This window comes from Streptomyces sp. NBRC 110035 (assembly GCF_000829695.1).
Classification (GTDB): Bacteria; Actinomycetota; Actinomycetes; order Streptomycetales; family Streptomycetaceae; genus Streptomyces.
Map to the genome: position 1 here is coordinate 75,904 of NZ_BBNN01000030.1, position 57,671 is coordinate 133,574.

Consider the following 57,671-nt stretch of genomic DNA (forward strand, 5'->3'; position numbering starts at 1 on the left):
GCGCCTGCGGAGAGCGCCGTGGACGCGGACGCTCCGCCGGCCGCCGGCACCTCGGACGCCGAGGAGGCCCCCCTCACGGACACCGCCGCCCCGGACGCCGACGTCGAGGACGACGCGGCTCCCCGTCGTACCCGGCGTCGTGCCTCGCGTCGTGCCTCCGCCCCCGCGACCGCCGAGACGGCGCAGGACGGCCCGTCCGCTCCGTCCGCCGAGACCGCCGCCTCCCCCGCCGAGGAGGCGAAGACCCCCGTGACCGACACCACCGGAGAGACCCCCACGACGTCCGGGACCCCCGAGGCGCCCGCCGCGGACGACACCGCTCCGCGCCGTCGGCGCCGTGCGGTCCGCAAGGCCGCCGCCGGATTCGCCGAGCCCGCCCGGCCCGCCGCAGGGTCCGCCGGGAGCGCCGAGACCGAGCCGTCGAAGCGTCCCGCGCGCCCCGAGGTCGCCGTCTTCCGGGCTCCGGTGTTCACCGAGCCCCAGTTCCAGACCCCGGAGCGGGCCGCCGCAGAAGCGGCCGCCGAGGCCGTCGGCCCGGTGGAGCCCGAGGCGACCGAGGCGACCGAGGCGCTTTCGGAGGAGCAGCCCGCTCCCCGGCGCCGCCGCCGTCGCCGGGGAGCCGCGGACGAGACCGACGCGGCACCGGCCGCACAGGCCGCTTCCGCCGGAGCCGGCAGCACCCGTACCGAGCCCGCCCCCGACGCCCGCACCGACGAGGAGGCGGCCGAGGACGCGGACGCGGACGAGCAGGCCGAGGACCACGCGGACGACGACCAGGACGAGAACGAGGGCGCCGGTTCCCGTCGTCGCCGCCGCCGGGGCGGCCGTCGCCGCAGGCGCGGCGAGTCCGCGGATGCCGACGCCGATGCCGACGAGCCCGGGGCCGACGCCGAGCAGGACGCCGAGGACACCGCCGACGAGTCCGCCGACGACGCGGAGGACACCGATGGGCAGGCCGAGGACCGTGACGACTCGGGCGCCGCGGGCGGCTCCAGCAGCAGCCGGCGCCGTCGTCGCAGGCGCCGCCGGGCCGGGGACGGCGGCAGCGAGGCCGAGGCCTCCACCGACGACCCCGAGCGCACCGTCGTCAAGGTCCGCGAGGTCCGCGAGCCGCGCAAGGCCTCCGGGCCGTCGGACGAGGTGCAGTCCATCAAGGGCTCCACCCGCCTGGAGGCGAAGAAGCAGCGCCGCCGGGAAGGCCGTGAGCAGGGCCGCCGGCGCGTCCCGATCATCACCGAGGCCGAGTTCCTGGCCCGCCGCGAGGCCGTCGAGCGCGTCATGGTGGTCCGGCAGTACGGCGACCGCACGCAGATCGGCGTCCTGGAGGACGGCGTGCTCGTCGAGCACTACGTCAACAAGGAGCAGGCCACCTCGTACGTCGGCAACGTGTACCTCGGCAAGGTGCAGAACGTGCTGCCGTCGATGGAGGCCGCCTTCATCGACATCGGCAAGGGCCGCAACGCCGTGCTCTACGCCGGCGAGGTCAACTTCGAGGCGCTGGGCATGGCCAACGGCCCCCGCCGGATCGAGGCCGCGCTGAAGTCGGGCCAGTCGGTCCTCGCGCAGGTGACGAAGGACCCGATCGGACACAAGGGCGCCCGTCTGACCAGCCAGGTCTCCCTCCCGGGCCGTTACCTCGTGTACGTCCCCGAGGGCTCGATGACCGGCATCAGCCGCAAGCTGCCCGACACCGAGCGGGCCCGGCTGAAGACCATCCTCAAGAAGGTCGTTCCCGAGGACGCGGGCGTCATCGTGCGCACCGCCGCCGAGGGCGCGAGCGAGGACGAGCTGCGCCGTGACGTCGAGCGGCTGCAGGCGCAGTGGGAGGAGATCAAGAAGAAGTCCAGGGGCGGCGGCAGCTCGAACGCGCCGACGCTGCTGTACGGCGAGCCGGACATGACCGTCCGGGTCGTGCGGGACATCTTCAACGAGGACTTCACCAAGGTCGTCGTCAGTGGCGACGAGGCCTGGGAGACCGTCCACGGGTACGTCGCGCACGTCGCGCCCGACCTGGCCGACCGGCTGCAGAAGTGGACCAGCGAGGTCGACGTCTTCGCCACGTACCGGATCGACGAGCAGCTCGCCAAGGCGCTCGACCGCAAGGTCTGGCTGCCCAGTGGCGGTTCGCTGGTGATCGACCGGACCGAGGCGATGGTCGTCGTCGACGTCAACACCGGCAAGTTCACCGGTCAGGGCGGCAACCTCGAGGAGACGGTCACCAGGAACAACCTGGAGGCGGCCGAGGAGATCGTGCGCCAGCTGCGGCTGCGCGACCTCGGCGGCATCATCGTCATCGACTTCATCGACATGGTCCTGGAGTCCAACCGGGACCTGGTGCTGCGGCGCCTGCTCGAGTGCCTGGGCCGGGACCGTACGAAGCACCAGGTCGCCGAGGTGACCTCGCTGGGCCTGGTGCAGATGACCCGCAAGCGGGTCGGCCAGGGTCTGCTGGAGTCGTTCTCGGAGACCTGCGTCCACTGCAACGGACGCGGTGTCCTCGTCCACCTGGACCAGCCCACCTCCACCGGAGGCGGCGGCAAGCGCAGGAAGCGGGCGCGGGCCGGGGCCGGGGAGCACACCCACGAGGCCGACGTCGTCACGACGGCGGAGCAGGAGGCGGAGGAGGAGTCGGAGGCCGAGGTCGCCGCCGAGGCGGCCGAGCCGGTCGCGCTCCCGGCGCCCGAGTACGTCCCCGACGAGGAGCTGTACAGCAGCGCCGCCGAGGCGGAGGCCGCGGCCACCCGCGGACGCGGCCGCCGCCGGGCGAGCCGGAGGGCCTCGGCCCCGGCGGGCGCGCCGAGGCGTGAGGAGCGCCGTCGCGAGCCGGCCGCCGTCGGGACCACGGGCGCGGCCACCGCCGAGGAGCTTGTGGACCAGGCGCCGACGGCTCAGGACACGACGGCCGCGCAGGAGGCCGCGCGTCCGGTGCAGCCGGAGCCGGCCGCCGAGGCGTACGCCGCACCGGCCGCCGCCGAGGACCCGGTCGTCGAGGCGCCGGCCGAGGCGCCGGTCGCCGAGGAGGCCGCGCCCAAGGGCCGTACGCGTCGTCGGGCCACCCGCAAGGTGTCCGCGCCGGCCGGTTCCCCGGCGGGTGCCGAGGCCGCGGTGGTGACGGTCGCGGAGACCGCGCCCACGGCGGCCCCGTCGGAGTCCGGGCCGGCGCCGGAGCAGGCCTCCGGGCCGGCGGCCGAGCAGCCGTCGGCCCAGGTGCCCGAGGCGGCGGCCGAAACCGCCGCGCCGCCGCGCCCGCGCCGCCGCGCGGTGCGCAAGCCGACCGTGTCCACCGCGTCCGAGGAGGCGGCCGTCGTGGTCGTCCCGTCGGCCACGGCGGACGAGGCGGCCCCGGTGGACGAGGCGGCAGCGGTCACCACCGACGCGGAAGCCGCCGGGGAAGCCGCCGACGAGACCGTTCCGGCCGGGAGGACCGCCCGCGCGGCGGCGAAGAAGGCCACGGCGAAGAAGGCCGCCACGAAGAAGACGACGGCCAAGAAGACGACGGCGAAGAAGGCCACGGCGAAGAAGGCCGCCACGAAGAAGACGACGGCCAAGAAGGCGGCGACGAAGAAGACGACGGCCAAGAAGACGACGGCCAAGAAGACGACGGCCAAGAAGACCGCGGCAGCGGCCCAGCAGCCGTCGCCCTCGGTCACGGCGTCGACGGAGGACTGACCGGGACCCGCCCGGCAGGGCGGCACGCGTGGAGGCGCGGACACCGGCGGGCGCCGGTGTCCGCGCCTCCACGCGTGTGCCCCGCGTCCCTCGCGCCGGACCTCGGACGCCGGCCCGGCCCCGGCGTCACGCCGCGCAGTTCGGACAGGTGCCGCGGTATGTCAGCTCGACGTCGGAGACCGTGTACCCGAAGCGTTCCGACTCGGGGAGGGCCGAGAGGGCGTCGCCCGCCGGGTGCACGTCGCGGATCGTTCCGCAGCGGTCGCAGAGCAGGTGGTGGTGGGGACGGTGCGCGTTCGGGTCGTAGCGCGTGGCGCGGTGGTCGGTCGAGACCTCGGTGAGCTCGCCCAGGGCCACCAGTTCGCCCAGGGTGTTGTAGACCGTGGCCCGGGAGATCTCGGGCAGCCGCTCCGTGGCGCGCGCGTGCACCTCGTCGGCGGTCAGGTGGACGTGGTCTCCGCCGAGTACCTCGGCGACCACGCGTCGCTGCGCGGTCAGGCGCCAGCCGCGTTCCCGAAGTCTCCTCAAGAGATCACTCATACACCTCACCCTAACCAGCGGTGGAACCCATCTCAAGAACAGGTATGGTTCTGAAAGCCGCCTTGACTTAGATCTTGTCCAACGTAGGGTATGTGCCGGTGCGGGCCGCGGAGCGGCTTGCGCGGACACTCGGACGGCCAGGACCGCAGGCCTTGATCCCCAGCGAAGAACCACTCACCGAGGAGCGAGCTTTGACCGAGAACAACCAGAAGCCGTTGACCACGGCTGCCGGCGCGCCGGTTGCCGACAACCAGAACTCCCTGACGGCCGGTCCGCGCGGTCCGATGCTCCTGCAGGACGTCTGGTTCCTGGAGAAGCTCGCGCACTTCGACCGTGAGGTCATCCCGGAGCGCCGGATGCACGCCAAGGGTTCGGGCGCGTTCGGCACCTTCACGGTGACCCACGACATCACGCGGTACACGAGCGCCAAGATCTTCTCCGAGATCGGCAAGAAGACCGACCTGTTCGTCCGGTTCTCCACCGTCGCGGGTGAGCGCGGCGCGGCCGACGCCGAGCGCGACATTCGTGGCTTCGCCCTGAAGTTCTACACGGACGAGGGCAACTGGGACCTGGTCGGGAACAACACCCCGGTCTTCTTCTTCCGCGACCCGCTGAAGTTCCCGGACCTCAACCGCGCGGTGAAGCGCGACCCGCGCACCAACCTCCGCGACGCCGAGAACAACTGGGACTTCTGGACCAACCTCCCCGAGGCCCTGCACCAGATCACGATCGTGATGTCCGACCGCGGCATCCCCGCCTCGTACCGGCACATGCACGGCTTCGGCTCGCACACCTACAGCCTGGTCAACGCCGAGGGCGAGCGGTTCTGGGTCAAGTTCCACCACCGCACCCAGCAGGGCATCAAGAACCTCACCGACGCCGAGGCCGAGGCCCTCGTCGGCAAGGACCGCGAGTCCCACCAGCGCGACCTCTTCGACGCGATCGAGAACGGCGACTTCCCGAAGTGGAAGCTGTTCATTCAGGTCATGCCGGAGGCCGACGCGGAGAACTACCGCTTCCACCCCTTCGACCTCACCAAGGTCTGGTCGAAGAAGGACTACCCGCTGATCGAGGTCGGCGAGTGGGAGCTCAACCGCAACCCCGAGAACTACTTCGCGGACGTCGAGCAGGCCGCCTTCACCCCGGCGAACGTGGTTCCGGGCATCAGCTACTCGCCCGACAAGATGCTGCAGGGCCGGCTCTTCTCCTACGGTGACGCCCAGCGCTACCGCCTCGGCGTGAACCACCACCAGATCCCCGTCAACGCCGCGAAGAACCCGGTGAACACCTACCACCGCGACGGCGCCATGCGGGTCGACGGCAACCAGGGAGCCACCCCGGGCATCGAGCCCAACTCGTACGGACGCTGGCCGGAGCAGCCGGCCTACCGCGAGCCGAGCCAGGCCGTGGGCGCCGTCGCCGACCGGTTCAACTTCCGGGAGGACGACGACAACTACTTCGAGCAGCCCGGCAACCTGTTCCGCCTGATGAGCCCCGAGCAGCAGCAGGTTCTCTTCGCCAACACGGCGCGCGCCATCAACGGCGCGTCGCAGCAGACCGTCGAGCGGCACATCGCCAACTGCACCCAGGCCGACCCGGCCTACGGTGAAGGCGTCCGCAAGGCGATCGAGGCCCTGGCCGCCGGCAGCCTCTGAGCCCCGTCCGCGGGGCGCGCTCCGCGCCCCGCACCGTGCCCGGCGTGGGCCGCCGCTCCGCGGCCCACGCCGGGGCGGGCACAGCCACCGCCCGACGGCCGGCCCCACGGGCACGGCCGGCGGAACCGCTCGATCAGGAGAGGTGCGCATGAGCAGTGACGGTCTGACTCCTGAGCAGACGGAACGCGTCATGGCCATCGCCATGGAACTGGCCCGGGAGGGCGACACCGAGGAACTGGTGGGGTTCGTGGAGCACGGGCTGCCGGTGGACACGGCCGACGCGGACGGCAACACCCTGCTCATGCTCGCCGCCTATCACGGTCATGCCGACACCGTGCGGGCCCTGATCCGGCTCGGCGCCGACCCGGACCTGCGCAACGCCCGGGACCAGGCCCCCCTCGCCGGCGCCCTGTTCAAGGGCGCGGACGAGGTGGTCGAGGTGCTGCGGGAGGCCGGTGCGGACCTGGACTCCGGCACGCCGACCGCGCGGGCCGCGGCGTCCATGTTCGGCCGCGCCCACCTGCTCGCGCGCTGATCCACCGGGGCCCGCGCGCACGCGGCCGGCCACCGTCACCGTGACCGCTCGGTCCGGGCCCGGTTTGACCGGTCAGGTCGCGTCCCCGTAACCTTGACCGTCGGCGTGTCCATCGGGACCGCCACATTCCCGTAAACCTCTTCCTCCCGGGTGCATGGACTGGCTCGGGAGAGGTTGCCCGCGTGTCTGTACGGTCGGGCGGCTGGCCTGCGGGGGTGCCGTTCTTCGAGTGAGAGAGAGATCCGCGTGTACGCCATCGTGCGCAGCGGTGGTCGCCAGCACAAGGTTGCTGTCGGCGACATCGTTGAGGTTGACAAGATTTCCACCGCCAAGGTCGGCGACACGGTCGAGCTCTCGACCCTGCTCCTCGTCGACGGCGACTCCGTGACCAGCGACCCGTGGGTGCTGGGCGGCGTCAAGGTCCAGGCCGAGGTCGTGGACCACCACAAGGGCCAGAAGATCGACATTCTGCGCTACAAGAACAAGACCGGCTACCGCCGTCGTCAGGGCCACCGCCAGCAGTACACGGCGATCAAGGTCACTGAGATCCCCACGGCTGCGAAGTAAGGGACTGAGGAGAGATGGCACACAAGAAGGGCGCATCGTCCACCCGGAACGGTCGCGACTCCAATGCCCAGCGGCTCGGCGTGAAGCGCTTCGGCGGTCAGGTCGTCAACGCGGGTGAGATCCTCGTCCGCCAGCGTGGCACCCACTTCCACCCGGGCGCCGGCGTCGGCCGTGGTGGCGACGACACGCTGTTCGCGCTGGCTGCCGGTTCGGTGCAGTTCGGCACCCACCGTGGCCGCAAGGTCGTGAACATCGTTCCGGTCGCCTGACCGGAGGCTTTCGCGAGGCGGACCTCACTTCCCTGGTGGGAAGGCGGGTCCGCCTTTCGCGTGTTAACCAGGAAACACGTACGTACGTACACCGCACTGTCTCTGGAGGCACCCACATGACCACCTTCGTGGACCGCGTCGAGCTGCATGTCGCCGCGGGTAGCGGAGGTCACGGCTGTGCCTCCGTCCACCGTGAGAAGTTCAAGCCGCTGGGCGGACCCGACGGCGGGAACGGCGGGCGGGGCGGTGACGTGATCCTCACCGTCGACCAGTCCGTGACCACGCTGCTCGACTACCACCACTCCCCGCACCGCAAGGCCACCAACGGCAAGCCCGGCGAGGGCGGCAACCGCAGCGGCAAGGACGGCCAGGACCTGGTCCTGCCGGTGCCGGACGGGACCGTCGTCCTGGACAAGGCGGGCAACGTGCTCGCCGACCTGGTGGGGCACGGGACCTCGTACATCGCCGCCCAGGGCGGCCGGGGCGGGCTCGGGAACGCCGCCCTCGCCTCCGCGCGGCGCAAGGCGCCCGGGTTCGCGCTCCTCGGTGAGCCGGGGGACCTGCGGGACATCGGCCTGGAGCTGAAGACCGTCGCCGACGTGGCGCTGGTCGGTTATCCGAGCGCGGGCAAGTCCTCGCTGATCTCCGTGCTCTCCGCCGCCAAGCCCAAGATCGCCGACTATCCGTTCACCACCCTCGTGCCCAACCTGGGTGTCGTCACCGCCGGTTCGACCGTCTACACCATCGCCGACGTGCCGGGGCTCATCCCGGGCGCCAGCCAGGGCAAGGGCCTCGGGCTCGAGTTCCTGCGGCACGTGGAGCGGTGCAGCGTGCTCGTGCACGTGCTGGACACGGCGACGCTGGAGTCCGACCGCGACCCCGTCTCCGACCTCGACATCATCGAGGAGGAGCTGCGGCAGTACGGCGGTCTCGACAACCGTCCCCGGGTCGTCGTCCTCAACAAGACCGACGTGCCGGACGGCAGGGACCTCGCCGAGATGGTGCGCCCCGATCTGGAGGCACGCGGCTACCGCGTCTTCGCGGTGTCCGCCGTCGCCCACCTCGGGCTGCGGGAGCTGTCGTTCGCGCTGGCCCAGCTGGTGGCCGAGGCGCGGGCCGCCCGCCCGAAGGAGGAGTCCACACGCATCGTCATCCGGCCGAAGGCCGTGGACGACGCCGGGTTCACCGTCACCCGCGAGGACGAGGGCCTGTTCCGGGTGCGCGGCGAGAAGCCCGAACGCTGGGTCCGCCAGACCGACTTCAACAACGACGAGGCCGTCGGCTACCTCGCCGACCGGCTCAACCGGGTCGGTGTGGAGGCGGCGCTGATGAAGGCCGGCGCCCGGTCCGGCGACGGTGTCGCCATCGGTCCCGAGGACAACGCGGTCGTCTTCGACTGGGAGCCGACGGTGACCGCCGGTGCGGAGATGCTCGGCCGGCGCGGCGAGGACCACCGTTTCGAGGAGCCCCGCCCGGCCGCCCAGCGCCGCCGCGACCGGCAGGCCGAACGGGACGAGGCCGAGCAGGCGTACGACGACTTCGACCCGTTCCGCGACAAGTCGTAGGGTCCGCAGGGCCGGCAGGGGACAAGGGGCCGCTCCGGCGGCGGGATTCCCGGCCGTCGCCCGATGCTCACCTCGAGGACCCGCCCGGGCAACGGGACGTTCCCGTGCCGGGGCGGGTTTCCTCTTGTCCGTCTGCTTGTCATGCACGTGCCCTTCCGGGTTCAGTGCGCGGACCATCCGGAGCGAGGGCTTCCCAGCGTCCAAGACGCATGCGAGGCAGGGGAGTCCGCTCATGTCCGGAGCAGTACCGCCCGACCGCCGCCGTGTTCTGACCGCCGGCGCCGCCGTGCTCGGCGCCACAGCCTTCACCCAGCTGCGGCTGCCGGCCACCGCTCGCGCGGCGGAGCGGAAACCGTTGCCAGACGGGGTGTTCAGCCTGGGAGTCGCCTCCGGTGACCCTCCCCCACTGCCTTGAAGGCGTGGGGCCCCCATCCCGACGGCATCGTGCTGTGGACCCGGCTGGCCCCCGCCCCCCTGAACGGTGGCGGCATGCCGGACCGCGCGGTCCCCGTCGAGCGGCGGATCGCCCAGGACCCCCGGTTCAGGTGGATCGTCCGCCGGGGCACGGCAGAGGCCCGGCCCGCCCATGGGCACAGCGTCCACGTCGACGTACGCGGGCTGCGCCCGGACACCCGGTACTGGTACCGCTTCCGTGCCGACGGACAGCTCTCCCGCACCGGCAGCCCAGCGGGTTCCGGGCTCCTCTCATGGCATCCTCAGCAAGTCTCACGGCATCCTCAGCGAACTGCCCTACCATGCCTCGACATGGACACGGAACGTACGCGAGAAGAACACCCGGTCGTCGGCGCCGCCGTCCCCCCGCTGCCCGCCGGCACCCGCCTGCTGCACATAGGCCCGCACAAGACCGGCACCACCGCCGTCCAGGGCGCGCTGTTCGCCGCGAAGGAGGAGATGGCGCGGCACGGCGTCGACTTCCCGGCGCACAGCCGGCACCCGATCGAGGCCGTCCTCGCCGCCTGTGCCCGGCCCGCGATGATGGGGGACACGGCCCCCACCGAGCGCCACTGGCAGCGGCTGCTGGACCAGGTGCGGGCCACCGGGGAGCGCACCTCCGTGATCAGCAGCGAGTTCTTCGCGGACGCCGAGGAGGAGACGGCCGTCGCCCGGATCGTCGAGCAGCTCGGCGGCGACCGGGTGCACGTCCTGGTCACCCTGCGTCCCCTGGTGCGGATCATGCCCTCGCAGTGGCAGCAGTACGTGCAGAACGGGCTGCGCATGGACTACGAGCAGTGGCTGGAGCACATGCTCCGCCGGCCCCCGTACGGCAACCCCACTCCCAGCTTCTGGCGCCGGCACCGGCACGACCGGCTGGTCGAGCGGTGGGCCGGGGCGACCGGGCCGGACCGGGTGACCGTCGTGGTGGTCGACGACCGCGACCGGGACGCGCTGATGCGCACCTTCGAGACGCTGCTCGGACTCCCCGAGGGACTGCTCAGGCCGGTTCCGGAGACCGCGAACCGCTCCCTCACCCTCGCCGAGACCGAAATGCTGCGGAATCTTAATAAAGAATTCCGCGGCAACGAGCTTCCGGAAGAGCTGTATTCGAGGCTCGTGCGGCACGGCGCCATCGCACATATGAAGAACTCGTGCAGTCCCACTCCGCAGGACGTGAAGATCCGTACCCCGCAATGGGCCCTGGAGGCCGCCGCCGGGATCGGCGCCGAGGCGGCCGCGCGGATCGGAGGCATGGGCGTGCGGGTCCTCGGCGACCTGGAACCGCTGTCCCGCGTACCGGAGTCCGCGGGGCCGGCGGGTGAGCCGCGGCTCGCTCCCGAAGTGGCCGCGCAGGCCCTGTTCGGGGTGCTGGCCACGGTCGCCGCGACGAACGGCGCCGACGGGGCGAACGGCGCCGGCAAGGGGCGTAGTGTCCACCGGACACCGTCGAAGGAACTCGTGAAGGTCCTCGGTCACCGCTGCCTGAAGCGACTGCGCCTGCGCTGAACGCGCCGGAGGTGTCCCGTCCGTCACGAACGGTGAGGGCGTGACTCCTGTGGGGTCACTCACAGCAATTCGGGGGGCGTCCCGGAAACCGCAGTCCGGTACCGGGAGCCCCAGGTGAATGACAGGTTGCGTGCACATATGCGGCAGAGGTCGCTCACCTTGCACTGCGGTAACCACAAGTGGGACCATTTCGAAGTTCCCTGTCGCCCCAAGGTAGGTCACTTGTGTCCCAGCATGTAGCCAAGCCCCGTACCACCGCAGTGATCCTGGCCGGTGGCACCGGCCAGCGGGTGGGTCTTTCGATCCCCAAGCAGCTGCTGAAGATCGCCGGCAAGGCAGTCATCGAGCACACCCTGACCACCTTCGAGAACACCGACTCGATCGACGACATCATCGTGCTGATGGCGCCGGGCTATGTGCCCGACGTCGAGAAGATCGTCGCCAGGGCCGGCTTCACGAAGGTCACCCGCGTCATCGAGGGCGGCTCGACGCGGAACGAGACCACCGAGCGGGCCATCTCGGCCCTCGGCGAGGGCCTGGCCGAGGGCGAGGACCGCAACGTCCTCTTCCACGACGCCGTCCGCCCCCTGCTGTCGCAGCGTGTCATCGACGACTGCGTGAGCGCCCTGGAGCGCTACCAGGCCGTCGACGTGGCCATCCCGTCCGCCGACACCATCATCGTCACGCGGACGCACGGCGAGGACGGCGAGTTCATCACCGAGATCCCGGACCGCTCCCGGCTGCGCCGCGGGCAGACCCCGCAGGCGTTCAAGCTGTCCACGATCCGCCGTGCCTACGAGGTCGCCGCCGACGACCCCAACTTCCAGGCCACGGACGACTGCTCGGTCGTGCTCAAGTACCTGCCCGACGTGCCGATCCACGTCGTCGCGGGCGACGAGTACAACATGAAGGTCACCCAGCCGGTCGACGTCTTCATCGCCGACAAGCTGTTCCAGCTCGCCTCCACCGCCACCCCCGAGCAGATGGGGGAGGACGCCTACCGCGAGCTGCTCACCGGCAAGACGGTCGTCGTCTTCGGCGGTTCGTACGGCATCGGCAAGGACATCTGCGGGCTCGCCGAGTCCTACGGCGCCACCGTGTACGCGCTCGGCCGCTCCACCACCGGCACCCACGTGGAGAACCCGGAGGAGGTCGACGACGCGCTGTCCAAGGCGTACGCCGAGACCGGCCGCATCGACTACGTCGTCAACACGGCCGGTGTGCTGCGCATCGGGAAGCTGGCCGAGACCGACAACGCCACCATCGAGGAGGCGCTGAAGGTCAACTACCTGGCACCCGTGCAGATCGCACGGTCGGCGTACAAGTACCTCGCCGAGAGCAGGGGCCAGCTGCTGCTCTACACCTCCAGCAGCTACACCCGGGGGCGCGCCGAGTACAGCCTCTACTCCTCGACCAAGGCCGCGATGGTCAACCTCACCCAGGCCCTGGCCGACGAGTGGGCCGGCGAGGGCGTCCGCGTCAACTGCGTCAACCCGGAGCGCACCGCCACGCCGATGCGGACCAAGGCCTTCGGCCAGGAGCCGGCGGGCAGCCTGCTGTCCTCCGAGGCGGTGGCCCGTACCTCCCTGGACGTGCTGCTCTCCGAGCTCACCGGCCATGTCATCGACGTGCGCCAGCAGGACCCGACGGCAGGCGCCGCCCGTGCCAGCGGTTTCGAGCAGGCGCTGGCGTCGGTGCTGGACCGTCAGGACGGCGTGTAATAATCGACGGCAAATAGACTCCGGTAATTCAGGCCTCTGCGGCCTCCCGTTCACGCAGTTCCTGCGCGGGTGCTCGCGGGGGCCTGAATCCGTCGCTCACGAATTACCAACAGGCACAAACCGGCACTCACCCTCCAAGAGCAGGTTTCTCCGTTGATATCCACCGCTATTCGCGTCGCCCGGGTGGGCAGCGCGGCCGAGCTGGCCGCGGCGGCCCTCATGGTGCTGGGCTTCCCCTGCCTCATGCTGGCCGCGCTCGTCCCGAGCGTCCCCGCCTTCGCGGCAGCGGCCGCCGTGACGTACCTGGCGGACCACTATCTGCACCGCAGGGGCAGCTACCTGGTCAACCGCCTCAGCAAGGTGCGGGCGGGCCTGTCGATCCGCTTCCTGATCCGGCAGCTGCTGCTGATCCTGCTGCTGGCCCGGTTGTCCCTGGCGGACAACCTGATCTACTACGGGGCGATCGCCTGCTTCATCGCGTTCTACGGCCTCCAGGCCCCGCACGGCGCGCTGACCACGCTGATCCGCAACCGCCGGCGCATGCCGGTGGCCACCCGCAACGTGGACCTGGCGTCCCGCGTCCGCATTCCCGACGCGCCGCCGCGCGCGCTGATGAACCGCGCCGCGGAGAAGATGCTCCACCTCGACCTGGCGGCGGTCGTCGGCATACTCCTCGCCGCGGCCCTCGACTCGGCCGCCGTCGGGTTCGCCGGCATCGGCATCACGGTCGCCCTGGGCCTCGGGTACGTGCTGGTCCTGGTGCCCTACGTACGCGGCCGGCGGATACCGCCGAAGGCCGACCAGGTCCTGGCGGCGGTCGACGACTGGCTGCGCGAGTACCGGCCGCAGACCGTGCTGTACTTCTCCGGCTCCAAGGACTCCGCGTACCAGGTCAACATGTGGCTGGAGACCATGGAGCAGCTGGACACGCGGCCGCTGGTCGTCCTGCGCGAGCGGGTCATACTGAACAACCTGGCCCCCACCACGGCCCCGGTCGTCTGCGTGCCCGGAGGGGTGCACCTGATGAACCTGGACCTGTCCACGGTGCGGGTCGCGCTGTACGCGGCGAACGTCGGCAAGAACATCCACCTGCTGCGCGTACCCACCATGAAGCACGTCTTCATCGGCCACGGCGACAGCGACAAGCTCGCCAGCGTCAACCCGTTCAGCAAGGTCTACGACGAGGTGTGGACGGCCGGCCGCGCGGGCCGCGACCGCTACGCCATCGCCGACGTCGGCGTCCGTGACGACGACATCGTCGAGGTCGGCCGCCCGCAGCTGGCCCCCATCGGGACCCGGCAGGCCACGGGCTCCGCGGAGGGACACCGCCCGACGGTTCTGTACGCCCCCACCTGGGAGGGCTGGGACGACAACCCGGGCAACACCTCGCTGCTGCTGGCCGGCGAGAACATCGTGAAGCGGCTGATCACGGCCGACCCCGCGGTCCGTGTCCTCTACAAGCCGCACCCCTTCACCGGCACCCGCAGCGCGCAGGCCAAGGCCGCCCACGAGCGGATCACCGCGCTGATCGAGGAGGCCGCCGCCGAGCGCGCCGCCGACCCCCGTTTCACCGTCGACACGGCGGCACAGGACCGGGCGCGGGGCGAACTGGCCCGTATCGAGGCCCGGCTGGCCGAATTGACCGGCTCCGCCCACAAGGGCGACGAGGCCGAGGCCAGCCGCGACGGCGTCATCGACGTGGCCCTGCACGAGGAGACCGCCCGGCTGCGCGCCGAGTGGAACACCGCCTACTGGAGCTCCTTCCCCGACTGGGAGCACCGTGTCATCACGGGCGCCGAGCCGCGCCTGTACGACTGCTTCAACGTGTCCGACGCGATGGTCTCCGACATCTCCAGCGTCGTCTCCGACTTCATCGCCAGCGGCAAGCCGTACGCGGTCACCGACTCGGCCGGGCTGGGCGTGGAGGAGTTCAAGCGGCAGAACACGGCGGTGCGCGCCGCGGTGATCCTGTCCAACGACGCGGCCGGGCTGGCCGAACTGCTCGAGGCGGTCCGCAGCCCGGAGGCCGACCCCCTGGCCGGGGAGCGGGGCGAACTCAAGCGCTACCTGCTGGGACCGGACGAGCCGACGTCCATCGACCAGTTCAACGCGGCGGTCGCACAGCTCGCCCGGAAGGCCGAGACGCGCAACCTCGGCCAGGAGTCCCGTGTCACGGTCGGCGGCCCGGACGTGGAGCCGGCGGACGCGCTGCCCGCACAGCCGGCGTCCGTCACCGGCGAGCCGGACGGCACCGGGGTGAACTGACCGGATCCGGACACCCGGACCCCTCTCCGGACACCTGACAGGGCTCGGCCCCCGAGGAGCAACTCCTCGGGGGCCGAGCCCTGTCGTGTCCGCGACCACCGACAGGTTCTTCCAGCACCGGTGTGGCGTAGGCCACGTGTGGGGTGGGGCGAGGCAACCCACCATCCCGAACACACGTCTAACAGGCAGAGAATGAGGCGATACAAAGGGAAATATCCCGTAACGAGGGGGAAACGTGACCGTGGCGCAGCCTGATGTCACCGTGGTCATCGGGGCGTACGAGGCGATGCCGTACCTGGTCGAGTGCCTCGCCTCGGTGGAGGCGCAGACCACCGACCCAAAGCGCGTCGAGGCCGTCGCCGTCGACGACGGCTCGACGGACGGCACGGGGGAGTACCTGGAGGAGTTCGCGGACCGTGCGCCCATGCGGTCACACCGGAGGCCCCGACCGCGACGGCGGCGTGACGGGCCCCTCGGCGTCGGCCGCGGTGCCGGTTCCCGCGCCGGCACCGGAATCCCGGCGCTGACCGGGCAGACCGGGCTGACCCGGCACACCGGGCAGCAGGTCCTCCGTGAGCCGCCGAGGGCGCGGATGCCGCTGCGCCCCGGCCTGTTCCCCGTGCGCCCCGCGGTGCAGGGCCGCCGCGTACAGGCCGCGCAGCGCCGCGTTGCAGCGCTCCTGGGACGTCGGTTCGTCGGGGCCCATCAGCCGCAGTTTCAACTCCGCTCGGGCGTCCGCCAGTTCGTCCTTCTCCGGGTGCCGGACCGTCTCCAGCAGCGCCGGTACCCCGCCCGCGTCGGGGGTCAGCACGGTCGCCGCCGCCACCGTCGGGAACCCGGCGCGGAAGGCCTCCTCGGACAGCCCGCTGGTGTTCGCCACCGCGTACGGCTTGCCACTGGCGAGGAAGTCGCTGATGACGCTGGACACATCGCTGATCAGCAGGTCCGCGGCGTTGAAGCAGGAGTACAGGGCGGGCCGCACGCCCGTGACGATCTGGTGCTCGTCCACCGGCAGCGACGCCCAGTACGCCTCCTCCCAGGCCGCCGTGGCCCTTGCCACCGCCTCGGCCCGTCCGGGCGGCGGAGCGGACTGGGCCAGCATCCTCTCCACCTGGTCGGCGCCCTCCCGGACCCCGGCCGCCGTGAGCCGGTCCAGCTCCGCCGTGAGCCGCTCCAGCTCCGGAGCGGATCGCGCGGGTTGCGCGGACGCCGCGGGCCGTTCCCGGCTCGCCGCCCGGATCAGCTCCCGGATGCGCCGGTCCGCGGCGCCCGCCGCCGGCTGCACCGAGCCGGTCAGCGGGTGCGGCTTGTACAGCAGCCGCACGGCCGGATCCGCGAGCAGCGCCCGTACCAGGTTCTCCCCGGCCGCGACCACCGAGGTGTTGCCCGGGTGGCCGTCCCAGCCCTCCCAGGTCGGCGCGTACAGCACAGTGGTGCGGGCACCGGCGGCCGGCGGGCCCGACCGGGGGCGCACGGAGTCCAGCTGGGGACGGCCGATCTCCACCACGTCCTTGTCCTCCACCCCCACCGCCGCCCGCGCGTACCGCTCACGCGCCTGCGGACCGGCCACCCACACCTCGTCGTACGCCTTCGCGTACGGGTTGCAGGAGGACAGCTTGTCGCTCTCGCCGTGGTTGACGAAGGCGTGCTTGATCGTGGGGATGCGCAGCACCTGCGAGGTCTTGCCGGAGTTCGACGGATGGATGAGGACCCGCAGCGTGGAGTGCTCGAGCCGCATGAGGGTGGACACCTTCGGCAGGCACACGACGGGGAGGTCGGTCGCCGCGATCCTCGCCACCATGAACCGCTCGCGCAGGATGACGACAGGCCGCCCCTCGAGCCTGCTCATCGTCTCCAGCCACATGTTGGCCTGGTAGGCGGAGGACACCCCGCCGGAGAAGTACAGGCCCACCGTGGGCCGGTAGTCGGCCAGCCAGGCGTCGAACCAGTCGAGCACCTCCTGCTCGCCCGCCGGACGCCGGGAGGGCAGCAGCCGCACCAGCAGCGCGCCCAGCCCCGCCGCCGCGAGTGCCACCGACACCGCGGTCCCGGCCGCCGCGGGCAGGGGCTCCCCGGTCACCGCCGCCGTGGCCAGGCCGGCGGTCGTGGGCAGGCCGAGGAGCAGCAGCCGGTGGCCGGGACGGCGCAGCGGCGCGGCCGGGGCGGGGGACAGGCGCAGCGCCGAGGCGTCGATGTTCCGGGTCAGCACCGGCAGCGTACGGGTGCGGCGGACCAGTACGGACACCGCCTGGATCGCGCAGTGCAGCGCGTAGCAGGCGAGCAGACCGGCGACCGGCCACCCGAACTGCTGCTCCCGGCCGTGCTCCCCGAGCCGCAGCAGGCCCACCACCAGGAGCAGATCACGCAGTACATGACGGACGGTGACGTCCGCGTGCGACGTGGCCAGCAGCGACAGCATGCCGGGCTGCCACCGGTACAGCACGCCCTCGACCGCCAGGGACACGGCGGTCGCGGCGAGCAGCAGCGGGACGTCGGGGAGCAGGGCCCCGGCCGCCTGCGCCACGAAGGCACCGGCCAGGACGGCCGCCATCAGGACCTTGGCGACGAGCGGACGGCCGGACGGGCGGGGCGAGGCACGGCGCCGGCGGACGCTCGCCGTGAGCCGGCGACGGGACCGGGACAGCCGGCCGGACCGGGACGGCCGGCCGGATCGGCACAGGGACAGGGGCACGCGGTCACTCCAGGGGACGTCGCGGAGACGGACGTCCGGGTTAACGCGTACCGACGTCCGGACGACACGCGCGTGTCCGCAACGTGTGGAGTGACCGCTTGCTGTAGGGCCCCGGGAGAACCCGGGGACCCGAGGTCCCCCAGGTCCCCGAGGGGCCTGCCCTACCTGCGCCCGCCCTGGAGGGCGCGTCGCAGCGGGCGGCCCACCACCCGGCGGGCCCTGCGGTACACCGAGCCGGAGGCGGGGGCGACCACGGTGGTCTTCGCGGCGCCGGTCTTGGCCCCCGTCTTGGCCGCGGACTTGCTCTTCGCCTTGACGGCGGCCAGTTCCTTCTTCAGCCTGGCGTTGTCCGCGTCCAGTTCACTGACCCGGGTGTGCAGCCAGCCGAAGCGCGCGACGAGCGAGGCCGGGTCGGTCTCGGTCCACGGGCGGACACCGTCGGGGAAGTCCAGCGAGCGCAGCTTCTTCTCGTAGGCCGCGCCACCGTCGCCGTGCGTGAACGTGTTGTCCAGCCCGTTGCGGTCGAGGAACGACGTGAACCGCTCGAACCGCTCCTGGTGGTTGCCGGTGAGCGCGCCGAGGTCGGTCTCCTCGTACAGCCGCGCCGGATCGATGTCCTCGGGCAGCTTGTCGAGGGTGTGGTGCGGGATCTCGAAGTAGCGGCACAGCTCCAGCGTGCGCGAGTCCGAGCACAGCACGGTGGCGGGCGTACCGGCCAGCAGCGCCGCGATGTTGCCGTGGATGCGGGAACCGAAGGAGAAGTCGAAGTCCCGCAGGTCGTCGATCCAGGTCACCGGGTCGATGTAGACGCGGGCCTTGCCCTCCCGGTACATCGGGTGGTCGGGGTGCGTCGGCATCCCGGTGACCTTCCCGTTCGGGTCGGACAGGTCCCGCCAGTGCAGCTGCATCGCGTCGCTGAGGTTCTGGCCTATGAACCGCAGGTTCGGATAGCGGGCGTGGGTGCGGGTGATGACCCGGTCCAGACCCTGGTTGCGGACCGCGTTGTGCGAACCGTTGATCGCTATGCGGGAGTCGGCGGTCAGCTCCTGCGCCCGCTTCCGTACGCCGAGTTCCTTGCCGTACATGAACAGCGAGGGGCAGCCGATGACGTCGACGTCCTTGAAACCCAGGTCGTTCAGGTACTTCTCGGTGAACTCGCCGCGCACACCGATCGAGGCACTGCGGTCCAGGACGGCGGAGACGAACTCGCGCACCGCCGGTTCCATCGGCTTCAGCCGTGCCGGGTTGTAGTCGAGACCCGCCTGCGCGCCGATGCCGACGACGACCACCGGGATCTTCAACTGGCTGATCAGCCGCGTCAGCCGCCGCAGGCTCGGTTCGAAGGACGGCCTGAAGGCGTTGGCGAGCGGTACGACGAAGGCGTCGTACTCCTCGTTGATGCGTCCTGCGGGAGTCCCGTCGGCCCGGATGCCGTTGGAGACCACCGTGGTGTGCGGTGTCTCGAGGATCTTGTGCGTGGCGTCGCTGAAGATCAGATTGCCCGCGTTGCTGGCGATGACGTCGCGGTGGAGGGCTTCCTCGACCGGGAAGACGTCGTAGGGGCTCTTCCCCGATCTGAGGAGGATGTGCTGTATGCGAGAAGCGTTGGGTGACACGGAGTTCACAATATGTTTCCGGAAGCTTTTATTTCTATAGGCAACCAATGCAATCTTTTTCACATGTGCGGTCCGTGAGGGAGCGGTCACGACGGGGTGTCCGGAGGCTGGACCGACGGGCGTGCCCCGCCCCGCTTCGCGTAGATTGCCGGGCGAGGCGACCGAACGGCGTGAGGGGACGGGCGGCACAGTGGCAGGGGCAAGGCAGGCCGTGGGCGAGGCCCGCAGGATCGTCGTCAAGGTCGGGTCCTCGTCGCTGACGACCGCGGCGGGCGGACTGGACGCCGACCGGGTCGACGCGCTCGTCGACGTCCTCGCGAAAGTCCGCAGCGGGGGAGAACGCGAACTCGTCCTCGTCTCCTCCGGTGCCATCGCCGCCGGGCTCGCCCCGCTGGGTCTCACCCGGAGACCGCGCGACCTCGCCCGCCAGCAGGCCGCCGCCAGCGTCGGCCAGGGCCTGCTGATGGCCCGCTACACCGCCTCCTTCGCCCGCTACGGCATCCGCGCCGGCCAGGTGCTGCTCACCTCCGACGACATGAGCCGCCGCGCCCACCACCGCAACGCCTCCCGCACCCTCGACAAGCTGCTCGCGATGGGCGCCTTCCCGGTCGTCAACGAGAACGACACCGTCGCCACCGACGAGATCCGCTTCGGCGACAACGACCGCCTCGCCGCCCTCGTCGCCCACCTGGTCCAGGCCGACCTGCTGGTCCTGCTCTCCGACGTGGACGGCGTGTACGACGGCGACCCCGCCCGGCCCGGCACCGTGCGGATCGCGCAGGTGCGGGGCCCCGAGGACCTCGCCCACGTCGAGATCGGCAGCGCCGGGAAGGCGGGCGTCGGCACCGGCGGCATGGCCACCAAGGTCGAGGCCGCCCGGATCGCCGCCGCCGCGGGCGTCCCGGTCGTGCTGACCAGCACCGTCCACGCGGGTGACGCCCTCGCCGGCGCGGACACCGGCACCTACTTCCACCCCACCGGCCGGCGCTCCGCCGGCCGGCTGCTCTGGCTCCAGCACGCGTCCACCCCGCAGGGCTCGCTCACCCTCGACGACGGCGCGGTGCGCGCGGTCGTGGAGCGCCGCAAGTCGCTGCTGCCGGCCGGGATCGCGGGCGTCGAGGGCGAGTTCAGCGCGGGCGACCCGGTCGAGCTGCGGGACCGCGCGGGGCGGCCGGTGGCCCGCGGCCTGGTCAACTTCGACGCCAAGGAGATCCCCCGGCTGATCGGCCGCTCCACCCGCGACCTCGCCCGCGATCTCGGACCCGCGTACGAACGCGAGGTCGTACACAGGGACGATCTGGTGGTCCTGCACCCGTAAACGTGCCGGATCATCCGTCTCCCCGTGGTGGACGTTCCGTGAAACCGCCCCACGACGCCCGGCGGCCTGCTCAACTTTGTCCCGGGGACACATCCGCCCGGCCACCGGGGCCGGCCTGTGCGTGAAGGAGGCCGTCGTGAGACGAGTGCGCCCTGGGACGACGACGTCCCGCGGTGGTGTCGGCTCCCGCGCGGCCGGTGAGGAACGCGCCCTGACCAGCGTCGCGGCGGGCGACCGGTGCCCGGGCGGCGAGCCCCACGACCTCCCGCGCCTGTGGCACGTCACCCTCAGCGTCTCCGGCGGCCGGGCCCCGATCGTCGAGGTCCGCCGCGCCCTGGAACAGCTCGCCCACGACCACCCCTTCCTGCTGACCAGCCGCTACGCCGACGACCACGCGGAGATCCGCTACTGGGAGGAGGCCCGCGACCTGCACGACGCCGCCGCCGTGGCGCTGCGGCTGTGGGGCGAGCACCGGCAGACCGCGGGACTGCCGCCCTGGGAGATCGTCGGCCTGGAGGTCATCGACCGGGCCACCTACCACCAGCGCATCGCCGCGGGCTACGGCCCGGCGCCGGCGACGCCGGTGGGGGTGCACCCGTTCTGACACGAGGGGCCGGTCCGGCTCTCCGCGAGGCGACGGGCCCCCGCGCCGGCGGCGACGGGCCCCGTGTCTCGGGGTTCGGGACGACGGTGGTCCGGCCCTCCGGCCGCACTACCCTTCCCTCATGACCACGCTTTCGCCGTACGACTCGATGTCCCCGGTCAACCAGGCCGCCTACCGGGCCAAGGGGGCCGCCGCCACCCTCGCGCCGCTGCCGCGCGCGGCGAAGGACGACGCGCTGCTCGCCGTCGCGGACGCGCTGGAGGTCCGGGCGAGCGAGATCGTCGAGGCCAACGCCCAGGACGTCGCCAAGGCGCGCGAGGCCGGCATCGGCGAGGGCATGATCGACCGGCTCACCCTCACCCCGGAGCGGGTGCGCGCGATCGCCTCCGACGTGCGGGACGTGGCCGCGCTGCCCGACCCGGTCGGCGAGGTCGTCCGCGGCTCCACCCTGCCCAACGGCATCGACCTCCGGCAGGTCCGGGTGCCGCTCGGCGTCGTCGGGATCATCTACGAGGGACGCCCCAACGTCACGGTCGACGCCGCCGCCCTGTGCCTGAAGTCCGGCAACGCGGTCCTGCTGCGCGGCTCGTCCTCCGCGTACCGGTCGAACACCGCGCTGGTCAGGGTGGTGCGCGACGCCGTGGGCGGTGCCGGGCTGCCCGCCGACGCCGTACAGATGGTGCCCGGCGAGGGCAGGGACAGCGTGCGCGACCTGATGCGCGCCCGCGGCCTGGTCGACGTCCTCATCCCGCGCGGTGGCGCCTCCCTGATCAACACGGTCGTCCAGGAGTCGGTCGTCCCGGTCATCGAGACCGGCACCGGCAACTGCCACGTCTACGTCGACGCCCACGCCGACCTCGACACCGCCGTGGAGATCCTGATCAACTCCAAGGCCCAGCGGGTCGGCGTCTGCAACGCCGCCGAGACCCTCCTGGTCCACCAGGACATCGCTCCCGCGTTCCTGCCGCGCGCCCTGGACGCCCTGGCCGGGGCCGGGGTCACCGTGCACGCCGACGAACGGGTGATGGCGTACGCCAAGGACTCCGCGGCGACGGTCGTGGAGGCCACCACGGAGGACTGGGAGACCGAGTACCTCTCCCTCGACATCGCCGCGGCCGTCGTCGACTCGCTCGACCGGGCCGTGGAGCACATCCGGCTGTGGAGCTCCGGCCACACCGAGGCCATCGTCACCACCTCGCAGCCGGCGGCCCGCCGGTTCACCCAGTTGGTGGACTCCACCACCGTCGCCGTCAACGCCTCGACCCGGTTCACCGACGGCGGCCAGTTCGGCTTCGGCGCGGAGATCGGCATCTCCACCCAGAAGCTCCACGCCCGGGGGCCGATGGGGCTGCCGGAGCTGACCAGCACCAAGTACATCGTCACCGGCGACGGACACGTCCGCCGCTGACCCCGTCGGCCCACCGTCCCGGGCTCCGGGGCGGAGGGGCGAATGTCCGTACCGCCTGCCCGGAGCGACCCCTCGGGTCTACTCTGGAGAGGTGCCGGAGGACGTGGGGGGCACGCCGTTCCCTGACGGCGGGGAGCCCGACGACGACCACGACCGCGGAGTGTCGGACGAAGAGTTCGACTCCGTGGTGTTCGACGAGGCCTTCATCGGCGCGGCCATGGTCCACGAGCCGACCGCCGTCGAACGCCTCCTTGCCGCCGCCCGGGCCAGAGCAGAGGCCTCGGAGGCCGAGGCCCACCGCGCCCGCCCGAAGACCGAGCGGTACGACGACGGGCACGGGGGCCGAGGGCGGTACGACCGCCGCCGGAGCGACGACGTCGGCGACCCGTACGACGGGACCGGCACCCCCGGGGACGACCACGGCTTCACCGGGCGGCCCCACGGCAGACCGGTCCGCTGGCACCGCCCGGTCGCCTGGGTGCTCGCCCTCGTCATGGGCATCGGCATGGTCGCGCTCGCCTTCTCGGCCGTCTACCGGGGGTCCTCCGCCGACAACCGGCGGGACCCGGTGTCACCGCCCGCCTCGACCGGTCTGGAACAGGGCGCCGGAGGCGCGGCTCCGTCCGCCTCCGCCGACTACTCCCCGCCGGACGTCCCGGTGATCCCGAGCATCCCCTGACCGGTCACCGGCAGGTGTGACGGCAGGCCCGACGGCAGGTCCGCCCAGGGCACCGGCCGGGGCGGGACCCCGTCGCAACCCGGCGCACGCCAGGGCGTTTACGCGGGCCCACCGCGACCTACTCTGAAGATATGGCAGGACCTGCGGACCCGCCCGGAGGGCCACCCGAGGGGGCCCCCGGAGGCGGCGAGGACGAGTACCGGTCCGTCGTCTTCGACGAGACCTTCGTCCGTGCTGCCCGCCTCCAGGAGTTCTCCGCCCGGGAACGCATCACCGACCACACCCCCGCCGTACGCCGCCGGCCGCCCCGGCACCGGGTCCTGTCCCGGCAGGCGCTGGTCCTCGTGGTGCTGATCGCCGTGGCCTTCGGCACCGCCGTCTACATGGGCGTACGGCATCCCTACCGGACGCCCGCGGTCCGGGCGGCCGCCGAGCCGCTGCGCATGACCGTGATCCCGCTCGCCCCCGAGGGCAAGGTGCCCGGCACCACTGATTTCGAACACCTGTACGACAGCAGTCCGGCGGCGCAGTTCCGCATCGGCGCCGAGGGAGTGACGCTCCCGGCGTCCCGGAACACCGCGCACTTCTCGGACGGACAGGTCGTGACGGCGCTGCTCACCGCGAAGGACTACATCGTCCGGTCCGCGCTCGACCCCGAGGTGCTGACCGGAGGGGAGACCCGCGCCGTACGCATCCTGCTCGACGCCGACCAGCAGGGCCAGTTCGACCGGAGCTTCAGGCGGCCGGCCCCCGACGGACGGCACTCGCCCACCGGATGGCTCGTCCGCTTCGACCCCTCCCGCGCGGAGCTGGCCGACCGCAGGATCCGGGTCCAGGGCACCCTGCGGGCGTCCGAGGCCGACTCCGGCATCCTCGAGGTCACCGCGGACCACACCTCGGTGTACGCGCTGCGGCCGGCCGGCGCGGACCCGGGGGCCCGGGTGTCGCTCTTCACCGTCCGGCGCGAGCTGCACTTCCGCTTCGACCGCGAGGACCTGCGCCTGCACCAGGCACAGCTCGTCGCCTCCCACGTCCAGGCCGGCCCGCTCTCCTGCGCCGAGGACTCCGCGGGCCATCTGCGTCCCCTGCTGGCGGGCGGCACGGCCGAGGAGGGCGGCCCCGCCGGCACCGACCCGTACGCCACGGGCGGCACCCGGGCCCTGTGCGGCTCGCTGGCGGCGGGGGCCCAGCCCACGGTGTGACGCGCCCGGACGCGGACGCCCGTGGTGCCCGTGCCTCAGGAACCGTCGCGCGGCGGCCGGTCGTCCCCGGTGCCCGGGTCCGAGGAGGTACCCGGCTCCCGCGGGCCCCCCTCGGCCCCCCGGGAACCACCCGGGCCCTGGGCGGACCCGGGTCCCGAGGACGTGAAGCCGCCGAAGCCGCGACGGACCCGGCCGCCCAGGTCCCCGGCACCGCCCGCGATGTCGCTGACCAGCTTCATCAGCGGGTCCCTGGAGTTCTTCACATCACCGGCGTAACTGGTCGCGGAGTCGCGCCAGGAGTCCCGTACCGAGGCGTCCTTGTCCTCGTCGCGGCGCGGGTAGTGGCCGTCCATGACCCGCTGGTGGTCGCGGCTCTCCGCCCACTTCTTCAGCTCTGCGGCCCGGACGGTGGTGAACGGGTGGGAGCGGGGCAGCACGTTGAGGATCTTCAGCACGGAGTCGCGCAGGTCGCCCCCGGCGTCGTACTCCTCGGCCTGCTCCAGGAATGCGTCGACGTTCATCTCGTGCAGGTGGTTGCCACCGGCGATCTTCATCAGACCGCGCATCGAGGCCTGGAGGTCCTGGCCGACCAGCAGCCCCGCCCGGTCCGCGGACAGCTCCGACTTGCGGAACCACTCGCGCAGCGCCGTCACGATCGCCATGACCGCGACGCTGCCCAGCGGGATCCACGCCACCCGCACCGCGAGGGACGTCAGGAACAGCAGGATGGTCCGGTACACCGAGTGACCGGACAGCGCGTGCCCGACCTCGTGCCCGACGACGGCCCGCATCTCCTCCTCGTCGAGCAGCTCGACCAGACCCGTGGTGACCACGATGATCGGCTCGTCCAGGCCGATGCACATCGCGTTCGGCGTCGGGTCCTGGTTCACGTACATCGGCGGGACCTTCTCCAGGTCCAGGATGTAGCAGGCTTCCCGCAGCATGACGTTGAGGTGCGCGAACTGGCGTTCCGAGACGCGCACCGAGTCGGACAGGAAGAGCAGCCGCAGGCTGCGCTCGGGCAGCAGACCGCTCAGGGCCTTGAAGACCGTGTCGAAACCGGTCAGCTTGCGCAGCGCCACCAGGGCGGAGCGGTCGGCGGGGTGTTCGTACGCACGCGAGGAGATTCCGGGGAAACGCCTGCGCTGCCTGCTCGGCACCTTCTCGTGCCCGTTGTGCTGATGGCCGTCGGACATGTGTCCCCCATGTGCGTCTGTGTGACCTTCGCGGTCCGTTGCGACCTGCGCGGTTGCCAGTACGGTCCCTCGGCGGTCCTCTGTTCCTTCCTTCACCCGCCCCGGGCGAAGCCCAGCCTAGGCGGAGAAGGCGTGGACCGGCAGACCGGTGGAGCGCAGGAGCGGCACGGCCGGGAGACCGCGCGTGGAGCACGGTCACCGAGCCGCCCGGCTCCCCGGGAAGGACGACCAGGACCGCCGGATGGTTGCCTGAGCCGGCCGGTCCCGGCCGCCCGGGAAGACCGGGCGGACGGGGCCGGGGCCCGCAACGGCGGAGTCGGAGTGATCGGCGGGAAGGCGCCCGCATACGATGAGCCGACGTCCTTGTCCCGCCCACACGCGATAGGTACTGCCGAAGATGAGCTTCCCCAGCACCGCTGCCCAGTTGGTCACCCTCGCCGCCGAGGGCGGAGAGCACAGTGGCAACCACGAGAGTCTCAACCCCTACTTCGTGGGCGCCTGCGTCCTGGCCGCCCTGATGCTCCTGCTGTGGATCACGACCCGCTTCAACCGCGACCGGTAGATTCCCGGGGCCTGTTGGGGGTGTGGCCGGAGGTGTACCTGGCGGCCGGACCGTTCAGGAAGGGCCGGTAGGGTCTGCTCGCATGGGAGAGCAGGACATGCCTACCGGTCCGGCGAGGGGCGCGGCCGGGGAACCGGCCGGGGCCGCGGTCACGACCGGGGCCGGAGCCGAGGACACGGGCGGACGGCCGGCGGGCGCCCCCGGGCGCCGTCCGGCGCCGAGCCGCGCCGACGGACCGGGCGGCGTCCCGCCGCGGCCGGGCAAGCGCCGCCTCGGCGTCATGGGCGGCACCTTCGACCCGATCCACCACGGGCACCTGGTGGCGGCCAGCGAGGTCGCCGCGCGGTTCCACCTCGACGAGGTGGTCTTCGTCCCCACCGGGCAGCCGTGGCAGAAGAGCCACCGGGTGGTCTCCGCGGCCGAGGACCGCTACCTGATGACGGTCGTCGCGACCGTCGAGAACCCGCAGTTCTCGGTGAGCCGGATCGACATCGACCGCGGCGGGCCCACCTACACCGTGGACACCCTGCGCGACCTGCGCGCGCTCAACCCCGACACGGACCTGTTCTTCATCACCGGCGCCGACGCCCTCGCGCAGATCCTCACCTGGCGGGACAGCGAGGAACTGTTCTCCCTGGCGCACTTCGTGGGCGTCACCAGGCCCGGCCATCATCTGACCGACGCGGGTCTGCCCGAGGGGGGCGTCTCGCTCGTCGAGGTTCCCGCCCTGGCCATTTCCTCGACGGACTGCCGTGCGAGAGTCGCCAAGGGAGATCCCGTCTGGTACCTGGTGCCGGACGGGGTCGTGCGCTACATCGCCAAGCGCGAGCTGTACCGCGGCGAGTGAGCGGAGAGGGGCACCGGTGAACGACCGATACGACGCGGGACACGGCGACGCAGGGGACGACCCGTACGGGCTCGTGGGCTACGACGAGTACGGCCGGCCCGTCTACCGCCAGGCCGGCCCCCAGGCACCGGGCCGGCCCGCCCAGGAGGCCCCGCAGCAGCCGTACGACCCGTACCGTCAGCAGGACCAGTACGGACAGGACCAGTACGGGCAGGACCACGGGCAGCAGCAGGGCCACGGCGGCGGTTACGGCTACGACCCGTACGCCACCGGCGGCCCGCAGCAGGCCCCGCAGCCGTACGACCCCTACGGGGCCGGGACGGGTACCGGGCAGCAGCCGCAGACGTCCTCCTACGACCCCTACGGGACCCAGGGCGGCTACGACACCTCCCAGGGCGCCGGGACGACCACCCCGTACGACTCCTACGGCGATTCGTACGGCGCCCCCCACGGCGACTCCCACGGGCAGACCGCGCAGGGCGGCACCGGGCAGCAGCCCCGGGCCGGGCAGACCGCGCACATCCCGCAGCAGCCCGGCCCGGCCGACGACACGACCGGCCCCCACGGCCCCCACGGCCCCCACGGCCACGACGACCGTGAGGACCACCCGGCCACCGACTCCGAGGTGCCCGAACGGGAGTACCGCACGGAGCAGTTCGCCTTCGTCGAGGAACCGGACGACGACTCCGAGGACGTCATCGACTGGCTGCAGTTCACCGAGAACCGCACCGAGCGCCGCGAGGAGGCCAAGCGCCGCGCCCGCAGCCGGATCGTCGCCCTGGTCGTGGTCCTCGCCCTGGTCGCCGGCGGCGGCGTCGGCTACCTCTGGTACGCCGGGAAGCTCCCCGGCCTCTCCGGCTCCGGCGCCGGCACGGGCAGCACGACGGCCGCGGGCGCCCAGAAGCGGGACGTCATCGTCGTCCACCTGCACGACACCAAGGAGGGCGGCACCGCCACCGCCCTGCTCGTCGACAACACCACCACCAAGCAGGGCAGCACCGTCCTGCTGCCCAACTCCCTCGCCCTCTCCGCCGACGACGGCACCACCACCACGCTCGCCAAGTCGGTCGAGGACGACGGCTCCGGCGGTACCCGGAGCGCCCTCGACACGGTCCTCGGCACCGACATCGAGGGCACCTGGCGGCTGGACACGCCCTACCTGCAGAACCTCGTCGACCTGGTCGGCAACATCGACATCGACACCGACGCCGACGTGCCCGACCCGGACGCCGAGAAGAAGGGCGAGGCCCCCCTCGTCAAGAAGGGGAAGAGCCAGACCCTCACCGGGAAGATGGCCGTCGCCTACGCCACCCACCGCGCCTCCGGCGAGGCACAGAACGCCCAGCTGGAGCGGTTCGGGCAGGTCATGCAGGGCGTACTGCGGAAGATGACGTCCGACGCGGGCGCCGCGACGACCACCATCCAGACCCTGGGGCAGATCATCGAGCCGCCCCTGACCGACAAGGACCTCGGCTCCTTCCTCGCCCGGCTCGCCGACCTGGCCAAGGGCGGTGACCACAGCACCGCGCTGCTGCCGGTCGAGGAGGACGGCACACTCACGGCGGAGACGGGCGACAGCGTGGTCGAGGAGGTGCTCGGCGGCACCGCGAAGAGCCCCGACAAGGACGCCGCCGTCAGTGTCTCGGTGCGCAACGCCACCGGCGTCGAGGACAACACCGAGAAGGCCCGGGTCGTCCTCCTCAACGGCGGCTTCACCTTCCTGAAGGGCGGTACGGCCGCCGCGGCGGCGTCCTCCGAGGTCGTCTACGCGGACGACGCCGACAAGGAGAACGCCTCCGAGGTCGCCAAGACCCTCGGACTGCCCACCGGGTCCGTCACCCAGGGCGAGGTCTCCGGGAACGCCAGGGTCTCGGTGGTCCTGGGCCAGGACTACGAGCCGGGCACCTGACCGGACCGCGGCACGGCACCGGCCGGGACACCCCGCACGGAGCACCCCCGGCCGGGGGTGCTCCGGAACGCGTGGGGCGCGCCCGGCGGTCCGTGAGACCCTTGAAGGCAAACGACCGCCGAGCGAAAGCCTTGTAGTGACCGCAACCGACCGTTCCATCGAGCTCGTCCAGGCCGCCGCCCAGGCCGCGGCCGACAAGCTCGCGCACGACATCGTCGCCTACGACGTCAGTGACGTGCTGTCCATCACCGACGCCTTCCTGCTGGCCTCCGCGCCCAACGACCGTCAGGTCAAGTCGATCGTCGACGAGATCGAGGAGCGGCTCAGCAAGGAGCTCGACGCCAAGCCGGTCCGCCGCGAGGGCGACCGCGAGGCCCGCTGGGTGCTCCTTGACTACGTCGACATCGTCGTCCACGTCCAGCACAGCGAGGAGCGCGTCTTCTACGCCCTCGAGCGGCTGTGGAAGGACTGCCCCGAGCTGGAGCTGCCCGAGGACGCCGTGGCCACCCGCGGCAAGGCCGCCGAGCACGCCCGGCAGAAGGAGGCCGAGGAGGCCGCGGAGCCGGGTGGTGGGTGGCGGTGAGCCCCACCGGTGAGGTGTCCGGCCCCGGCGGAGGCCGGGGCCGCCGCGTCATCCTGTGGCGGCACGGCCAGACCTCCTGGAACGTGGAGCGCCGCTTCCAGGGCAGCACCGACGTGGAACTGACCGACACCGGCGTCGCCCAGGCCCGCCGGGCCGCCCGCCTCCTGGCCGGCCTCAAGCCCGACGCGATCATCGCCTCCGACCTGAAGCGGGCCGCGCACACCGCCGCGGAACTCGCCGCGCTCACCGGTCTGGAGCCGGTCCACGACGAGGCCCTGCGGGAGACCTACGCGGGCGTCTGGCAGGGCCTGACGCACGACGAGATCATCGCCAGGCACGGCGACGAGTACACCGCCTGGAAGCGCGGCGAGCCGGTGCGCAGGGGCGGTGGCGAACTGGAGACCGAGGTCGCCGACCGCGCCGCTCCGGTGGTGCTCCGGCACCTCGACAAACTCCCGGACGACGGCACGCTCGTGGTGGTCAGCCACGGCGGCACGATCCGCACCACCATCGGCCGGCTGATCGGGCTCGACCCGCGCAGCTGGGAGAGCCTCGGAGGGCTCACCAACTGCTGCTGGTCCGTCCTCGGCGAGGGCGCCCGTGGCTGGCGGCTGCTCGAGCACAACGCCGGCACCCTGCCGGAACCGGTGCTCGGCGACGACGACTGACCTCCCCCCGGCCGCGGTCCGGGGCCCGGTCCGGGGCCGGATTTCACTTTCCGGCAGGCCGCAGGCTAAAGTTCTTCTTGTTCGCCCGCCGAGCGGGAAGAACACTCGGGGCTATAGCTCAGTTGGTAGAGCGCCTGCATGGCATGCAGGAGGTCAGGAGTTCAATTCTCCTTAGCTCCACACGTCACATGACGAAGAGCCCGTCCTCACCGCGAGGGCGGGTTTTTCGTTGTTCCCGGTTGAGCAGGAAGCGGTCGGCAGGCGTATGCCTCCACGAGGTGGCCAGGCCGTGTCCCTACCGGTACCCCGGCGTCGCTGACCGTACTGGTCCGGCCGTGGCAGAATCAAACGACCGGAAGGGGGCGCGGCCCGACGGGAGGGAGTTGTTGATGCCTGCGAGCATCCACGGGGAGGTCGACCACCTCTTCGGCGGGGTGTTGACACGACGGACCTCTGCCCGCTTCCGCTGCTCCGCGTGTACGGCCTGCGGCCGCAGCCGGAGCTGAGCGATGGGTGCACACAGGCGAAGGTGCGACTGGTGCGGCAGCGGGACTCCGATCGTGCGGGACATGGAGCCGGTCAATCCCGACTACCAGTACTGGTGCGCGGAGTGCGCGCAGGCGCTGATCATAAAAGGCGACCCGATCGAGACGTACCGCGAGCTCGAAGGCGAACCGATCTACGGCCGGCTCCTCGAGGAGCACTGCACGCTCAAGCGTTTCTATTCGTTCGTGACCGCGTGACAATGCGGGCGGAACCGGGCGGAACGGAATCGATGTGGTGTGGGGCCCGGAAGACCGTGTAATGTTGGCGTCGCCGCCGGGGCAACCGGGCGGGATGTGACCTGGGGCTATAGCTCAGTTGGTAGAGCGCCTGCATGGCATGCAGGAGGTCAGGAGTTCAATTCTCCTTAGCTCCACAGCAGTAGAGGGCGGATCATCCGATCGGATGGTCCGCCCTCTGCGTGTGGTCGGGTGTGCGGCCGCGTGGTTCGTGCGGCCGTGCGGGCCGCCCGGAGGGCGGCCCGCACGAAGCGGTGTCAGCGGCCCAGCGCGCGCCGGCCGCGGCCCTGGGAGAGGACCGGCAGATTGCGGGAGGGCGCCTTGGACTGCGCCCCCTCCTCGACGCGCAGGGCCAGCGCCGGGCAGCGGCGCACCGCGCGCATCGCCTTGGCCTCCGCGTGGCGCGGCACCTGTGCCTGGGCGACGGTCGGGAAGCCGTCCGCGCCGAGCTGGAAGACCTCCGGAAGGATGTCCGCGCACAGGCCGTGTCCCCGGCACAGCGTCCAGTCGACGAAGATCTTCTGGCGGCTGGGGCCGTTCTCCTCCCCGCCGCCCGGGATGCCCGTAGGGGCCCTGCCCCCCTCGAAGAGCGGCAGCACGCCCTCAACGGGGCGCCCGCAGCCGTTGCCCAGGACATGGGCGGCGAGATCGTCGGTAAACGCCTTGACGGTCGATTCCAGGAACATCGCGGAGCCGTCCGGGTGCGAACACGCGCCCCGCCGCTTCACGTTCTTGGCGACCTGCTTGACCGCCTCCAGAGCGGCCGGGCCGCCCCCGTTGAGGATGTCCTCCAGGCCGCGTGCGGCGGCCGGCAGCCCCAGGTAGCAGGGGCCGCACTGGCCGGCGCTCTCCTCGGCCAGCCACTTCGCCACCATCAGGGACTCACCCAGCGGACAGGTGTCCTGACTGATCGGCAGGATCGCGCCCGCGCCGAGCGCGCCGCCCACCGCGTCCAGGGAGTTGCGGGAGACGATCGCCTCGTTGACGGTCGCCGCGTCGATCCACTTGCCGTGGTAGCCGCCGGTGAGCACACCCTGCGGCATCGGCGGAGCACCGGCGAGCTGCAGGACGTAGCGCAGCGGCACGCCCGTCGGGACCTCGATCACCATGGGGCGGGCGACCGCCCCGGAGACCGTGAGCATGACGGTGCCCGGCTCGTCGTACAGGCCGGTGTTGCAGTAGCGCTCCGGGCCGATGCGGGCGGCGATGGCGAGCTGCGCGAAGGTCTCGGCGTTGGAGAGCAGGGTGGGTGCGCCGCCCACGCCGTTCTTCGAGGCGCTGACCTTGCGGCCCGGCGGGACCGCGGGGCCACCGTCGATGGAGCGGATCAGCGAGGCCGCGGCGCCCGTGACCATGCGCACCGGGTTGAGCTGCACGCGGGCGCGCAGTGCGGACCGGCGCCCGTTGCTCAGGCCGCGTTCGGCGAGCGCGGCCTCCATGGAGCGCTTGGTGGACTCCCGGGTGACCCCCACCACGAGCGTGCGGGCCCCCATGGCCTCGGCGCACAGCAGCGCGCCGTCCAGGATGAGGTGCGGGGCACGGTTGATCATCACCGTGTCCTTGCGGCAGGCCGGTTCGTCCTCGCTGCCGTTGACGACGACGACCGGCCGGACGCCGCGTTTGATCGCCGTCTCGGCGACCGAACGCAGCTTCTTGTGGAAGGGGAAGCCGGCGCCGCCGCGTCCCCTGAGGTTGATGCGTTCAGCGAGTTGGGCGAGCTGTTCGCCGCCCATGGGCTCGAGCGGCCCGTGCACCTTGAGGTGCATGGGCAGATCGAGCCGCTCGACAAGGTCGAAGCCCGACGTGAGCTGGGGAAGCCCGACGACGCGGACTTCGGGTACGTCGGGCAGAGCCTCGTTCACTTGAAGCCTCCGGAAGGCGTGTTCCAAGGTTCGCCCGATCCCGGTGCGTCGAAGTCGTACGACGCACCGGGAGATGGATCAGTGGCGGGACCGCTGTTGTACGTGTCACTCGGGTTGTACGTGGTGTAGAGGCCGTTCGACTCACCGGTGTCGTACACATCACTCGAGCCGTAGCCGGAGGCGGCCGAATTGTCGTAGGTCGGGATGTTGTATCCGGTGTCCTGGAGCGGGTCGTAGGCCGACGGCGGGGCCTCGCCGACCGGTGGCGGGGAGGGGACGGGCCAGCTGCCCGAGGTGCTGGAGGGGCCGTCCACGGTGGGGACCGCCTGGGTGGGCTGCATGTCCGGGGGCAGTTCCATGCGGGCGGTCCGGTCGGGCTGGAGGGGCTGGAGGGGTTGCTGCGGCTGGGACGGGGCGGAGACCGCGCGGTAGGCGGCCGCGAAGCCGTTCGTCGGGTCCGGGGCCGGCGGTGCGAGGCGTTCGGCGGTCTCGTACAGCGGCCCGAAGGCCGGTTCGGGACGCTCGGAACGGGACCGGGAGTCCCGTCTGCCGCCGCCCTCGTACCCGGGAAGCGACGCCTCGGCGGCGCGGGCCCGGCTCTCGTCCAGCCTGTCGCGGCCCGGCTGCTCGGCGGTGCCGAGCAGGGCGGTGACCCGGTCGGCGACCTTGCGCCTGACCCGCGGCGGGGAGGCGCGCAGGGCGAGGGCCGTCATGACGCCGAGCAGGGACAGGCCGTAGAGGACCAGGAAGACCGGTTTCGCCGCTCGACCCGCGTAGAGCCCGTGCACGAGCGCCGCGCACCAGGCCGGGTAGGCCAGCATGTGCATGGCGCGCCAGCGGGCCGCGACGGGGGCCGGCGAGGCGAAGCGGTTGCGCAGCACGCCGGTGACACCGACGAAGATCATCAGCATTCCGGCCAGGGTGCCCAGGCCGATCAGGAAGGACCTGCCGAGGGCTGCCTCGTCGTCGGTGAGGGCCAGGCCGAAGGGGATCACCGCGGCGATCCAGGTGGTGTGGTCCAGGGCCAGTTTGATGCCGATGTGCACCAGCAGGAAGACGATCGAGGCGACCGCGGTCGTCCGGTGCACCGCCTGCGCCAGGATGCGCTGGCGCGGACCGAGCAGGATCCGGTCCTGGGCCACGAGTCCCCAGATCACCGAGCAGCTCAGGCAGACGAGCGACAGGACGCCCACGCCGAAGTTGAGGAACTCGGCGAACCAGTCGTCCGCCGTGCTGTCGTCCGGCCTCACGCCCTGCCTCCTCGTGTCACGACGGAAGGCGCGGGAAGGAGCACGACGGAATGCGGGTACGGCCGACCGGCAGCCGGCCGACCCTGAGCGGGAGGCGGGCTGCTGTCTGGACGAGGGGTCATGGGGGAACTCCGAACGTTCGGGAGAAGCGGTCCCATGCCGCACTCTAAACCTCGCCGTACCGGGGAGTACGAGGTTTGAGTTATTGCGCTGTTATCAAAAGACGATCCGGCTGTCGTGATGCCCCTTAGGGGTCGTTACGCGAAGTAATTTTTGACCGGAATTCAGGGATGGTGGTCCGCCGTGGCGGGGCGCAGCGCGTCGCGGCGCGCTCCGGGCCTGCGGTACCCTGGCGCCATGCGTGCCGTACGCCTTCTGCTTAGCGAGCCGCGCTGATCAGTCCCGACCACGGTCGAAGAGCGAACCGAGTGGCCGGAATCGGCGCGGCGTCCCCTCCTGTGCGAGGGGATTTTTCATTTCCGAATGTCGCAGCAGCCGTGGGCGCAGACGATCGATGGAGCTTTGAGGATCATGAGCGAGACGAACCCCGCGGTCACCCCCGAAGTGGCCGCGCCGCACCGCTACACGGCCGCCCTGGCGGCCGAGATCGAGGCACGCTGGCAGGACTTCTGGGACGCCGAGGGCACGTACGACGCACCCAATCCGAGCGGCGACCTGGCGGGCGCCCCGGAGACGGTGGCCCGGCCCAAGAAGTTCATCATGGACATGTTCCCCTACCCGTCGGGTGCGGGACTGCACGTCGGTCACCCCCTGGGGTACATCGCCACCGACGTCTCCGCCCGGTTCCAGCGCATGACCGGCCACAACGTCCTGCACACCCTGGGCTTCGACGCCTTCGGCCTGCCCGCCGAACAGTACGCCGTGCAGACCGGCACGCACCCGCGCGTGTCCACCGAGGCCAACATCGAGAACATGAAGGCCCAGTTGCGCCGGCTGGGCCTGGGCCACGACCGGCGCCGGTCGTTCGCCACGATCGACCCGGACTACTACAAGTGGACCCAGTGGATCTTCCTGCAGATCTTCAACTCCTGGTACGACGACGAGGCCGGCCGGGCCCGGCCCATCACCGAGCTGATCGCCGGGTTCGAGTCCGGTGAGCGCCCCGTACCCGGCCACACGCGCGCGTGGAGCGAGCTGAGCGGGCCCGAGCGCGCCGACGTCCTGGGCGGCTTCCGGCTGGCCTACGCCTCCGACGCGCCGGTCAACTGGTGCCCCGGGCTGGGCACCGTACTGGCCAACGAGGAGGTCACCGCCGACGGCCGCTCCGAGCGCGGCAACTTCCCGGTCTTCAAGGCGAAGCTGCGCCAGTGGAACATGCGCATCACCGCCTACGCCGACCGGCTGCTGTCGGACCTGGACGCCCTGGACTGGCCCGAGGCCATCAAGCTGCAGCAGCGCAACTGGATCGGCCGCTCCGAGGGCGCCCGCGTCGACTTCCCCGTGGACGGCGAGAACATCACGGTCTTCACCACCCGCCCCGACACCCTGTTCGGCGCGACCTACATGGTGCTGGCGCCCGAGCACCCGCTGGTCGAGAAGTTCACCCCGGCCGCCTGGCCCGAGGGCACCCACGACGTGTGGACCGGCGGTCACGCCACCCCGGCCGAGGCCGTCGCCGCGTACCGCGCGCAGGCCGCGTCCAAGTCCGACGTGGAGCGGCAGGCCGAGGCCAAGGACAAGACCGGCGTCTTCATCGGCACGTACGCGACCAACCCGGTCAACGGCGAGCAGGTGCCCGTCTTCATCGCCGACTACGTCCTGATGGGCTACGGCACCGGCGCGATCATGGCCGTACCGGCCGGCGACCAGCGCGACTTCGAGTTCGCGCGCGCCTTCGAACTGCCGATCCGCTGCATCGTCGAGCCGACCGACGGCCGCGGCACCGACACCTCCACCTGGGAGGACGCCTTCTCCTCCTACGAGGCGAGGATCATCAACTCGTCGAACGACGAGGTGAACCTGGACGGCCTGGGCGTCGCCGAGGCCAAGGCGCGCATCACCGAGTGGCTGGAGCGCCGGGGCATCGGCGAGGGCACCGTCAACTTCCGGCTGCGCGACTGGCTGTTCAGCAGGCAGCGCTACTGGGGCGAGCCCTTCCCGATCGTCTACGACGAGGACGGCACCGCCCACGCCCTGCCCGAGTCGATGCTGCCGCTGGAACTGCCCGAGGTCGACGACTACTCCCCGCGCACCTTCGACCCGGACGACGCCGACACCCGGCCCGAGACGCCGCTGTCGCGCAACGAGGACTGGGTCGACGTCACCCTGGACCTGGGTGACGGCCGCGGCCCGCGCGCCTACCGGCGCGAGACCAACACCATGCCCAACTGGGCCGGGTCCTGCTGGTACGAGCTGCGCTACCTGGACCCGCACAACAGCGAGAAGCTGGTCGACCCGCAGATCGAGCAGTACTGGATGGGCCCGCGCGAGGGCATGCCGCACGGTGGCGTCGACCTGTACGTGGGCGGCGCCGAGCACGCCGTACTGCACCTGCTGTACGCGCGCTTCTGGTCGAAGGTGCTGTACGACCTGGGGCACGTGTCGTCGGCGGAGCCGTTCCACAAGCTGTTCAACCAGGGCATGATCCAGGCCTACGTCTACCGTGACAGCCGCGGCATCGCGGTCCCGGCCGCCGAGGTGGAGGAGCACGAGGGTGCCTACCACCACCAGGGCGAGAAGGTCTCCCGGCTGCTGGGCAAGATGGGCAAGTCCCTGAAGAACGCGGTCACTCCGGACGAGATCTGCGCCGAGTACGGGGCCGACACACTGCGCCTGTACGAGATGGCGATGGGCCCCCTGGACGTGTCGCGGCCGTGGGACACCCGCGCGGTGGTCGGCCAGTTCCGGCTGCTGCAGCGGCTGTGGCGCAACATCGTCGACGAGAACACCGGCGAGGTGACCGTCGTCGACACCCCGGACGCCGACATCGACGTGGCCACCCTGCGGGCCCTGCACAAGGCGATCGACGGGGTGCGCCAGGACCTGGAGGGGATGCGCTTCAACACCGCCATCGCCAAGGTCACCGAGCTGAACAACCACCTGACGAAGACGGGGGGACCGGTCCCGCGCTCGGTCGCCGAACGTCTGGTGCTGCTGGTGGCGCCGCTGGCCCCGCACATCGCCGAGGAGCTGTGGCGCACGCTGGGCCACACCGACTCGGTCGTCCACCGGGACTTCCCGGTCGCCGATCCGGCGTACGTCGTCGACGAGACCGTCACCTGCGTGGTCCAGATCAAGGGCAAGGTGAAGGCCCGGCTGGAGGTCTCGCCGTCCATCTCCGAGGCGGAACTGGAGAAGGCCGCGCTGGCCGACGAGAAGGTCGTCGCCGCGCTGGGCGGGGCCGGGATCCGCAAGGTGATCGTGCGGGCGCCGAAGCTGGTGAACATCGTTCCGGCGTGACGGCGTGACGGCGTGACGGCGTAGGGCCGGCGCTGGTCGGGCCGCGGACTGTGGGCTGCGGACTGCGGGCCGCTGGTTCGGGGTAGTCCCCTACGGGCAGGTTCGGGGTTCTTCCGGAACTCCGGACCTGCCCGTTGCGTTTACCGTTGAAGAACGGCGTGGTGTGTGTGACGGGTGGCCCCAGGGCCTGGAGGAGGAGTCTCGTGGAAGCAGTGATCGCAGTACTGGCCCTGCTCTTCGTGCTCTTCGTCACGCTGGGCGTGTACGCCACGGTGAAGGCCGTCGGCGCCGCCAGGCGCAGCGCGGACCGTCACATCACCCAGGCCCGCCGCACGGTCGAGGACCACACGCTGAAGGTCAAGTCCTTCGCCCAGCCCGGCCCGGCCGGCGAGATCGCCCAACTCAGACTGAAGCTGCGGACGTCCATGCGCGCCACTCAGGACGCGCTGCAGTCCGGCGCGTCGGAGGACCAGTCCCTCAAGGAGTCCCTCGGCCTCTTCGAGCGGCTCAGCGCACACGGGCACGAACTGGACGCCGAGCTGAGGCGCCTGGAGTCCGAACCGGACCGTGGCACCCTCGCCGGGCGTCTGCCCGAGCTGCGCGAGCGGACCCACCGCATCGCGCGGTCGGCGGACTCCCTGCGCTGGGCGGCCCGTGACCGCGCCCGCCACTTCGCGGAGGACGATCTCGACTCGCTCAGTACCCAGATCGACGTGGAGACCGGCGCCCTGCGGCACTGGACGACCACCGACCCGCAGTCCGCGCCCGCCTCCGCGCCCGCCTCCGGGCCCGCCCACGGCGCCCCGGCGGCCGACCGGACCGGGCCGGAGGCGTCGCGGTCCGAGGCCGTGCGGGAGCCCGCGCCCGAGCCGGCGCAGCCCTCGATCGCACCGGCCGCGCCCCGTCCCACGTATCCCTGGCAGAAGAAGCCCCGGCCCGAGAGCACCACGTGACCGGGCGCACCGTCCTGACGCGGTGATCCGGCCACGGCCGCGTCCGGCTCGCCGGGCCGAGCTGCCCGGGGGACGGTCCGCCAGGTAACCTCCAGCTCATGTCCCGCCATGTCGCCATCGTCACCGATTCAACGGCCTACCTCCCGGCCCGGACGATGGAGCGGCACGGCATCACGGCGGTCCCCCTGACCGTGGTCCTCGGCGACCGCGCGCTCGAAGAGGGCACCGAGATCTCCACCCGCTCCCTCGCCCAGGCTCTCCAGAAGCGGCGGCCGGTGACGACGTCCCGGCCCGGCCCCGAGGTCTTCGCCGCCACCTACCGCCGGGCCGCCGAGGCCGGCGCCACCGGCATCGTCTCCCTCCACCTTTCCGCCGAACTCTCCGGCACCTACGACGCGGCGGTCGTCGCGGCCCGCGAGGCGCCGGTGCCGGTACGGGTGGTGGACACCGGCATGATCGCCATGGCGCTCGGATTCTGCGCGCTCGCGGCGGCCGGGGCCGCGGAGACGGGCGGCACCGTCGACGACGCCGTCACGGCCGCGGAGAAACGGGCAGCGGGCACCGCCGCCTACTTCTATGTCGACACCCTGGACTACCTGCGCCGGGGCGGACGCATCGGGGCCGCGCAGGCCCTGCTGGGGTCGGCGCTCGCCGTGAAGCCGCTGCTCCAGCTGGCCGACGGCCGCATCGAACCCCTGGAGAAGGTGCGCACGGCGTCGAAGGCCATCGCCCGCCTGGAGGAGATCGCGGCCGGGCGGGCGGGCGACGCCGAGGTCGACATCGCCGTCCACCATCTCGCCGCCCCGGAGCGTGCCTCGGCTCTCGCGGACCGGCTGAAGGCGCGGGTGCCCGGACTGACCGAGCTGCACGTCAGCGAGGTCGGCGCGGTGATCGGGGCACACACGGGGCCGGGCCTGCTGGGGGTCGTGGTCTCGGCCCGATGAGGCGGTGGCGGGGCCGCGCCGGAGCCGTACCGGGGCCGTACAGGTGACGGAGTTGTCCACAACCGGGAAGTGATCCACGGGAATCGGGCAAGATCGTCGCGCATGCGGCACCGTGCCCGATCCTCCTGGCATGGCACTTCGATCACGTTCACATCCGCCGTCACCTTCACGTTCGGCCGGGGCGACCAGCGGCCCGGGTCGCGCACCCGCGTCCGACGGACGTGCCCGGCACCGCCGGCCGGCCACTGCCGGTACCGCAAGGGGTACGGGGCCGGGACCGAGGTCCGGTGGGCGGGAGGCCCGGCGGGGGCACCGGCTCCGCGGCGGCCGGGACCGGGACGCCTCGGCGGAGGAGCTCCGGCGTCGGGCGGAGGTGCTGTTCGGGGAGGGATCCGGGCGAGGCACCCGGGGCGCCGGAGGCGCCGGGCGGGCCCGGCGTGTGCCGAGCTGGGCCGTGGGTGGTGAGGACGAGCCGGTGGCGCGGTCCGGGAGGAGCCCGGTCGCAGCCCGGGGCGATGTGGACGTCGGGGAGGTGGGGACGCGGGAGGAGGTCCCCGGGCCGGCCGCCCCGGCCCCGGGCCCGGACCCGGCCCCTGACCCGGTGACGCCGGGGGAGCGCCGGCCGGTCGGGGGCACGGCGCTCGCGCTGCGGGAGCGGTTGCCGTTGTGGGTGCGGACGCGGTGCGGGCTGGAGCGGCGGAGCGTGGTCGCGCTGTCGGTGGTGCTCGTGCTGGCGGTGGGGTTCGCCGCGCAGCACTTCTGGACCGGACGGACCCAGCCCGTGCGGGCCCCGGAGGTGGTGGGAGCGGCCGTGCCCGAGGCCGGGGACGGAGCGGGAAGCACGCCGGTCGCCTCGACGGGGGCCGTCGGCGGGACAGCCGGCACGAGTGCGGGGTCCGGCACGGGCACTGCGGGCGCGGGTGCGGCGGGCACGGCGCTGCCCGAGATCGTGGTCGACGTCGGCGGAAAGGTCCGTGACCCGGGCGTCCACCGTCTCCCGGCCGGCTCACGGGTCGCGGACGCGCTGCGGGCGGCGGGCGGAGTACGGCCCGGGACCAGGACCGACGGGCTCAACCGGGCCCGGTTCCTCGTGGACGGGGAGCAGGTGATCGTCGGCGGCCCCGCGCCGGCGGCGGGGGCCGGTGCGGCACCGGCGGCGGGCGGTCCGGCCGGAGCGGCACCGGGGGCCGGGCCCACGACACCCGTGTCCCTCAGCACCGCGACGCTGGAGCAACTGGACAGCCTCCCGGGGGTCGGCCCCGTACTGGCCCGGCACATCCTCGACTACCGCACCCGCAACGGCGGCTTCCGCTCGGTGGACGAACTGCGGGAAGTGAACGGCATCGGCGACCGCCGCTTCGCGGACCTGCGAAATCTCGTACGGCCATGAGCAGCCCGACGGACCCGACGGACCCTGGGCGGACGGATACGGCACACCCCGTTTCCACGGACCCGCCCGCCCGGCTGTCCGTGCACGCCGCCTCGGGAAAGCGGCTCGGGGTGTCCCGTCCCCGGCAGGAGGGGCCGGCCGACCTGCGGCTCGTACCACCCGCGCTGGCGGCCTGGGCCACGGCGGCGGTGATGCTGCACGCCCCGCCCGGCCTGGTCACGGGCACGGTGATCGCCTCCCTGCTCCTGGCCGCGGTCCTTCTGCCGCCGCGAAACCGCCGGGCGGAGCCCCGGCCTGCGGGGCAGGCGCGTGCGGGGGAACCTGCGGGGCAGGCACGTGCGGGACCCGGACACCCACGCGGACAGGGGCGGTCGCGGGTGTCCGGAGCCGCGGTGCTGCTCTGCGTCGCCGCTGCCGCCGGAGCGGCGGGCCTGCACGGTGCCGATCTGCGGCGGGGCCCGGTGCCGGAGCTGGCGCGGGAGTACGCCCCGGTCACGGCCGAGGTCGAGGTCACCGCCGATCCCCGGCTCACCCGGCCCCGGGCCGGCGCCGGCCACACGGCTCCGACAGCCGTGCTCATCGAGGGAGACGTGCGGCGGGTGGAACCGGAGGGGGGCGGTGCGGCGGCCGTGACCCGGGTCCCGGTGCTGATGACGGTCGACACGCGTTCGGCCCGGCCGGGCCCGCAGGGCGACGGACAGGCGCGGGCGGGGGGTGCGCGGGAGCACGCGCCGTGGCTCGGGCTGCTGCCGTCCACCCGGCTGCGGGTCGAGGGCCGGCTCGCTCCGGCGACGGCGGGCGGTGACCGGTTCGCGGCCGTGCTGCGGGTCAGGGACGACGGGACCGGGCCGCAGACGGTGGAGGAGCCGTCGGCGCCGCAACGGCTGGCCGGACGGCTGCGCGCCGGTCTGCGGGCGGCGACCGACGGCCTGTCGGCGGACGCGCGAGCCCTGCTGCCGGGGCTGGTCGTGGGCGACACCTCCCGCGTCACCCCGGAACTGGAAGAGGCGTTCGAAGAGACCGACCTGACGCACACCTTGGCGGTGTCCGGTGCGAACTTCACGATCCTCCTCGCCCTGCTCCTCGGCCCGCCGGGGCTGGCGCAGTACGCCGAACGCCGCGGTCTCGCGTCCCGCCTCGGCCTCTCGCTGCGCACGACCGCGCTGCTCGGCGGGGCGGTCTCGCTCGCCTTCGTCGTCGTGTGCCGGCCCGATCCGAGCGTGCTGCGGGCCGCCGCCTGCGGATCCGTCGCCCTGCTCGCGCTCGCCACCGGCCGCCGCAGGTCCCTGATCCCGGCACTGGCGACCGCCGTCCTGCTGCTGGTGCTCTACGACCCGTGGCTGGCCCGCAGTTACGGCTTCCTGCTCTCCGTGCTGGCCACCGGCGCCCTGCTCACGCTCGCGCCGCGCTGGAGCGCCGGGCTGCGACGGCGCGGGACGCCCCCACGGCTCGCGGAGGCGCTGGCCGCGGCGGGCGCCGCGCAGGCGGTGTGCGCGCCGGTGGTCGTCGTGCTGTCGGCGCGGGTGAGCCTGGTGGCGGTGCCGTGCAACCTCCTCGCCGAGTTCGCGCTCGCGCCGGCCACCGTGCTGGGCTTCCTGGCCCTGGCCACCGCCCTGCCGGCGCTGCCGGTGGCGAAGACGCTCGCCTGGTGCGCGAGCTGGCCCGTGGAGTGGATCGCGCAGATCGCCCGGACGGGGGCGGCGCTGCCCGGCGCCGGGGTCGACTGGCCGGGCGGCTGGACCGGGGCGGCGCTGCTCGGGGCGCTCACCCTGGCACTCCTGCCGGTCGGCCGGAGACTGCTGCGGCACCCCTGGTGGTGCGGGGCCTGCGCCCTGCTCCTGGTGCTGCTGGTGGTGCAGCCGCCACCGCTGACCCGTGCGGTCACGGGCTGGCCGCCACCGGACTGGCGGATGGTGATGTGCGACGTGGGACAGGGCGACGCGATGGTGCTGGCGGCGGGCGAGGACACCGGGGTGGTCGTGGACGCCGGTCCGGACCCGGCCCTGGTGGACCGCTGTCTGCGCTCCCTCGGTGTCACCCGGATCCCGCTGGTCGTGCTGACCCACTTCCACGCCGACCACGTGGCGGGCCTGCCCGGCGTCCTGCGCGGACGGTCGGTGGGCGGCATCGCGGCCACGGGACTGGAGGAACCCGCCGACCAGGCCCGGTTCGTCCGGAGACTCGCGGCGGACCGGCACCTGCCGGTGACGCGGGCCACCGCGGGGGAGCGGCGGCGCACGGGGGAGCTGTCCTGGGAGGTGGTGTGGCCACCGCCGAACACCGGTCACACGGCCGGCACTTGGCCGGCCCCGGCCCCGGCCCCGGCCCCGGAGGGGCCGAACGACGCCAGTGTGGCCATGCTCGTCCGGACGGCCGGGCTGCGCCTGCTGCTGCTCGGGGACATGGAACCGCCGGCCCAGCGGGCCCTGGCGAGGTCGCCCACGGCGGGGCGGCTGGCGGACGTCGACGTCCTCAAGGTCGCCCACCACGGTTCGGCGTACCAGGATCCGGGCCTCGTACGCCGGTCGGCGCCCCGGCTGGCGCTGATCTCCGCGGGGCGCGACAACTCGTACGGGCATCCGGCCCCGAGCACGCTCGCCGCGCTGCGGGAGGCCGGTAGCGCGGTGCTGCGGACGGACCGGGGCGGGTCGATCGCCGTGCTCGGTGGGGAGGCCGGGGACGGAGAACTGCGGGTGGCGCGACACTGAGGGCATGAGGGAAGCCGCGCACGACGACATGCACGAGCACACGCACGACCACACGGATGTGGGCACGGACGTGGACACGGACAAGGGAGCGGGCGAGGGAGCGCGCCCGGACGCGGGCACGCGAGCGGGCACCGGCGCCGGTCCGGACGCGACGGCGGTCGACGCCTATCTGCGGCGGCTGGGCCTCGGGCGACCGGCCCGGCCCACCGCCGACGCGCTGCGCGAACTGCACCTGCGCCACCTGCGGACCGTGCCCTTCGAGAACCTCTCGGTCCACCTCGGTGAGGAGATCGTGCTCGACGGGGGACGACTGCTGGACAAGGTGGTGAGCGGCCGCCGGGGCGGCTTCTGCTACGAACTCAACGGAGTCTTCGGCACCTTGCTCACCGCCCTCGGGTACGAGGTCACCCTGCTCGCCGCGCGGGTGTACGGCGACGGAGGACGGCTCGGCATCCCGTACGACCATCTCGCCCTGCGGGTACGGACCCAGGACGGCGGCGACCTGCTCGCCGATGTCGGGTTCGGGTCGCACTTCCTGCTGCCGCAGGCGTTCGGGGAGCGGGGGGAGCAGGAGGACCCCGGGGGTACGTTCCGGATCGTCGAGGCGGCGCCGGACGCGGCCGGGGCGCGCGGAGGTCATGACCCCGCCCCGGTCGCGGACCTGGACGTGCTGCGGGACGGGAGGCCGGTGTACCGGCTGGAGCGGCGCCCGAGGGCGCTCGGCGACTTCGTGGCCGGGGCGTGGTGGCACAGCACCTCGCCGCAGTCGCATTTCACCCGGTCACTCGTCTGCTCACGGGCCACCGGGGACGGGGGGAGGATCACGCTCAGCGGCCGCCGGGTCACCGCGACGGCGGCGAACGGCACGCGTGAGGAGCGGGAGTTGGAGACGGACGAGGAGGTGCTCGCGTTCTACCAGGACCGGTTCGGGATCCGCCTCGCCCAGGTGCCGGCGGTGAGAAAACCCCACCGGGGCGGCTGATCGCAGCCGGCTGGGTTTTTAATGGCCGACGTGAGCGATGTGAGACATGTGCTGGTGCTGCCCGACCGCGAGGCCGCGGAAGCGGTGGCGGAGGAGCTCGGCGAGCGCTTCGGCGTCGACGACGAGGAGCCGCGGCTCGTACGGGACGCCCTGGCCGGCGAAGACGACGCGGAGGACGCCCAGTGGCTCGTCGTCCTGCGCGACGAGAGGCGACGGCTGGACCCCGGCGCACTGGACGAGTTCGCGGCGGAGTGGGAGGGCTGGCGGGAAGAACCCTGAGCCGGCACCGTGAGGCCGGGCCGGCGTTGTGGGACGGGGGCGGCACCGTGACGTGAGGAACCACCGCCGTCAGTGGTGCGTGCGATGCTTGTCGCGATGGCCAGGAAGACAGCTCAAGACGACCCTCTCGCCCCGGTGACGCTCGCCGTGGGCCAGGAGGACCTCCTGCTCGACCGCGCCGTGCAGGAGGTGGTGGCCGCCGCGAAGGCCTCCGACGCCGACACGGACGTGCGCGACCTCACCCCGGACCAGCTCCAGCCCGGCACCCTCGCCGAGCTGACCAGTCCCTCGCTCTTCGCCGAGCGCAAGGTCGTGGTCGTACGCAACGCGCAGGACCTGTCGGCCGACACCGTCAAGGACGTGAAGGCGTATCTCGGGACGCCCGCCGAGGAGATCACGCTCGTCCTGCTGCACGCGGGCGGCGCCAAGGGCAAGGGCCTGCTCGACGCGGCGCGCAAGGCCGGGGCGCGGGAGGTGGCCTGCCCGAAGATGACGAAGCCGGCGGACCGGCTGGCCTTCGTACGGAGCGAGTTCCGGGCCACCGGGAGATCGGCCACACCGGAGGCGTGCCAGGCGCTGGTCGACGCCATCGGCAGCGACCTGCGGGAGCTGGCGGCGGCGGTGTCCCAGCTGGCGGCGGACATCGAGGGCACGATCGACGAGGCGGTTGTCGGCCGGTACTACACCGGGCGGGCCGAGGCGTCGAGCTTCACGGTCGCCGACCGCGCGGTCGAGGGCCGGGCGGCGGAGGCGCTGGAGGCGTTGCGCTGGTCGCTGTCGACGGGGGTGGCGCCGGTGCTGATCACGAGCGCGCTGGCCCAGGGCGTACGGGCGATCGGGAAGCTGTCGTCGGCGCGCGGCGGCAGACCGGCCGACCTGGCGCGGGAGCTGGGCATGCCGCCGTGGAAGATCGACCGGGTGCGCCAGCAGATGCGGGGCTGGACCCCCGACGGCGTGTCCGTCGCCCTGCGGGCGGTGGCCGAGGCGGACGCCGGCGTCAAGGGCGGCGGGGAGGACCCGGGGTACGCCCTGGAGAAGGCGGTCGTCACCGTCGCACGCGCGGCCAGGTCGAGGGGCAGGGCGTAGATCCCGCCGTCGTCTTCGGACGTCCCGCACCGTGACAAGCCGAGGACCCCGCTCCACCGCCCGGGGAAGGGCGGTGGAGCGGGGTCCTCGGTGACGCTCGGAGCCCGTACCCGCGTGGCGAACGCAGGCCGCGTACAGGCTCGGGGTGCCGGTCGGGGGCGGAGAGAGAGGGCCCGCCCGGGTCCTTCCGGCGGTCGGATCAGATCCGGTCAGATCAGCGAGTGGTTCAGCCCTTGAGGGACGCGACCTTCAGAGCCAGCGCCGACTTCTTGTTGGCGGCCTGGTTCTTGTGGATGACGCCCTTGGAGACGGCCTTGTCGAGCTGACGCGCGGCAGCGCGCTGGTACTCGGTGGCCTTCTCGGCGTCGCCCGCGGCGGCGGCCTCGCGAGCCTTGCGGATCGCGGTCTTCAGGGAGGACTTGACGGCCTTGTTGCGCAGCCGGGCCTTCTCGTTGGTCTTGTTCCGCTTGATCTGGGACTTGATGTTCGCCACGAATGAGCCTCTACAGGTTCTGGTACGGGGCCGCACGGGTCCCGTACCGGTGAATTTCTTGAGACGTGCCCCGCGCCCGGAGGGCACAGAGACACAGCCCCCCACGGTACCAGCGGCCCGACGGGCGGCCCAAACCCGCCCCGGCCGGGCGCCGGTACAGGCCCTGGTGCAGGCCCCGGCCCGGCCCCTGCCGGACCTCCGGTCCCCACCCGGGGCACCACGCCCCCCGCCCGTGGGACCATGGAAGCTACGTATCGATCCGATCCGACCCGAGACCGCAGACACTGCGGACGCCTCAAGAATCAGGACCCTGCGTGCCCGCGACCCCCAGCCACGTGCCCGAGCCGAGCCGTACCGACCCGGCTCTGATCCGCAACTTCTGCATCATCGCGCACATCGACCACGGCAAGTCCACGCTCGCCGACCGGATGCTCCAGCTGACCGGTGTGGTCGATCAGCGGCAGATGCGCGCCCAGTACCTCGACCGCATGGACATCGAGCGTGAACGCGGCATCACGATCAAGTCCCAGGCGGTGAGGCTGCCGTGGGCGCCCACGGACGACAAGGGCAGCACGCGCATCCTCAACATGATCGACACGCCGGGGCACGTCGACTTCACCTACGAGGTGTCGCGGTCGCTCGCCGCCTGCGAGGGCACGGTCCTCCTGGTGGACGCCGCGCAGGGCATCGAGGCCCAGACCCTCGCCAACCTGTACCTGGCGATGGAGAACGACCTCACGATCATCCCGGTGCTCAACAAGATCGACCTGCCGGCCGCGCAGCCCGAGAAGTTCGCCGAGGAGCTCGCCAACCTGGTCGGCTGCGAGCCCGACGACGTGCTGAAGGTGTCCGCGAAGACCGGTCTCGGTGTCGAGGCGCTGCTGGACAGGGTGGTCGCCGACGTCCCCGCCCCGGTCGGCGTCAAGGACGCCCCGGCCCGCGCGATGATCTTCGACTCGGTGTACGACTCCTACCGCGGTGTCGTGACGTACGTCAGGGTCATCGACGGCCAGCTCAACAAGCGCGAGCGCATCCGGATGATGTCCACGGGCGCGACGCACGAGCTGCTGGAGATCGGCACCAACTCGCCGGAGATGCTGTCCGCCGACGGCCTCGGCGTCGGCGAGGTGGGCTACCTCATCACCGGTGTGAAGGACGTCCGCCAGTCGAAGGTCGGTGACACCGTCACCAGCCAGCACAAGGGGGCCGAGGAGGCGCTCGGCGGCTACAAGGACCCCAAGCCCATGGTGTTCTCGGGCCTGTACCCGCTGGACGGATCCGACTACCCCGAGCTGCGCGAGGCGCTGGACAAGCTCCAGCTCAACGACGCCGCCCTGGTCTACGAGCCGGAGACCTCCGCCGCCCTCGGCTTCGGCTTCCGCGTCGGCTTCCTCGGCCTGTTGCACCTCGACGTGATCCGCGAGCGCCTCGAGCGCGAGTTCGGGCTCGACCTGATCGCCACCGCGCCGAACGTCGTCTACCGCGTGGACATGGAGGACGGCACCGAGCACATCGTCACCAACCCGAGCGAGTTCCCCGAGGGGAAGATCGCCGAGGTGTACGAGCCGGTCGTGCGCGCCACCCTCCTGGCGCCCAGCGAGTTCATCGGCTCGATCATGGAGCTGTGCCAGACCCGGCGCGGTGTCCTGCTCGGTATGGACTACCTCTCCGAGGACCGGGTGGAGATCCGCTACACCCTCCCGCTCGCCGAGATCGTCTTCGACTTCTTCGACCAGCTGAAGTCCAAGACCCGCGGCTACGCCTCCCTCGACTACGAGCCCACCGGCGAGCAGACCTCCAGCCTGGTGAAGGTCGACATCCTGCTGCACGGCGACAAGGTGGACGCGTTCTCCGCGATCACCCACAAGGACCAGGCGTACGCCTACGGCGTGCGGCTCGTCGCCAGGCTCAAGGAGCTGATCCCGCGGCAGGCCTTCGAGGTGCCGGTGCAGGCCGCCATCGGCTCCCGGGTGATCGCCCGCGAGACCATCCGCGCCATCCGCAAGGACGTCCTCGCCAAGTGCTACGGCGGTGACATCTCGCGCAAGCGCAAGCTGCTGGAGAAGCAGAAGGAGGGCAAGAAGCGGATGAAGATGGTGGGCTCCGTGGAGGTCCCGCAGGAGGCCTTCATCGCCGTCCTCTCCAGCGACGACAACGCGGGGTCGGGCAAGGCCAGGAAGTAACCGCGGGTCACCGGAGGCTGCCGGGGGAGAGCCCGCCGAAGACCCGGAGCGGAGCGAGGCCCGTCGTGCGCGCGTACGACGGGCCTCGGCGCGTCCGCGCCGGTTCCGCAGCGGTTCCCCGGCGGGTTCGTCGTCCGCCCGTCAGGGGATTATCTGTACGAAGTGACAGGCCGTGGCCCCTTACGCAGCCGCCGGTGGGCCTCTACTCTGTCCCTGCCCGGCGGTTACTCGCGAGTTAAACAAGGGTACGACAGCGTAACCGGCCGAACACCACCCGCATGTCAGCCGTACACCAGCCGCATCTGAGCCAGCCGCACCGTCGCGGGTCCCGGAGGATGTCTTGAGCGACACACAGACTTTGATCGAGAACCGGCCGCCGAGCGTGGCGACCCTCTTCCTGGAGCGTGTCGCCGCCACACCGGACGCCGAGGCGTACCGCTGTCCCGTCCCGTCCGCCTCGGGCGAGGGCCCCGACGACTGGAAGTCCCTCACCTGGGCCCAGGCCGCCGAACGGGTGAACGCCATCGCGGCCGGCCTGATCGAGCTGGGCGTGAACCCGGAGGAGCGGGTGGCCCTCGCGTCCGCCACCCGGGTCGAATGGGTCCTCGCCGACCTCGGCATCATGTGCGCGGGCGCCGCCACCACCACGGTCTACCCGCAGACGAACATCGAGGAGTCCGCGTACATCCTGTCGGACTCCGACAGTCGGGTGCTGATCGCGGAGAACGCCGAGCAGGTCGACAAGGTCGCGGCGAAGCGCGCCGAGCTGCCCCACCTCGGCCACGTCGTGGTCATCGACGCGGCCGGCGTCGAGACGGACGACTGGGTGATCAGCCTCGCCGAGCTGGAGCGCCGCGGCACGGCCCGGCTGGAGAAGGACGCCGGGCTGGTCAAGGAGCGGGTCGCCGCGATCACCAAGGACCAGCTGGCCACCCTCATCTACACCTCGGGCACCACCGGCCGCCCCAAGGGCGTCCGCCTGCCGCACGACAACTGGGCGTACATGGCGAAGGCGATCGCCGCGACGGGCCTCGTCCACCCGGACGACGTGCAGTACCTGTGGCTGCCGCTCGCGCACGTCTTCGGCAAGGTCCTCACCTCGGGCCAGATCGAGGTCGGTCACGTCACCGCCGTCGACGGCCGCGTCGACAAGATCATCGAGAACCTGCCGGTGGTGCGGCCGACCTACATGGCGGCCGTCCCGCGCATCTTCGAGAAGGTCTACAACGGGGTCGCCGCCAAGGCGCGGGCCGGCGGCGGTGCCAAGTACAAGATCTTCCAGTGGGCCGCGGGCGTGGCCCGCGAGTACGCCAAGGTCACCCAGGACAACTTCCGCCGCACCGGCACCGCCGGCGCCCCCTTCGGCCTCACCGCCAAGCACAAGGTCGCCGACAAGCTGGTCTACGCCAAGATCCGCGACGCGTTCGGCGGCAACCTGCGCGCCTGCGTCTCCGGTTCGGCGGCCCTCGCGCCCGACATCGGCTACTTCTTCGCCGGCGCCGGGATCCACATCCTGGAGGGCTACGGACTCACCGAGTCCTCCGCGGCCTCCTTCGTCAACCCCGGCGAGGCCTACCGCACCGGCACCGTCGGCAAGCCGCTGCCCGGCACCGAGGTGCGCGTCGCCGACGACGGCGAGATCCTGCTGCGCGGCCCCGGCGTCATGGAGGGCTACCACGGGCTGCCCGAGAAGACCGCCGAGGTCCTGGAGTCCGACGGCTGGTTCCACACCGGTGACATCGGCGAGCTGTCGCCCGACGGCTACCTGCGGATCACCGACCGCAAGAAGGACCTCATCAAGACCTCCAGCGGCAAGTACATCGCGCCCGCCGAGGTCGAGGGCCAGTTCAAGGCGGTGTGCCCGTACGTCTCCAACATCCTGGTGCACGGCGCCGACCGGAACTACTGCACCGCCCTCATCGCCCTCGACGAGGCGGCCCTCGCGGCCTGGGCGCAGGAGAACGGCCTGGAGGGCAAGCCGTACGCGGAGATCGTCGCCGCGCCCGCCACGGTCGAGATGGTCGGCGGCTACGTCGAGCAGCTCAACGAGGGCCTCCAGCGCTGGCAGACCATCAAGAAGTTCCGCATCCTGCCCCGCGACCTCGACATCGAGCACGGCGAGATCACCCCGAGCCTGAAGCTGAAGCGCCCGGTGGTGGAGCGCCAGTACAAGCACCTGATCGACGAGATGTACGCGGGCGCCCGGGAGGCGTGACCGGCACAGTCTGACGCGCGGGACGGGGGTGGAGTCCCGGACCCGGCCGACTGGCCGGGTCCGGGACTCCACCCCCTCGCCGTCTCCCGGTCCCCCGTCGTTGTCCTCTGTCCGTGCCTCCCCGCTCACTGCGGCCAGGTGCACGCCAGGGTGGGCCGTGGGCACGGGATTCCGGGGGACGCAGGGGTTCATATGGACTGCCGGCGAAGGCAGTGACAGAGGAAGCCCGTGCGTAAAGGCGTGGCCTGACGGGCCGACGGCCGCTAGGCTCAAAGATCCTCAGGAGCCCTCGACGAACCGGACCACGGACTCGGGGCGGACAGCTATCAGAGAGAGCGTACTCACCCGATGAGTGCAGATGGCGCGGCACGGACGCCGGATCCCGGACTTGCCGAACTCGCCCGGAATTCCCGCAACTTCGGATTCCTGTACGACCATCTGGCGCTGCTCGTCGCCTACGGCACTGCGGCCGAGGCCTACGTCTTCACCGACCCGAACACCTCGCTCATCAAGTCCCGCCAGTTCGGCGAGGCCCTCGCCGCTGACCTCGTTCTCCGGGGCCGGGTCCAGTACGCGGGCAGCAAGCAGATCGAGCGGCTGGCGGCTCTGGACCGAGAGGGCTACCTGCACGGCAACGTGAAAAACGCCTTTCACGAGGTCCGAGTGCTGGGCAACAAGGCCAGTCACGACGGCTACGACGACCCCGACGACGCGTTCCGGGCGCTGCGGACCTGCCACCGCCTGGGCGTCTGGTACTACCGGCTGCTCACCGCCTCCCGGGACCAGCGGACCTTCGTCCCGCCGGACCCGGACCGCACGCCGGCCGCCGAGAACCGTGCGCTGCGCGCGCAGGTGGCCGAGTCGCGTCGTGCCCTTCAGGAGGCACGCCTCAGCTACGCGGGCCAGGCGAGCCAGGCGCAGGCCGAGCAAACCGCACGCACCGCCGCCGAGCAGGAGCTGGCCGCCGCCACCGCCGAGCGCGAGGAGCTGGCCCGCCAGGTCGAGGCCATGCGCGACCGGCTCGCGGCCCTCCAGCAGACACAGTCCGCCGACGACAACCGCCTGCTGTACGCACGGGCCACCAGCCCGGCTGCCGCATCCGAAGCAGTGGCCGAACGCGCCCGGCTGCTGGACAACGCAGAGCAGGCCGCCCGCGAGCCGCTCACCGAGGCCCAGGTGCGCGTACGCCTGGACGAGATGCTCACCGAGGCGGGCTGGAGCGTCCAGGACGCGGGCGCCGACCTCAACCTGTACGTGCAGGGCGACCGACGGGGCAGTGGCGTCGCCGTCCGTGAGGTGACCACCGCGACCGGCCGCGCCGACTATGCCCTGTACGTGGAGCGCAAACTGGTCGGCGTGATCGAGGCCAAGCGGGAGGGCGCCGACCTCACCGCCGCCCAGGAACAGGCCGACCGGTACGCGGACCACCCCACGGACGCACAACAGCGCCTGATCGCCTGGCGCACACCCCTCCCCTTCCGCTATGTCTCGGACGGCGGTGAGACCCGGTTCCGTAACGCCCTCGACCCGGATTCCCGCACCCGGCGCATCTTCTCCTTCCACCAGCCCCGCACCCTGGCCCGGTGGATCCGTCAGGCGGAGCAGGACCCGCAAGCCCCGTCCTACCGGGCCCGGTTGCGCTACCGGATGCCTGACCTCGACGAACGCCCGCTCCGTCCCGCCCAGATCAAGGCGGTGCGCGAGGTCGAGAAGTCCGTCGCGTTGGGCAAGGGTCAGCAGGGCACTGGTCAGTCACGCTCCCTGGTGCAGATGGCGACCGGAGCAGGCAAGACGTACACGGCCGTCACGTTCGCCTACCGGATGCTCAAGCACGCCCAGGCGGAGCGTGTGCTGTTCCTGGTGGACCGCAACAACCTGGGCGCCCAGGCGCAGACCGAGTTCGAGAACTTCGTCACCCCCGACACCAACCGCACCTTTGCCGACCTGTACAACGTGCAGCGCCTCGGTGCCGAGGGCATGAATCCGTCCGCGAAGGTCGTCGTCTCCACCGTGCAGCGCCTCTACATGGAGCTCACGGGCGCGAGCGTGCCCCCGCGACCGGACTCGGCGGAGGGCGAGGAGGACCACTCCTACGACGTGGCCGCGGACATCTCCGTCGGCTACAACGCGAACATCCCGCCGGAGTCCTTCGACCTGATCGTCGTCGACGAGTGCCACCGCTCCATCTACGGCAAGTGGCGTTCCGTCCTGGAGTACTTCGACGCGCCGATCGTCGGCCTGACCGCGACACCCGTCGCCCAGACCTTCGGCTACTTCAACGGCAACCTGGTCAGCGAGTACACCTACCAGGAGGCGGTCGCCGACGGCGTCAACGTCGACTTCCAGGTGTACGAGATCCTCACCCGGATAACGGGGGAGGGCGGCGCCATCGCCCGCGGCATCATCCCCGTCCGCGACCGGCGCACCCGGCGACAGCGCTACGAGGACTTCGACGAGGACGTCATCTACGGCGCCAAGGAAGTCGGCGTCGGCGTGATCAGCAAGGATCAGCTGCGCACGGTGATCCGCACCTTCCGGGAGCGCCTGTTCAGCGAGATCTTCCCCGAGCGCGCCAAACGCGACCGGCAGACCGGCGAACTGCTGTGGGGCGAGATGTACGTCCCCAAGACGCTCATCTTCGCCAAGAACGACAACCACGCCGAGGAGATCGTCGAGGTCGTCCGGGACGTCTTCGGCAAGGGTGACGACTTCTGCGCGAAGATCACCCACGCGGCGAGGAAACCCGCCGAACGTCTCTCCGCCTTCCGTAACCTGCCGCAACTGCGCATCGCGGTCACCGTCGACATGATCGCGACGGGGACGGATGTCAAGCCGCTGGAGTGCCTGCTGTTCCTGCGGGACGTCAACAGTTGGGCCTACTTCGAGCAGATGAAGGGCCGGGGCGCCCGAACCCTGTCGCTGACCGAGTTCGAGCGGGTCACGCCGGGCGTCGGCCCCAAGACGCACTTCGTGATCGTCGACGCGGTGGGGGTGACCCGCAAGGAGAAGGTGGACGCGGGTCCGCTGGAGCAGCACACGGAGAAGGACCTCAACCTCGAAAAGCTCCTGCGTCTCACCGCGCGGGGTCTCGTGGAGGACGCGCGCGTCTCCACTTTGGCCTCGCGTCTCGCCAAGCTCGATCTCCAGATGACGGACGAGGAACGGGCGGAGATCGAGACCCTCAGCGAGGGCGTTCCGCTGAAGACCGTCGTGCACAACATGGTCAAGGCCGTCGCCGTCGACGAGCAGGCCAAGATCCGGGAAGCCGCGGAACGGCTCGGGCTCGACCCGGACGAGGCCGTCAGGGCTGCGGTGGTCCGTGCCCTGCAGCCACTGGCGTCCAACCCGCCGCTCCGCAAACGGCTGCTGGAGATGCGCCGCGCGAAGGACATCCTGTACGACGAGACCAGCCGCGACGCCCTTGTTTCCGCCGGCGCGGTCGCGGAGGACGAGTCGACGGCCCGGGACACCGTCCGTGACTGGAAGGTGTACGTGGACGAGCACCGGGACGAGATCGCGGCGCTCTCACTCGCCTTCGCCGCCGGATCGCAGGTCCCGCCGCGCGAGGCATTGCGGCGCCTCAAGGACCTCGCGCGGTCCGTGGCCCGCCCGCCGCGCGCCTGGACGGCGGACCGGCTGTGGCGTTCCTACGAGAAGGTGGGCGAGGCCGTGACGGCCGACCGCTCCGGCGCCCGGACGGCGGTCGATCTGCTTGCCCTGCTCCGGTACGAACTCGACGGCGGCGCGGAGAACGGCGCGGACCGGCCACGCCCGCACGGGGAGGCAGTACGGGAGCGGTACGCGGGGTGGCTGGCGAGGCAGGAGCAGGCCGGTGTGACCTTCACCGACAACGAGCGCTGGTGGCTCGACCACATCGCCACCGCCACGGTCAAGCATGTACGCTTCGACACCGCCGACCTCGACTACGCCCCGTTCATCAAGCGGAACGGCACGGACGGCTTCCTCGCGGAGTTCGGCGAGACGAGGGCGGAAGAAATCCTCGACGAACTGGACAGGGAGCTGGGCGCGTGACGCTGGGGCTGAGTGCGGCTGCGGGGGATGGGGCCGAGGGGGCTTCGGGGGAGCTTCCGGCGGGGTGGGTGCGGGCGACGGTTGCCGAGCTGTGTGACGTCAATCCTCGCGGCTTCGACGAGGAGCCCGAAGACGATGATCTGATCTCTCAGGTGCCCATGGCAATGGTCGAGGCCGGGACGGGGCGCCTGGATGCCTCGATGCAGGTGCGGTACGGAGACTTCAAGAGGAAATCCCTGACTCGCTTCCAGGAGAACGATGTTCTCTTCGCGAAGATTACGCCGTGCATGGAGAACGGGAAGATTGCGCAGGCGCAGGCGCTGGCTGGTGGTCGAGCTCTCGGTAGCACCGAATTTCACGTTCTTCGCAGTCGGGGGGCTGTCCTTCCCGAATACTTGATGCACTATCTCCTGCAGCGCTCGGTGCGAATGGTTGCTGAACAGTACATGTCTGGCGCTGTGGGGCAACGGCGTGTGCCTCGCCCCTACCTTGAATCACTTGAGATTCCTGTGCCGCCGATTCCTGAACAGTATCGGATCGTTGCCGAGGTTGAGCGGCAAATCGCACGGCTCGAAGTAGGCGAGGAAGCGGCAATGACTGCGCTTTCCAGCGCTGTGATGCTGGCCGAGCAGGTGTCCAGCCTGGGATCTCGTGGATGCTTGGAAATGGACAAACGCTTTCCCGCTGCATTGGTGAAGGCTGACATCGACGACGGGATGATTCCTGATCTTCCCGTCGGTTGGAAGTGGGCACGACTGGGGCAGGTGGCGTCAGTAGTCGGCGGAGTGACCAAGGACAGTAAGCGTCAAGGTGACCCAGACTATGTGGAAGTCCCCTATCTGCGCGTTGCCAATGTTCAGCGCGGTGAAATAGTGCTGGACAAGGTGACGACTATTCGTGTTCCACCGGAGAAGGCAGAGGTGCTTCGCCTGAAGCATGGCGATGTGCTCCTCAATGAAGGTGGCGACAGGGATAAACTCGGGCGTGGTTGGGTTTGGGAGGGGCAAATCGACAACTGCATCCACCAGAATCACGTGTTCCGGGCGCGCGTGGTCAACGAAGAAATTCACCCCAAACTCTTGGCATGGCATGCAAACGGCTTCGGTAAAGCCTGGTGTGACCGCAACGGCACTCAGTCTGTCAACCTGGCATCGATCAGCCTGCGGAAGATCAAGCTGCTTCCTGTGCCGATTCCGCCCCGAGAGATCCAGGAAGAGCTCGTGAAAACGATCGAGATGCACCTGGAAGGCGTGGCGGTTGCTCGGGCGATGGCGGAAGGCGCGCTGTCGAGAGCCCAGAACCTCCGCGCCTCCCTCCTCCACACGGCCTTCACCGGTGCCCTGGTACCTCAGGACCCTGCCGACGAACCGGCATCAGTACTGCTCGACCGGATCCGCGCTGAGCAGAAGGCGAAGCCTCCCCGTAAGCGCACCGCACGCAAGCCCCGTTCCACCCCGCCCGGTCAGGAAGAACTGCCCTCATGAGCACCACCCCCGCTCCAGTGAACAGCGCCACGTCTCCCCGCCGGTCCGCCGGAGAGACGACCTCGACACTCGTCAACCGGCTCTGGTCGTACTGCGAGCTGCTCCGGCACTCCGGCGTCTCCACCCTCGACTACGTCGAGCAGCTGACCTACCTCCTCTTCCTGAAGATGGCCGACGAGCGTGCCAAGCGCCCGGCGAGGTTTCGTAGGAATGAGCCCGAGGAGGCGCTCGTCCCCGAGGGCCTGGACTGGCCCAGCCTCACCAGCCGGTCGGCCGAGGACCTCTTGGAGCACTACGAGCACATTTTGCGGGAGCTCGGCCGCAAGGGCGGCACCATGCTCGGCGAGGTCTTCACCAAGGCGCAGAACAAGATCCACGAACCGGCCGTCCTGGACCGGCTTGTCAAGGACCTGATCGACCCCCACACCTGGACCCGCGAGAACCAGGACCTCAAGGGCGACGCCTACGAAGGCCTCCTCCAGCGCGGTGCCGAGGACCGCAAGACCGGAGCCGGCCAGTACTTCACCCCCCGCCCGCTCATCGACGCCATGGTCGACTGCGTGCAGCCCAAGCCCGGCGAGTCGGTCACCGACCCCGCGTGCGGCACCGGCGGCTTCCTCATCGCCGCGCACGCCCACATCGCCGAGCGCTACGAGGACGAGCTCTACGGCGACCAGGCCCGCAAGCTCCAGACGGGCGCCATCACCGGGTACGAACTGGTCCGGGAGACCGCCCGGCTGGCGCTGATGAACATGCTTCTGCACGGCATCGGCACCTCCGAGGGCCGCCCCCTCATCACGGTCCAGGACTCCCTTGCGAAGTCGCCCCACAAGTTCTACGACATCGTGCTCGCCAACCCGCCCTTCGGCGTGGGATCGGTGACCGGCGAGGCCTACACCGCCCGTAAGGACTTCTGGACGCAGACCACCAACAAGCAGCTCAACTTCGTCCAGCACATCTACACCCTGCTGAAGACGAACGGCCGGGCCGCGCTCGTCCTGCCGGACAACGTCCTGTTCGAGGGCGGCGCCGGTGTGGAGATCCGCCGCCGCCTGCTGGAGCTCACCAATGTCCACACGCTGCTGCGGCTGCCCACCGGCATTTTCTATGCCAACGGCGTCAAGGCGAACGTCCTGTTCTTCGACAAGGTCCCGCCCCGTCCCGGCGGCAAGCCCGCCACCAAGCAGCTCTGGGTCTACGACTTCCGCACCGACCAGAGCTTCACCCTCAAGCAGCGCGCCCTGCGCCGCGAGCACCTCGACGACTTCGTCGCCGCCTTCCACTCCGGAGGCAAGGACTACTCGGCCCGGAAGCCCAGTGAGTGCTTCCAGCCTTATGAGTACGATGAGTTGATCGCACGCGACAAGGTCAACCTCGACCTGACAGTGCTTCAGTCCGCCTCCGCTTCCTCCGCCCCGCTCGCGCCTCCGGACGTGATCGCTCAGGAGATCGTGGATGAACTGGAAAGCGCTCTCGCCGAGTTCACTGCCGTCGCCCAGGCCCTGAAGAAGGCCGTGGGCACGGCCGCCGGTCCCGAAACGGACCAGGTCGAGGGCGACCCCACGAACAGCACCAC

The 57,671-nt window shown here is 71.6% G+C and carries 40 protein-coding genes, 2 tRNA genes and 2 pseudogenes (1 of these 44 running past the window's edge); 37 read left to right on the plus strand and 7 right to left on the minus strand.

Annotated elements, in window-relative coordinates:
• The coding region (locus TU30_RS20395) for an Rne/Rng family ribonuclease (protein ID WP_063837646.1) at positions 1 to 3,669 on the plus strand (3,669 nt) is incomplete at its 5' end.
• A gap of 126 nt (positions 3,670 to 3,795) precedes the next feature.
• Here the strand turns inward: TU30_RS20395 and TU30_RS20400 are convergent.
• Complete coding sequence (locus TU30_RS20400; RefSeq protein WP_042171996.1) at positions 3,796 to 4,209, minus strand: Fur family transcriptional regulator; 414 nt, start codon at positions 4,207 to 4,209, stop codon at positions 3,796 to 3,798.
• Between the two features lie 191 nt (positions 4,210 to 4,400).
• Here TU30_RS20400 and TU30_RS20405 point away from each other — a divergent pair, with 191 nt between their 5' ends.
• From TU30_RS20405 to TU30_RS34340, 10 genes and pseudogenes are all read left to right on the plus strand, one after another.
• Positions 4,401 to 5,864, plus strand: a complete 1,464-nt coding sequence (locus TU30_RS20405; protein WP_042171999.1) for a catalase — start codon at positions 4,401 to 4,403, stop codon at positions 5,862 to 5,864.
• Between the two features lie 148 nt (positions 5,865 to 6,012).
• Positions 6,013 to 6,399 carry an ankyrin repeat domain-containing protein gene (locus TU30_RS20410; protein WP_042172000.1) on the plus strand — a complete coding sequence of 129 codons (387 nt, stop codon included), beginning with the start codon at positions 6,013 to 6,015 and terminating at the stop codon, positions 6,397 to 6,399.
• A 246-nt stretch (positions 6,400 to 6,645) separates the two neighbouring features.
• Positions 6,646 to 6,966, plus strand: a complete 321-nt coding sequence (gene rplU / locus TU30_RS20415) for a 50S ribosomal protein L21 (RefSeq protein ID WP_042172001.1) — start codon at positions 6,646 to 6,648, stop codon at positions 6,964 to 6,966.
• 14 nt (positions 6,967 to 6,980) lie between these two features.
• A complete protein-coding gene (rpmA, locus tag TU30_RS20420) occupies positions 6,981 to 7,235 on the plus strand; it encodes a 50S ribosomal protein L27 (protein ID WP_042172004.1) in 255 nt (84 codons plus the stop codon).
• Positions 7,236 to 7,351: 116 nt separating this feature from the next.
• Positions 7,352 to 8,800 carry a GTPase ObgE gene (gene obgE, locus TU30_RS20425; protein ID WP_042172006.1) on the plus strand — a complete coding sequence of 483 codons (1,449 nt, stop codon included), beginning with the start codon at positions 7,352 to 7,354 and terminating at the stop codon, positions 8,798 to 8,800.
• Positions 8,801 to 9,032: 232 nt separating this feature from the next.
• Positions 9,033 to 9,481 (plus strand): annotated as a pseudogene (locus tag TU30_RS34335) (PhoD-like phosphatase N-terminal domain-containing protein); the annotation flags it as partial.
• A gap of 84 nt (positions 9,482 to 9,565) precedes the next feature.
• The gene (locus TU30_RS20430; RefSeq protein ID WP_042172245.1) at positions 9,566 to 10,762 is read left to right on the plus strand and encodes a hypothetical protein; all 1,197 of its coding nucleotides are present in this window, start codon (positions 9,566 to 9,568) and stop codon (positions 10,760 to 10,762) included.
• A gap of 224 nt (positions 10,763 to 10,986) precedes the next feature.
• Entirely contained in the window at positions 10,987 to 12,483 is a 1,497-nt protein-coding gene (locus tag TU30_RS20435; protein ID WP_042172009.1) for a bifunctional cytidylyltransferase/SDR family oxidoreductase, read from the plus strand.
• 153 nt (positions 12,484 to 12,636) lie between these two features.
• The gene (locus TU30_RS20440; RefSeq protein WP_234307923.1) at positions 12,637 to 14,748 is read left to right on the plus strand and encodes a CDP-glycerol glycerophosphotransferase family protein; all 2,112 of its coding nucleotides are present in this window, start codon (positions 12,637 to 12,639) and stop codon (positions 14,746 to 14,748) included.
• 235 nt (positions 14,749 to 14,983) lie between these two features.
• Positions 14,984 to 15,244 (plus strand): annotated as a pseudogene (locus tag TU30_RS34340) (glycosyltransferase family 2 protein); the annotation flags it as partial.
• Here TU30_RS34340 and TU30_RS20445 read toward each other — a convergent pair.
• Both TU30_RS20445 and TU30_RS20450 read right to left on the minus strand, forming a co-directional pair.
• Positions 15,179 to 17,299, minus strand: coding sequence for a hypothetical protein (locus tag TU30_RS20445; RefSeq protein WP_078878408.1), 2,121 nt, complete (start codon positions 17,297 to 17,299; stop codon positions 15,179 to 15,181). The pseudogene TU30_RS34340 and the gene TU30_RS20445 sit on opposite strands and share 66 nt — an antisense overlap.
• Positions 17,300 to 17,601: 302 nt before the next feature.
• Positions 17,602 to 19,056 (minus strand): polysaccharide pyruvyl transferase family protein, encoded by a 1,455-nt coding sequence (locus TU30_RS20450; RefSeq protein WP_234307924.1) that lies wholly within the window; start codon positions 19,054 to 19,056, stop codon positions 17,602 to 17,604.
• 190 nt (positions 19,057 to 19,246) lie between these two features.
• Between TU30_RS20450 and proB the strand changes: the two genes are divergently transcribed.
• From proB to TU30_RS20475, 5 genes are all read left to right on the plus strand, one after another.
• Positions 19,247 to 20,374, plus strand: coding sequence for a glutamate 5-kinase (gene proB, locus TU30_RS20455; protein ID WP_078878394.1), 1,128 nt, complete (start codon positions 19,247 to 19,249; stop codon positions 20,372 to 20,374).
• A 136-nt stretch (positions 20,375 to 20,510) separates the two neighbouring features.
• On the plus strand, positions 20,511 to 20,978 hold the full coding sequence (locus TU30_RS20460) for a hypothetical protein (RefSeq protein ID WP_078878395.1): 468 nt from the start codon (positions 20,511 to 20,513) through the stop codon (positions 20,976 to 20,978).
• Positions 20,979 to 21,099: 121 nt separating this feature from the next.
• On the plus strand, positions 21,100 to 22,386 hold the full coding sequence (locus tag TU30_RS20465) for a glutamate-5-semialdehyde dehydrogenase (protein WP_042172017.1): 1,287 nt from the start codon (positions 21,100 to 21,102) through the stop codon (positions 22,384 to 22,386).
• A gap of 91 nt (positions 22,387 to 22,477) precedes the next feature.
• Positions 22,478 to 23,065, plus strand: coding sequence for a hypothetical protein (locus tag TU30_RS20470; RefSeq protein WP_042172019.1), 588 nt, complete (start codon positions 22,478 to 22,480; stop codon positions 23,063 to 23,065).
• A 131-nt stretch (positions 23,066 to 23,196) separates the two neighbouring features.
• Positions 23,197 to 24,267 (plus strand): hypothetical protein, encoded by a 1,071-nt coding sequence (locus TU30_RS20475; RefSeq protein WP_042172021.1) that lies wholly within the window; start codon positions 23,197 to 23,199, stop codon positions 24,265 to 24,267.
• A gap of 35 nt (positions 24,268 to 24,302) precedes the next feature.
• Here TU30_RS20475 and TU30_RS20480 read toward each other — a convergent pair whose 3' ends face one another.
• Positions 24,303 to 25,463: a M48 family metallopeptidase gene (locus tag TU30_RS20480; protein ID WP_042172024.1), complete on the minus strand. Its 1,161-nt coding sequence runs from the start codon at positions 25,461 to 25,463 to the stop codon at positions 24,303 to 24,305.
• 397 nt (positions 25,464 to 25,860) lie between these two features.
• Here TU30_RS20480 and TU30_RS36555 point away from each other — a divergent pair, with 397 nt between their 5' ends.
• The 8 genes from TU30_RS36555 to TU30_RS20520 all read left to right on the plus strand — a co-directional run bounded on the left by TU30_RS36555 (position 25,861) and on the right by TU30_RS20520 (position 30,951).
• Entirely contained in the window at positions 25,861 to 26,025 is a 165-nt protein-coding gene (locus TU30_RS36555; RefSeq protein WP_042172025.1) for a hypothetical protein, read from the plus strand.
• 82 nt (positions 26,026 to 26,107) lie between these two features.
• Positions 26,108 to 26,872, plus strand: coding sequence for a nicotinate-nucleotide adenylyltransferase (gene nadD, locus TU30_RS20490; protein ID WP_042172028.1), 765 nt, complete (start codon positions 26,108 to 26,110; stop codon positions 26,870 to 26,872).
• A 16-nt stretch (positions 26,873 to 26,888) separates the two neighbouring features.
• A complete protein-coding gene (locus tag TU30_RS20495) occupies positions 26,889 to 28,781 on the plus strand; it encodes an LCP family protein (RefSeq protein ID WP_042172030.1) in 1,893 nt (630 codons plus the stop codon).
• 136 nt (positions 28,782 to 28,917) lie between these two features.
• Positions 28,918 to 29,364, plus strand: a complete 447-nt coding sequence (gene rsfS / locus TU30_RS20500) for a ribosome silencing factor (RefSeq protein WP_042172032.1) — start codon at positions 28,918 to 28,920, stop codon at positions 29,362 to 29,364.
• Positions 29,355 to 30,032: a histidine phosphatase family protein gene (locus tag TU30_RS20505; RefSeq protein ID WP_176726162.1), complete on the plus strand. Its 678-nt coding sequence runs from the start codon at positions 29,355 to 29,357 to the stop codon at positions 30,030 to 30,032. Before rsfS ends, TU30_RS20505 begins: the two co-directional genes overlap by 10 nt.
• Positions 30,033 to 30,139: 107 nt before the next feature.
• A tRNA-Ala gene (locus TU30_RS20510) sits at positions 30,140 to 30,212 on the plus strand.
• A gap of 329 nt (positions 30,213 to 30,541) precedes the next feature.
• Positions 30,542 to 30,775 carry a hypothetical protein gene (locus tag TU30_RS20515; RefSeq protein WP_042172034.1) on the plus strand — a complete coding sequence of 78 codons (234 nt, stop codon included), beginning with the start codon at positions 30,542 to 30,544 and terminating at the stop codon, positions 30,773 to 30,775.
• Between the two features lie 103 nt (positions 30,776 to 30,878).
• Positions 30,879 to 30,951: transfer RNA gene (locus tag TU30_RS20520), tRNA-Ala, on the plus strand.
• A gap of 120 nt (positions 30,952 to 31,071) precedes the next feature.
• Here the strand turns inward: TU30_RS20520 and TU30_RS20525 are convergent.
• Positions 31,072 to 32,676 (minus strand): NADH-quinone oxidoreductase subunit NuoF family protein, encoded by a 1,605-nt coding sequence (locus tag TU30_RS20525; RefSeq protein ID WP_042172036.1) that lies wholly within the window; start codon positions 32,674 to 32,676, stop codon positions 31,072 to 31,074.
• Positions 32,673 to 33,926 (minus strand): ferric reductase-like transmembrane domain-containing protein, encoded by a 1,254-nt coding sequence (locus TU30_RS20530; RefSeq protein WP_042172037.1) that lies wholly within the window; start codon positions 33,924 to 33,926, stop codon positions 32,673 to 32,675. Before TU30_RS20530 ends, TU30_RS20525 begins: the two co-directional genes overlap by 4 nt.
• 531 nt (positions 33,927 to 34,457) lie before the next feature.
• Here TU30_RS20530 and leuS point away from each other — a divergent pair.
• The 8 genes from leuS (at position 34,458) to holA (ending at position 45,688) form a co-directional block, all read left to right on the plus strand.
• Positions 34,458 to 37,346, plus strand: a complete 2,889-nt coding sequence (leuS, locus tag TU30_RS20535) for a leucine--tRNA ligase (protein ID WP_042172038.1) — start codon at positions 34,458 to 34,460, stop codon at positions 37,344 to 37,346.
• 203 nt (positions 37,347 to 37,549) lie between these two features.
• Positions 37,550 to 38,299 carry a hypothetical protein gene (locus TU30_RS20540; protein WP_042172040.1) on the plus strand — a complete coding sequence of 250 codons (750 nt, stop codon included), beginning with the start codon at positions 37,550 to 37,552 and terminating at the stop codon, positions 38,297 to 38,299.
• A gap of 98 nt (positions 38,300 to 38,397) precedes the next feature.
• Positions 38,398 to 39,243, plus strand: a complete 846-nt coding sequence (locus TU30_RS20545) for a DegV family protein (RefSeq protein ID WP_042172042.1) — start codon at positions 38,398 to 38,400, stop codon at positions 39,241 to 39,243.
• A gap of 130 nt (positions 39,244 to 39,373) precedes the next feature.
• Positions 39,374 to 40,633 (plus strand): ComEA family DNA-binding protein, encoded by a 1,260-nt coding sequence (locus tag TU30_RS20550; RefSeq protein ID WP_042172044.1) that lies wholly within the window; start codon positions 39,374 to 39,376, stop codon positions 40,631 to 40,633.
• Positions 40,630 to 43,341, plus strand: a complete 2,712-nt coding sequence (locus tag TU30_RS20555) for a ComEC/Rec2 family competence protein (protein ID WP_078878397.1) — start codon at positions 40,630 to 40,632, stop codon at positions 43,339 to 43,341. Before TU30_RS20550 ends, TU30_RS20555 begins: the two co-directional genes overlap by 4 nt.
• Before the next feature lie 4 nt (positions 43,342 to 43,345).
• On the plus strand, positions 43,346 to 44,323 hold the full coding sequence (locus TU30_RS20560) for an arylamine N-acetyltransferase (RefSeq protein ID WP_234307925.1): 978 nt from the start codon (positions 43,346 to 43,348) through the stop codon (positions 44,321 to 44,323).
• Positions 44,324 to 44,353: 30 nt separating this feature from the next.
• On the plus strand, positions 44,354 to 44,602 hold the full coding sequence (locus TU30_RS20565; RefSeq protein WP_078878410.1) for a hypothetical protein: 249 nt from the start codon (positions 44,354 to 44,356) through the stop codon (positions 44,600 to 44,602).
• A 96-nt stretch (positions 44,603 to 44,698) separates the two neighbouring features.
• Positions 44,699 to 45,688: a DNA polymerase III subunit delta gene (gene holA / locus TU30_RS20570; RefSeq protein WP_199816878.1), complete on the plus strand. Its 990-nt coding sequence runs from the start codon at positions 44,699 to 44,701 to the stop codon at positions 45,686 to 45,688.
• Positions 45,689 to 45,914: 226 nt separating this feature from the next.
• On the opposite strand, the gene rpsT is transcribed toward holA, so the two are convergent.
• Complete coding sequence (gene rpsT / locus TU30_RS20575) at positions 45,915 to 46,181, minus strand: 30S ribosomal protein S20 (protein ID WP_042172054.1); 267 nt, start codon at positions 46,179 to 46,181, stop codon at positions 45,915 to 45,917.
• A gap of 314 nt (positions 46,182 to 46,495) precedes the next feature.
• Here rpsT and lepA point away from each other — a divergent pair, with 314 nt between their 5' ends.
• The 5 genes from lepA to TU30_RS20605 all read left to right on the plus strand — a co-directional run.
• Positions 46,496 to 48,364 carry a translation elongation factor 4 gene (lepA, locus tag TU30_RS20580; RefSeq protein WP_042172056.1) on the plus strand — a complete coding sequence of 623 codons (1,869 nt, stop codon included), beginning with the start codon at positions 46,496 to 46,498 and terminating at the stop codon, positions 48,362 to 48,364.
• A gap of 340 nt (positions 48,365 to 48,704) precedes the next feature.
• Positions 48,705 to 50,579 (plus strand): long-chain fatty acid--CoA ligase, encoded by a 1,875-nt coding sequence (locus TU30_RS20585; protein WP_042172058.1) that lies wholly within the window; start codon positions 48,705 to 48,707, stop codon positions 50,577 to 50,579.
• A gap of 348 nt (positions 50,580 to 50,927) precedes the next feature.
• Positions 50,928 to 54,611, plus strand: coding sequence for a DEAD/DEAH box helicase family protein (locus TU30_RS20590; protein WP_078878398.1), 3,684 nt, complete (start codon positions 50,928 to 50,930; stop codon positions 54,609 to 54,611).
• Complete coding sequence (locus tag TU30_RS34345; protein WP_078878399.1) at positions 54,608 to 56,095, plus strand: restriction endonuclease subunit S; 1,488 nt, start codon at positions 54,608 to 54,610, stop codon at positions 56,093 to 56,095. The genes TU30_RS20590 and TU30_RS34345 overlap by 4 nt, the downstream gene beginning before the upstream one ends.
• A protein-coding gene (locus tag TU30_RS20605) for a class I SAM-dependent DNA methyltransferase (RefSeq protein WP_042172064.1) crosses the window boundary here: on the plus strand, positions 56,092 to 57,671 show its 5' portion. Its footprint extends 37 nt past the window's final position; only the first 1,580 of its 1,617 coding nucleotides appear in the window; the start codon lies at positions 56,092 to 56,094; its stop codon lies beyond the right edge, outside the window. Before TU30_RS34345 ends, TU30_RS20605 begins: the two co-directional genes overlap by 4 nt.

Bases quoted from the DNA above. Each gene is read 5' to 3' on its own strand.
- TU30_RS20400 (WP_042171996.1), bottom strand. From the start codon at position 4,209: ATGAGTGATCTCTTGAGGAGACTTCGGGAACGCGGCTGGCGCCTGACC.
- TU30_RS20410 (WP_042172000.1), top strand. From the start codon at position 6,013: ATGAGCAGTGACGGTCTGACTCCTGAGCAGACGGAACGCGTCATGGCC.
- rpmA (WP_042172004.1), top strand. From the start codon at position 6,981: ATGGCACACAAGAAGGGCGCATCGTCCACCCGGAACGGTCGCGACTCC.
- obgE (WP_042172006.1), top strand. From the start codon at position 7,352: ATGACCACCTTCGTGGACCGCGTCGAGCTGCATGTCGCCGCGGGTAGC.
- TU30_RS20430 (WP_042172245.1), top strand. From the start codon at position 9,566: ATGGACACGGAACGTACGCGAGAAGAACACCCGGTCGTCGGCGCCGCC.
- TU30_RS20445 (WP_078878408.1), bottom strand. From the start codon at position 17,299: ATGGCGGCCGTCCTGGCCGGTGCCTTCGTGGCGCAGGCGGCCGGGGCC.
- TU30_RS20465 (WP_042172017.1), top strand. From the start codon at position 21,100: ATGACCACGCTTTCGCCGTACGACTCGATGTCCCCGGTCAACCAGGCC.
- TU30_RS20475 (WP_042172021.1), top strand. From the start codon at position 23,197: ATGGCAGGACCTGCGGACCCGCCCGGAGGGCCACCCGAGGGGGCCCCC.
- TU30_RS20480 (WP_042172024.1), bottom strand. From the start codon at position 25,463: ATGTCCGACGGCCATCAGCACAACGGGCACGAGAAGGTGCCGAGCAGG.
- TU30_RS36555 (WP_042172025.1), top strand. From the start codon at position 25,861: ATGAGCTTCCCCAGCACCGCTGCCCAGTTGGTCACCCTCGCCGCCGAG.
- nadD (WP_042172028.1), top strand. From the start codon at position 26,108: ATGGGAGAGCAGGACATGCCTACCGGTCCGGCGAGGGGCGCGGCCGGG.
- TU30_RS20515 (WP_042172034.1), top strand. From the start codon at position 30,542: ATGGGTGCACACAGGCGAAGGTGCGACTGGTGCGGCAGCGGGACTCCG.
- leuS (WP_042172038.1), top strand. From the start codon at position 34,458: ATGAGCGAGACGAACCCCGCGGTCACCCCCGAAGTGGCCGCGCCGCAC.
- TU30_RS20545 (WP_042172042.1), top strand. From the start codon at position 38,398: ATGTCCCGCCATGTCGCCATCGTCACCGATTCAACGGCCTACCTCCCG.
- TU30_RS20550 (WP_042172044.1), top strand. From the start codon at position 39,374: ATGGCACTTCGATCACGTTCACATCCGCCGTCACCTTCACGTTCGGCC.
- TU30_RS20555 (WP_078878397.1), top strand. From the start codon at position 40,630: ATGAGCAGCCCGACGGACCCGACGGACCCTGGGCGGACGGATACGGCA.
- TU30_RS20560 (WP_234307925.1), top strand. From the start codon at position 43,346: ATGAGGGAAGCCGCGCACGACGACATGCACGAGCACACGCACGACCAC.
- holA (WP_199816878.1), top strand. From the start codon at position 44,699: ATGGCCAGGAAGACAGCTCAAGACGACCCTCTCGCCCCGGTGACGCTC.
- TU30_RS20590 (WP_078878398.1), top strand. From the start codon at position 50,928: ATGAGTGCAGATGGCGCGGCACGGACGCCGGATCCCGGACTTGCCGAA.